A 57,671-nucleotide genomic window follows, 5' to 3' on the forward strand; every position below is an offset into this window, starting at 1 on the left:
CTCGATTCATTCCGCGCCGGGGCAACCGTATTTGATCGTCACCGATCCGCGGTTGACGAGCTACACGAATTTCATTTCGAGCGACTACATGCTCGGCCAGTTGAATCTGAACCCGGCGAGCATCGAGAAGCGCTTGGGCGACGGAATGTATGAACAGCAGATGGTGCGCAACCAGATTACCCAGCTCACCGGGCGCACGTTCCTGCCGGGTTACGCGAGCGCCGAAGACGAATATCGGGCGCTGATGACGAACGGCGCGAACTACGCGAAGTCATTCGGTTTGGTGCCCGGCATGGCACTGACCGCCGCGCAAATGGATGCACTGACGAGCGATATTGTTTGGCTCGTTGACCAGACCGTGACCCTGCCCGATGGCAGCACGACGCACGTGTTGGCCCCGGTCGTCTACATGTCGCAAACCCATGCGAACGACCTGCAACCGACCGGTGCCTTGATCGCGGCCGATGACGTTGAAATTCATACGACCGGCAGCACGACGAATACGGGCGTCATCAAGGGCGGCACGAAGACGGTACGGTCACGCAGGACAGCTACTATCACGAAACGCATTCGGGTATCGGCACAAGCGGCCTGAGCGTGAGTATCGGCACGCAGAAGAAAAATGATACGGACCATGCTTCGTCCGTCACGAACAACGCGAGCACGATTGGTTCGCTTAATGGCGATCTGACTATCAAGGCGGGCGATACGTTACACGTGACGGGCAGCGACCTGATTGCTGGAAAGAACCTGACCGGTACGGCCGCGAACGTCGTGATCGATTCGGCGACGGATACCAGCAACAAGACGCATAGCGAAACGACCAGTAGCAGCGGCGTTACGCTCGGCCTGTCGGGTAGCATCGGTGACGCGATCAACGGTGCGTATCAGCAGGCGCAGGCGGCAAAGAGCGGTGCCGGCGACAGCCGTGCAACAGCCCTACACGCGATTGCGGCGGCGGGCGATGCTGCTATCGGCGTTGCGAGTGTCACCGGTGGCGCGCTTGCAGGGAAAGGAACACCAAGCATCGGCGTCCAAGTCAGCGTCGGATCGAGCCACAGCCGACTCGACACCTCGGAAAACCAGACGACGCAGCGCGGATCGAGCGTGACGGCCGGCGGCACCACTTCCCTGATTGCGACGGGCAACGGTACGCCGGGCAGCGGCAATATCACCGTGGCGGGTTCGAACGTGTCGGGCAACGATGTGTTGCTGGCCGCAAAGAATCAGATTGACCTGCAGAACACCACGAACACCGATTCAACGCGCAGCTCGAATTCGTCGTCAAGCGCGAGCGTCGGCGTATCGATCGGTTCGAATGGGATCGGGGTTTCGGCATCGATGTCGCGAGCGCACGGCGACGGCAACAGTGACGCTGCGATGCAGAACAATTCGCACGTGACGGGTGCGAACAGCGTGACGCTTGTCAGCGGTGGCGATACGAACGTGATCGGGTCGAACGTGAACGGCGGCACGGTGACGGCAAGCGTGGGCGGCAACCTGAATCGCGACACGTCGAACTTGAACGGAACGGTATCGAAAACGCCGGACGTGCAAAATCTGCTGGATAAGCAGGCCGACGTGATGAACGCAGCGCAAGCTGCAGGTCAGGTCGTCGCGCAAGGCATCGGCTCTTACGCGGACATGAAGCATGCGGAAGCTCAACGCGCGGCTGATGCGGCCGGACTCGCTGGCGATAAGACGGCGCAGGCTGCCTATCAAGCCGAAGCCGATTCATGGGACGAAGGCGGAACTAACCGAGTTTATCTGCATATTGCAGGCGGAGCGCTCATTGGCGGCTTGGGCGGGGGTGGAGTCGGGAGCGCGGCGCAGGGGGCGGCTGGTGCAGGATTGGCAGCGTTGCTGGCCGATCAGACGGCGCAGGCCGCAAAAGAGGTGGCAGGCGCGACGGATTCGACACTTGCCGGGAAGGTGTCTGGCAACTTGCTCGTCGGTGCGCTAGGCTGGCTGGTCGGTGGAACAGCAGGCGCAGCCACTGCTTCGAATGTCAACCTGTATAACCAATGGAACCACACCGATACCGACACGCTTGAAGAGGCCAGTGGACAAGGCACGTCCCGCAAGAAAACGACGGCGCTCGATTTGGTCTTGCAGAGTATAGCCAATGGACTGAACGCGGTTATTGGTATTGGTGGTGGCAAGCCGCCTACCGCGAGTCCGGGGTTGGTGTTGGTCGGTGAGGCAGGGGCGGGTGGAAAGACGCTTCAGCCGGGGGGCGCGGGCCTTGGGCTGGATACGGCCACGCTTGCTAAAAATGGGCAGTCGTCGGGGGCTGGCGACTCCAACACGCCTATGTTGGGCGCTGACGGCGCGCAGTTCGCTAGCAAGACCATATGGAAGGGGGATGGCAAGGAGCGAATTGACGTGGAGAATCCGAACCCGGGGCAACGCCCGGGCCAGATACACTATCAAGACAATCAAGGAAACAAGTATCTTTACGATCCAAGTACGAATTCGTTCCCTGACGCACCGAACTCAGTTAACAAGCTGTTGAACGATCCGAGCTTCAATTCGGCAATTCAGAAAGGACTCAACAAATATCTCGGAGGTAAATGATGAAAATTAATCGACCGATGAAGGATGCCCTGGGTGAAGCGCGACTGAACTGTCCGCTCATCCCGTCGTTAAAGAGCATCGCAGATAGTGGATTCGAACTGCGTGACGAGTGTTATCTCTTGCGCGCCCTATTGGGATCAACAAATGTGACGCGCGGTAACTTTCCCGATCGCACTGGCTATGAATGCTTCGTCAATTCTTTGCACGTCGAAGACTACGACTCGGAGTTGCCACTTGCGCAGGCTGTCCTGCTTGTGAGGGACGTGTTTGCGATTTGGAACACGATGCAACGAATGCCACAACTCACCGCTGTCGTAAGTGCCGATGAATTTAGTGTTGTGACAAAATTTCATGTTCGCCGCCCCGGGGAGCAATGGTTAAGCGATAACATCGATGGTTACGATGATCCAGTTATGTCGATTGACTCAAACGAGGACGTTATTTCTCAAATTGCGGCGATTCGGTGAGTGGATACGTCGCGAAATGTAGTGCTGTAACCTATCTGTGGGCGTTGCCCGTCTGACAATGAAAACAATCAATCGGCTAGCGGTACTACCGCTCACATCGCTTATATCTCTTGCAGTGCACGCACAGCAAGCACCGACGCCTGCTGACCAAGCCGCCGCTGCACGCGCGAACGCGGAACAGGATCGACAGGCGCAGCAGCAACGCGACGCGCAGCAGCGTGACGCCTCGTTACGCGCCCCTTCCGTGCGGTCGGAAGGGCCACGCGCTGAAACGTATCCGCCGTTGCCGAGCGAACAGCCGTGTTTCCGTATCGAACGCTTTGCGCTCGACGTACCGGATTCGCTGCCCGACACTGCGAAGTCGGCCGGGGCCTCGGCACTGCCGATGGATCGCTTCGCCTTCGCTCGCGAATGGCTCGCCCACTACGCGGGCCAGTGCGTCGGCAAACAAGGTGTTGATACGATCGTCAAGGCGTTGTCTCGCGAAATCTTGGCGCGCGGCTACATCACAACGCGCGTGTTGCTGCCGGAGCAGGATTTGGCGACCGGCACGCTGAAGCTTGCGTTGATTCCGGGCGTGATTCGGCACGTCCGTTTCGCCGACGAGATATTGCGCGGCACGTGGAAGACCGCTTTCCCGACCGGTGACGGCGAAGTGCTGAACCTCCGCGACCTTGAGCAAGGTCTGGAGCAAATGAAGCGCGTCAGCAGTCAGGACGTGTCGATGCAAATAGTTCCCGCTGGCCAACCGGGCGAAAGCGATGTGGTGCTGGATGTGAAGCGCGGCAAGCCGTGGACCGTCGTCGCATCGATTGACAATTCAGGCACACGCGCAACCGGCAAACTGCAGGGCAATCTGTCGATCGGCATCGACAACCCGCTTGGCTTGAACGACGTGTTTAACGTTGGTGTCAGTCAAGACCTCGAATTTGGCGACAAGCGCCTTGGTTCGCACGGTTGGAACGGCTTCTATTCGATTCCGTGGGGCTACTGGACTGCCACGATTGCGGCGTACACGAACACCTACTACCAACAGATTGCCGGCGTGAACCAGACGTTCGTTGCGAGCGGCAATTCGAAGACGCTGGATTTCAAACTGGCCCGTGTGCTGCTGCGCAGCCAAAACGACGTGTTCGGTGGATACGTCCGGTTGTCGCGTCGCTTCGGTGAAAGCTTCATCGAAGATACGGAAATCACGCAGCAACGCCGCAACAACACGGTTATCGAACTCGGGCTGACCGATCGTCACTTTTTCGACGGCGCGCAGTTCGACGGTACGCTCGCCTATCGTCAGGGTGTCGGCGGACTCGGTGCGCGGGACGATATACTCGCGGCCGGCGGTGGCCCAACCTACCGCTACAGAATGGCGGTGCTGGATGCGAATTTGTCGGTACCGTTCGCGATCGCCAAGCAACCGTTCCGCTACGTGACCAGCATTCACGGTCAGTACACGGGAAATACGCTGTACTACATCGATGACCTGACCATCGGCAGCCGCTACACGGTGCGCGGCTTCGATGGTGAAACGATGTTGGCGGCAGCGCGTGGCCTCTATTGGCGCAACGAACTGCAAATGCCTATCGGGCAGACCGGACAAGCGATTTATGCCGGACTGGATTACGGCCGTGTATGGGGACCGCAGCCGGTTGTGTTGGTCGGAACGCAGTTGGCCGGTGCAGTGATTGGCGTGAAGGGTAGTGTCGCGACGCGGTTGGGGGCCTACGGGTACGATCTGTTCGCCGGCACGCCCGTGTACAAGCCATCGGGGTTCCCGACTGCGCGCGTCACGATTGGATTTCAGTTGACGGCTCAGTTTTGAGGGATGCGAGACAGAGCGTCGGTGAGGGAGCAAGTGCCGCTGCGGTAGCTGCGACAGCCGAGACTGCTGCGCGTCGTTGCTTCACCAGACCCGACGTCGTCGAGCATAGCGGACGACCGTTATCGCAAGGCACGTCGTCGCTCCATAGCGTGCGACCGAATTGCTTGTTTGCGATGGCTAACGAGCACTGGTGCAAGGAGATGATTGGGCAGGGGACTACAGGCGCCGCCCTCAAGCTCACGGAGCTCAGGGGCAGGTGGCAAGCATCGGATCTGTCTCACCGCAAGCAGCTATACAGGGACGAGGTCGTTCTCGTTCAATGAGGCAGGACCGTCGAGTTCTTCCAGGTCCATTTCCGCTCTTCGTGTCCCGGCAGCGGTCAGTTTGAAGTTCCTGGCTCGGGTGGAGTGTTCCGTGAGAAATCCTGCCTGACTGAGCAGGTACAGCGCATGTAGCAGAATGTCATGCATCTCGATGGCCCGGGTCAGCTTGCGGCCCCGAGACTGATTGCGTTCAAGGCCGTCATCACCCATTAGAATCCTGTAGCGGTCTTTGACGGGCCGCCCCGCGCTGTAGTCTTCTTCGCAACGTTCCCGCGCAACATCGAAATGCAGATTGATGACATGTTCGCTGATGAGTGAACCGCCCCGAGTTTTGTGGAGGCTCCAACTCTTGAGAGAATGGAGCCATGAACAAGAAGCCAAGCAAGTTTTCCCCGGAAGTCCGAGAGCGCGCAGTGCGCCTCGTACGCGAGCAGCGTAGCGAGCACCCGTCGAGTGGGCGGCAGTCGAATCGATTGCGCCGATGATCGGCTGCACGCCGCAGACGTTGTTGGATTGGGTTAAGCGCGACGAGGTCGACCGTGGAGAGCGCGATGGCGTGAGTACGGCCGAGCGTGAACGCATCAAGGCCTTGGAGCGCGAGGTCAAGGAAATGCGCCGGACCAATGAGATTCTCAAACTGGCGAGCGCGTTTTTCGCCCAGGCGGAGCTCGACCGCCGTTTCAAGTCCTGAAGGCCTTCATTGATCAGCATCGCGACACCTTCGGGGTCGAGCCGATCTGCAAGGTCTTGCGGATTGCCCCGTCGGGCTACCGACGCCATGCAGCACAACTTCGCGATCCGTCGAGGCGCTGCGCCCGCGCGAAACGCGATGAGCTTTTGCAACCGGAGATCAAGCGTGTCTGGCAGGCCAACATGCAGGTCTACGGCGTGCCGAAGGTCTGGAAGCAGATGAACCGGGAAGGCATTGCAGTGGCACGCTGCACGGTCGGACGGTTGATGAAACTGCAGGGCTTGCGTGGCGCAGTTCGCGGTAAGCGTGTTCGCACGACGATTCCCGAGGTGACCGCGCCGCGCCCGCTGGACCGAGTCAACCGGCAGTTCAAGGCTGACCGACCGAATCAGCTCTGGGTGTCGGATTTTACGTATGTCTCGACATGGCAAGGCTGGCTGTACGTGGCATTCGTGATCGACGTGTTTGCCCGCCGTATTGTTGGCTGGCGCGTCAGCTCGTCGATGACCACGGACTTCGTTCTGGATGCACTTGAACAAGCGCTGTACGCCCGCCAACTGGGTGAGGACGGGACTTTGATTCATCATTCCGACAGAGGGTCTCAATACGTCAGCATCCGCTACAGCGAACGGCTGGCTGAGGCCGGCATCGAGCCGTCGGTCGGCAGCCGGGGCGACAGCTACGACAATGCGCTGGCCGAGACGATCAACGGCCTGTACAAGACGGAACTGATTCATCGGCGCGCCCCTTGGAAAACGAGGGAATCCGTCGAACTGGCAACGCTGGAATGGGTCGCCTGGTACAACCGTCATCGGCTGATGGAACCGCTCGGCTATATCCCGCCTGCTGAAGCTGAGGCAAACTACTACAGGCAACTCAGAAATGCCGCTGACGTGTCCGCATTAACTTAAACCAACCAGCCTCCACGATTCCCGGTGCGATTCAAATGAGCGATGATTGGCTTAGCGGAGTAAACACTGGCTTTAACCGCATGCGGGACGCTGTGAGTAACGATCGAGTTCTGAGTGCAGATATTCAGAATGCACTCAATAGCAATCGTGTCGAGAAATGGCTGGTTCATACTGATCCTTACGGAAACGTCACCGTAGGAATTTTGGACAAGAATGGGAAATTCGTAATTCAGCCCGACTCAAAAATTATTGGACATTGACATGACTAGAGATTCCTTGGCCCCTCGCTCTTATTGGGATAAATGGATTGAATATTCTCATAACAGAATCGCGGATATGCTGGCCCGGTGCAAGGAACCCTCGGCGAATCCAGGATATCGGCCACAATATGTATTTGAATTGGCCCTGAATCACCTTGAATTGATTCTGAATCGATATTCCCGTGGTGACTCTGTTACTGTCTTATCGCAGTATCTTCCGGGTCTTCTTGATGCGTGGGAAGAATCCGTAAAGCTTGGTGAAAGTGTGTTTACGGATGAGCAAAAGGCGTTGCGTCGAAGCTGGGCAAGGAACCTCGATTTTTACATCATTAGCTTCTGGTTGGTCGGTTTTGCTTTGACATTGGAAATTCCTGATGATCAATGGCGGCGGTTGATAAACTTGATCGGAAATGAAGGCGAAGACGTGCTACTGGATCGCGTAATCGCCAGCCGTGACCACGATCGCAAAATCGGCGCCGAGTTGCGACATCCGAAGCCGTACAAACGCTTGCTCGATGCGGTGAACGCATCGGCGTCTGACCAGCCGAGGATGCTTCGATCTTTTGTTGAGAACTGGTATCGGGAGCTGGATCGACCGGATAAAAAGGGGGGCGTGCCTGCAATATATGCAAAACCATACTGGTACGGTTTCGATGAAAACATTGATGGTGGTGCGTATTTCGGATTTTGGTGCGTCGAAGCGGCTGGAACTGTCAAAGCGCTGAATCTTGACGACAGCCTGTGTGCTGGTCTAAAGCACTATCCATGGGACCTTGTTCATGGTGACCAACCGAACATGGATGTGGAGCATTCGCCCGACGACTCGTCGACTGAAGGATCGTCACCGTCGCAGAAGCGTGGCTTCTTTCAACGGCTATTTCGAAAATAGGCACAGACCAATACGAGCGGAATCGGGGATGAATCTCGCAATGAAAGTAACCAAACGCCTTGTCGCGTTGCCGATTACCGCTTTGGTATTGTAGTGGTCTAATGAATCCGGACACTGATTTAGGCGAGAATGGTCGCCATGAAGAGGTGTCTGATGAGCAAGCAACGACGTACGTTTTCCCCGGAGTTCAAACAGCAAGCCGCCTGTCTGGTGCTCGACCAGGGTTATAGCCATATGGAAGCAAGCCGCTCGGTCGGCGTCGGCGAGACGGTGCTGCGCCGCTGGGTGCAGCAACTTCAGATGGAACGCCAGGGCGTCACGCCGCAGGGCAAGGCAATCACGCCGGATCAACAGCGTATTCAGGAACTCGAGGCGCGTATCGAACGCCTCGAGCGTGAGAAGGCCATGTTAAAAAAGGCTACCGCGCTCTTGATGTCGGAAGGCATCGAACGTACGAAGTAATTGATCAGATTGGCGCAAGCGAATCGGTCGAGCTGATCTGCGCGGTATTCGACGTGTCGCGGTCCTGCCTGTATGCCCACCGAGGGCGAGCCCGACGTGTTGATGCCGAGCGAATGGCACTGCGTAGCCGGGTACACGAGCTGTTCATCGAGAGTCGAAGCTCAGCCGGCAGTCGCAGCATCATGGGCATGATGCGCGAGGAAGGTACGGCGATTGGCCGCTTCAAGGTCAGCCGCTTGATGGAAGAGCTGGGGTTGATCTGCAAGCAGCCGGGTCGCCATGCCTACAAGCAGGCCACGGTCGAGCGGATCGATATCCCGAACCATCTCAATCGCGAATTCGAGGTTGGTACGCCGAATCAGGTGTGGTGTGGTGTGGTGTGGTGACATCACGTATGTCTGGGCGCAGGGACGTTGGCATTATCTGGCCGTAGTACTCGACCTGTTCACGCGTCGGGTTGTTGGCTGGGCGTTCTCGACACGCCCTGATGCCGATCTGGTCGTGCAGGCGTTGGAGATGGCCTATGAGCAACGTGGTCGACCGCAAGGCTTGCTGTTTCACTCGGATCAAGGCGGCCAATATGCAAGCCGGAAATTCCGTCAGCGCCTCTGGCGCTATCGGATACAGCAGAGCATGAGCCGTCGAGGAAATTGTTGGGATAACTCCCCGATGGAGAGGCTGTTCCGCAGCTTCAAGACCGAATGGCTACCGTCAGTGGGCTACATGTCGGCGCAGGAGGCACACCGGGACATCAGCCACTACCTGATGCACCGGTACAACTGGATACGGCCGCATCAGTTCAATGACGGACTGGCGCCGGCGGTTGCGGAAGAAAAACTTAACGCAGTGTCCGGGATTAGTTGACCACTACAACATGGTTGGACATGGGTTTGGGAGCGATTCATCCCCTCACCTAAGATGGGGGCGGCTATCGGTATTCAGGTTGCCGAAACATACCGAGGCATCAATTGTCAGACACGGGAGACGACCGAATGGCTCCATCGCTATCGGCGCGCTGACGGGACATTTATCCGAGAAGGGGAAGCGAATACGGATTGGGACTTGCACAAGATGCCGGCAATAGGAGGTCCCTACGCACGGGAAGTCGAGATCGTGTGTCCGCGTATCCAGGGCGAGACCGTGCGTTATCAAGCATTCGACGTTGGTAGCGGTATCCGGCTAAGCGTCCCGAGCACCTGGACGGTCATATCAGAAGCTCAGAAGGATCAAATGCACACTGAGTTGAAGAGGTACATCGGGAACGAAGTAGATGCTGATAACGCGGCCCCGCTCCTGTTTCAGGCGGTCAGTGGTCCTGGATGGGAAGTGGAAGCCATAACGATCAACGTGAAAACCCCTGCTTCATTCAAACCGAGTGACATCCGCCGCGTTGCCGCGCAACTTCCGCGAGCGCTATCCGGTGAGATCGAGAAGAACATGCGGGAACTGCTGCAGCGCGTGGGCAGTCGACTGACGAGATTCGAAGGAACCAAGATACAAGAATTCAGTGGCCATCCCGCAGCGATCAGTTCATACGAGTACGCCAGGGGCTCTAGCCGCAAACGCGGCCGACTGACGATTGTTTTCACGGATACGTCCGAGATTACGATCACGCAAAGTACTCCCGTCGAGCGCGGCGACGAAGCCATCGTTCGCATGGACCGGATTCGCGATTCGATTCTGGTTCCGTAGTCGGATCTGCTCATTCGCCAAGTCGGGCGGCTTGGGGCAGTGGTCGAAGCTTTGCCCTACTGGCCGCTTGCGAAGAAATCGGAAGACTGCTCTGGGGTCGGGCTGCGACTGACCCTAGCCTCAGAGCTCACCTCATCGAGGACTCGCCAACGTGCCACCACCACGCCAGCGACGGAACGACTGGCAGTGCTGCTGCCCCCCCTTTCGCGACGTCGGTAAAACCGTCATGCTCATAGGCTTTACCGCTGTCCCTAAAGGTATCCCGGAAGATATGGCGTAGCGTAGTCTGGCACCAGTAGAGTCCGCCGCCAGCGTAGTCAATCAATGCATCCAGGTAGCTGGCCAATGCCGGATCGCTGGTCCCTGCAAGCACTTCCAGTCGCAATTCAATGAACCGCCTGACGATCTGCTCGTAATGCCGATTGGACAGCACAAGCGCTTCCTCCTTGTCGCATCGATACGTATTGCGGACCACGTCGATCATGTTGTGGTCATCATATGCCCGGTGCGCTTCCTTGAAGTACGAGTAGACTTCGCCGCCCCAGTTGACGATCATGTTAGCCATTTCGGATAACGCACGAACGCGGCGATCGGCTAGCATTCGTATGCTCACTGGAATCTGGCGGACGATTGGAATCAGCCCGATATAGGCAAAACCGCCGCCGCATTGCAGACGCAGATTGGCGCCATCGCTCAACGACGGTTTGACACCACGGGCAATGTTGCTGGCTTTAACCACTTCCAGCAAATACCAGCCCTTGACTGCGTCCACCCACTGATAGATCAACTCCGGCGGCCCGAAGTGCTCCAGACGAATCCGGATGTCACGAAACGCGAGCGCGTAGTTGTCGTTTGGATCCTCGATGTACTCGGGTGCCTCGATGGCCCGATGGATTCGCGACACGGCTTGCACTAGCGTTTCCGGATCGTTGCGCGTCGGCCCTTCGTCGCAATAGTAATCGTCGAAGGCAAATACGACCATCGACCAGTCGGCTGCAATCTGCGCGAGTTCCAGCGGCCCCGAAGGATACAGCAAGCCAGTCAGGCCGCCACCTACGCGACCGATCTCCAGACGGTCACGCTGTTCGCGGTCTTCATACAAGCTGAAACGGTCCATAAACGCGACGGACCCGACATGTACCTCTTCGATGCGCGGATGAGAATTGACGGAGAATGGCCAGTATATGGCGGGGACTTTGTCGATGTCAGAAGCAATATTCATGATGAAGACCATCCTCACTACTTGTTGGTGACTAGAGTGGAAATACCGCGCTCCTCAGGCTCCTCTGGCAGGTGTGTTGTTCTCCCGAGTACGATTGATGTTGCTCGATCGTTGACGGCAAGCTCGGCGACCGGGTAGAACTGCTTGCTCCATCGTCGAAGCGCAGCGACGGAGGTTTCACCCGCGACGAGTTTGGGGTGCTCGAGATATTGACGGTGATTCCAGATTTCGAAGTCGGCGCGGGCCACCCTTGCAAACCAACGATGGGCGGCGCCGGAAAGCGCTGCATAGATCACCGCGCGCAACGCAACCGGCAACGCATCGAGCCGCGGGATCCGCAACGCGTCACTCCACCTGAATTTCCAGCGCAATGGGGCGAGCGGCGTTGCGAAAGACTGCGTTCGGACTCGGACAGCCAGGTTGGGTATGTTGATTTCTCCTTCGGTATAGCCAAGGCCGTGGCTGGTGAAGCACATCGTCACCGCCACGCCGTGCCATCGCCCGCTGAGTTCGAATGTGATCCGGCAACCGTCGGCGTGATGCGTCACCGCTGTATCGGTAAAGCCGTGCAGCACTGGGAAATGTGCGACGTCCGCCGTGTTTTCGACCATGTCTTGCACGTAGCCAGTCGGTTCGGCACTACTACTGTGCGGGCGGGAAAAACCTTCGAAGCCGAATTCCGGCAACGCAAAATTCGGCGGCTGCCCACTACTGTCTCGCCACGTGAATACGGCGCCGTTGACCTCGCAGGTATGCTGGTGGCTCAACGCAGCAAATGGCGGCTTCTGGCCATTGCCGGTCCGTACGCAATGGCCGTCCGGCGCGAAGGCCAGGCCGTGAAACGGGCACACGATGTCTTCGCCGTCGATCCGGCCGCCATGACCAAGATGCGCTCCCAGGTGGGGGCAATAGGGTTCAGCGATGCACGCCCGACCCGATCGGGTCCGGTACACCAGCAATTCCTGTCCCGCAAAAGGAACCGTCAGCACAGCGCCTGGCTTCAGTTCGTCGCTCAGGCACACCGCAAACCATCCATTCGGGTAGGGAAGCGGTTGGCGCGTATCACCGGGATCAGGGGATCGATGTCGCGATTTCATGAGGTCTCCTGCGGCTAAAGGGGAATAGGGGACGCGTGGTACTTATGGCCGACGGACCACGATGCTATAAGTCGACACCTTGTTCTTGATCAGCGCGACCGACCAGTTCTCCGCGAGCACCCGCAATTCCTCGAGCGTGCCAGTTGTCCCATGCGGGAAGTGTTTCTCAATGTTTGCCTTCGAATCCATCAGCCAGCGCGCGACGTCGATGTTCGACGGCAGCACCCGCATGTCGTGCAGCGTGAAGCCCGCATCTGTAAGTACCTTTGCGAAGTACTCGGGCGTTTTGCGGTGCTTGCACGCGATTCGGTCGACTTCGTCCGGCGTATCGGACTGGTATTCGCTTAGGTCAATGTTGTACAGGTTGTCCGAAATCACTACCGAGCCGCCCGGACGTACGCGTGGATACAGCACCTTCATGGCTTTTTCGTACAACGCATTCGGAAAGTGCGAGATCACGCCGCGGATGATCACCAGGTCGTACGGCGTCGCGGCGTCGGGTAGCAGGTCGACGTCCTGCGCGTTGCATTGATATAGGTTGATCCTGCTTTCGAGGCCATGCTTCGCGTGCAATTGCGCGCAGTATTCGAGTTGCTCCTGGCTTACGTTGACGCCATCGAGCCGGGCGCAATCCGCGAAGCGGTCCGCGAGATACTTCAGGATGTAGCCCCAGCCGCAGCCGATGTCGAGGATGCGTCCGACAGGCGGATGGTCATGCTCGTCGAATCCTGCGAGACGCAATTGCCGCTCGAAGTATCGGATGCCCGACTCGTCCAGAGAAATCGGCGGCGTCGAGCGCGGGTCGTCGTAGACACCGAATTGGAACAGCAGGTACTCGCCGATTGCCTTGCGCCAGTCCGCCGGGTCGCCTTCGTAGGTTGTTTCGATCTTGCGCTGATACTCGCTAACCGTTTCGCCACAAAGCCGGTGAACGGGTAACTTCCGGAGGCTGCCGCGCACATGGGCATCCGCCATCGTCCGTTCGCTGATCTGGTCCATATCGCATCTCCGTGCAGGTCAACCATCGTCGAATGACAAGACACATCGCTGGCCGCCCGACAAATACGGCCCGTTTAAAGAGAAATTAAATCCCCCGCCGCAGAAAATATTTCCGCAGCGCACGAAATGACGCGAGGATTAAAGTTGCCGAACTGTCAGGTGAGTCGGGCCATGTTTCTACCCCGTTTAATAATTGAAGAAAGCGTACCAATTTTTCGTTGGTATTTCGATATTCGGAGCGATAGCTAATCGCCGCTGCGCTACATCACGACTGCCTCGTGCACTTCAATTCGCAATTTCGTGAACGAAGTGCCACGATGTTCAAAATTCAGTCGCATGAGAACTGGTTATAAGAGACCAGATTGGATTTTTCAAGATTGCGAAACGCAAGGCGCAATAAGCAAAAGACTCTCAATCGCCCATCGGTCTGGTTTATGAAAGGATTCGGTTGAGCCGGTACCCGGACGGGTTCTGGACGAGGTTCGTGCACTCCTCATCGACAGCGTGGCCCGCACGAGCGGTCATCTGTCGTCCAATCTCGGCAGCGTGGAATTAGTGATCGCGTTGCACTACGTGTTCGACGCACCGCACGACACGCTTTGTGTGGGATGTCGGTCATCCGTCGTATGACTGACCCTGAACCAGAATTAGTCCCGGTCGGAAGTGGAGATTTCCGGCTTGTGACCCTGAACCAGAATTAGTCCCGGTCGGAAGTGGAGATTTCCGGCTTGGTTGAGTTGTCAGGCGAAGTGGATTTCCTTGCCTGACGGGCGAATTCGGCGGGTGTCATCCACTGCAATGCGGAGTGGGGACGAACCTCGTTATAGTACGTGCGCCAGTCGTCGATTTTGCTCTGCGCGTCAGCCAATGACAAGAACCAATGCGCGTTCAGACATTCCTGACGGAAGCGCCCGTTGAAGCTTTCGACCTTGGCGTTGTCAGTGGGCGTGCCCGGCCGGCTGAAATCCAGTTCAACGCCATGTTCATACGCCCACCGGTCCATTGCCTTCGAGATGAACTCGCTGCCATTGTCGACCTTGATCGTGGCGGGGTGCCCGCGCATGGCAGTAATACGCGTCAGCGCTTCGACCACATGCTCCCCCTTCAGACTTTGTCCGACCTCGATGGCAAGACATTCCCGTGTGTAGTTGTCGACGACGGTCAGAGTACGAAGGCGTCGCCCATCGAACAGTGCATCTGCAACGAAATCCATGCTCCAGATTTCGTTGATCGCGGTCACGATGTGCTTGGGCTGTCGCAGCCGAGCCGATTTGTTACGCCGTGGCCGCTTATGCCGCAGTGACAGGCCCTCCGCTCGATACAGCCTGTAGACGCGCTTGCAGTTATCTCGCCAGCCTTCCCGTCGCAGGACCACGTGAACGCGTCGATACCCGTAGTGCACGCGCGTGGCGGTGATTTCCTTGATACGCATGAGCAGCGCCGACGAATCGCGCGCAACCGACTGATACCGATACAGCGAGCGCGACATGCCAAACAACGCGCAGGTCTTCGTCAGGCTGGTTCGATAGCGATCACGCAATTCATCGATCAACATGCGCCGACGGGAAGGCTTCAGAGCTTTTTTGCGAGTACGTCCTGCAGCATGGCCTTGTCCAGGCTCAGGTCCGCCACGAGCCGCTTCAACTTCGTGTTTTCCTCTTCGAGCTGGCGCAAGCGGCGCAACTCAGAAGGCCCCAGCCCTCCGAATTTCTTCTTCCAGTTGTAGAAAGTCGCTTCGCTGATCCCGAGCTTGCGACAGATCTCTTCGACCTTCGTCCCCAGCTCCGCCTGCTTCAGTGCAAATGCGATCTGCTCTTCCGTAAACTTGCTCGTCTTCATGGCATGGCCTTCGTGTCCGCGTGGACACATCATGCCGAATTTCTCTACTTTTGAACCGGACTATTTCTTGGGTCAGGGTCAAAGGGTCAAACACACCCCCTCACTCCACCGTCACCGATTTCGCCAGGTTCCTCGGCTTGTCGATATCCGCACCGCGCAAACACGCCGCGTGATACGCAAGCAACTGCAACGGCACCACATGCAGGATCGGCGACAACAGCCCGTAATAATCCGGCATCCTCAACACTGACACGCCTTCGCTATTATCGATCCGCGTATCGGCATCGGCGAACACATAAAGCTGCCCGCCGCGCGCTCTCACTTCCTGCATGTTCGACTTCAGCTTCTCGAGCAGCGCATCGTTCGGCGCGATCGTCGCGACGGGCATGGTATGGGTCACGAGTGCCAGCGGCCCGTGCTTCAGCTCGCCTGCTGGATATGCTTCCGCGTGGATATAAGAAATCTCCTTCAGCTTCAGCGCGCCTTCGAGCGCGATCGGGTAATGCAGCCCGCGCCCGAGAAACAGCGCATTCTCGTGCTGCGCAAATTCCGCCGCCCAGCGCTCGATCTGCGGCTCCAGCCCGAGTACGTCGTCGAGCGCGTCGGGCAGCCGCCGCAGCTGCATCGTGTAGCGCGCGAGCTGCGCGTCGTCGACATAACCTCGCAGCCGCCCGAGCGTCACGGCGAGGATGAACAGCGCGACGAGCTGCGTCGTGAACGCCTTGGTCGACGCGACGCCGATTTCCGGGCCGGCCCGCGTCAGGAACCGCAGGCCGGTCTGACGCATCATCGCGCTGGTCGGTACGTTGCAGATCGCCAGCGTGTCGATATGGCCGAGCGCTTGCGCGTACTTGAGCGCGGCGAGCGTGTCGGCGGTCTCGCCGGATTGCGACACGCTCACCACCAGCGTGTTCGGCGTGGCGAGCGCGTCGCTGTAACGGTATTCGCTCGCGATTTCGACCTGCGCGGGCACGCGCGCGATCGTTTCGAGCCAACGGCGCGCGGTCAGGCCGGAATAGTGACTCGTGCCGCACGCGAGAATCAGCACGTTGTCGATCTGTTCGAACGCCCGCGCGGCGTCAGGGCCGAATACGGCCGGATCGAACAGCCCCGCATCCGGGATGGTCGCGGCCACAGCCTGCGGTTGCTCGAAAATCTCCTTCTGCATGAAGTGCCGGTACGGCCCGAGTTCGACCACGCCTTGCACGGAGGAGACGGTCTGTATCGCACGCTCGACCGGCGCGCCGCTGCGATCGAGCACGCGCACGCCGCCTGCCGTCAACTCGACGACGTCGCCTTCCTCGAGAAAGATGAAGCGGTCGGTGATGCCGGCGAGCGCGAGCGCGTCGGATGCGAGAAAGCATTCGCCGTCCTTCACGCCGACGACGAGCGGGGAGCCGGCCCGCGCGCCGATCAGCCGCTGCGGCTCGTGTTTGCTGAACACGGCGATCGCATAGGCGCCGTGAAGCTGCGACGTCGCATCGCGCACGGCGGCGAGCAGGTCGCCGCGATATTTACTGTGGATCAGGTGAGCGACGACCTCGGTGTCGGTCTGGCCGTCGAACTCGTAGTGCTCGTCTGAAAGTTGCTTACGCAACGTTTCGTGGTTCTCGATGATGCCGTTGTGCACGAGCGCGATTTCGTCACGCGAGAAGATCGGATGCGCGTTGCAGGTTGCCGGTGCGCCATGCGTTGCCCAGCGGGTGTGCGCGATGCCGGTGCTGCCGGTCAGGCCGGTGCTGCGCACGTGCGCGTCGAGATCGGCGACGCGCGACACGCTGCGTTCGCGGCGCGCCTGGCCGTCGACGACCGTTGCGACGCCGCATGAATCGTAGCCGCGATATTCGAGGCGACGCAAACCTTCAATCAGAATCGGGACGATGTCCCGTTGCGCGACCGCGCCGACGATGCCACACATTACACGTCTCCTTCCAATTTGATCATCATGGACCGTGCGCACCCTTGCATCAGCGCGACGCGGTTGCCGTTGGCGTTGCCGTCGCCGTCGTGAATCCGCATTGAGCGGGTGTGACGGGCTCGGCCGTCCTGCTTTCGAATGCCAGATATAGCGACTCCTCCAGTACGTTCCAGTGTGCGCCGTGGCGGTACGGGCCGGATCGCGTATGCCAGCAGGCGACCGTGCTCCGGTCGTTCATCTTGTACGCGACCAGCGCGATCAAGCCCCATGGATAATCGGTGCCGGCGAGTTGCTGCCACGTCCTGCCGTACTTCTTCATCCATTGCGCGTAGATCATCTCGCTAGATTGTTCGGGAACCTGAATATCTGAAAGGAGCGGGAAGATCTGTGCGACTTTCGCCGGATAAAAGCTCGTACCGCCGATTCGCTGCGTGCTTGCGCGAAAACCGGATTGCGTGCCGAGCCAGAACACCTTCAGGATCGCCGACGCGAGCTGGTCGGCGCGCTGGCTCCACGGGCCCGAGTGCATGTAGTCGGCGCGCCGGACGTAGTACGCCGCGAGCGCCCGGAACGCGCTGTGTACCTCGACGTTGTCCATCAGCAGCGCGACGTGCAGCGACGACGAGATCTGATAGACGCCGGCAGGCTTGTCGAGCAGGGTGTCCAGATGCGCGCCTGCGCGGCTCAGGCTGAGTGCCCATGCGGCAGGCATGCCGTCGGGCGGTGCGAAACGGGCGAGCAGTTCGATCCAGGTCGCCATCATCGCGTCGTCGGCATCCGCTTCGGCGCATGGGCTGTACTGGCCGTTCTTCACACAGTAGCGATCGAAGCCGCCGTCCAGACGCTGGCGCGGCAACAGCCAGGCGATCCATGCGAGTGCGGCCTGATGCGCGTCGAGTCGCGCATCGGAGGCGGCGAGCAGCGCCTTCGCCGCGAAATAAGGATCGATGCCGGCACCGTTCAGACGCACGGTGATCGCTCCGTCGGGGCGCTGGTACAGCCCGTTGAGCAGGAGTTCGGCGGCGTTCGCGTGCAGCGCGAAGCCGCACGCGGCGACACAGCAGGCGACGCGCCACAGGCGGCGCAGCCGGGCGGCAGCTGCCACGCATGCGCGTACAGCCGGGAAAAGCGCGGGCCGGTTCATGATCGGGGGCTCCTGCGCGGTGGTCCTTCGCAATCGTCGCCGGGTGCGGCGTTGGCCGCGTCGCGCCTGGCGAGCGTGTCGACGTTGTGGCTCAGTACACCCTGGTGCTGGTGAACGTGAGGCTGGTGCCGCTATTCGCGGTCGGGAGCCGGTTCGTCGCATGAGCGCTTGAGGCGGCCCGCGGATCGCGCGGATGTCGACGGGAAACGACGGCACGTTCGTCGCGCAGGGGCGGCTGTCGTTCGCCCCGGGCGGACGCGTCGCGTCGCCTCCCGGCTTCGGTGCTTCGGCGCCTCCGTCTGTCCGCTGTCGTGCGAGTACTTCGGGACACACCTGTCCGGTATTAAGCAAGGCGTGAGCCATCGGCCGCGATGCACCGCGCAGCAAGGGGCGGGAGGGCAAGCTGCGAATGCGGACCGGGCGGCGGCGGCGGGTTTTGATTCACCGACGAATCAGCTTGTGCGCAAGCGGTGCGACCGCTCGCGGTCGACGTTGCGGCCTGCGCGCGTCATGCGGCGTGCGATTCGTCTGCCGAACCGGTGCCGCCTTGCCGGATGCGGCTTTGCGCGGTCGGCGCATCACGCGCCATTCGCTGCGTATGCATGGGCCGGGAAGCAGGGGCACTGCCCGCTGCCGCGAGCGCCGGATGGACCGGATTCAGATGTACCCGCCGGTTCCGGATTTGCGTTACACATTCGCAACATTTCCCTCCCGCCGACTCGGGCGGCGCGAACGACGCCGCATGTCGGGAAAACCTCAGTTCATGACCGTGGCCGAGCGGTGGATTGCTCGCCGCGCACTGCACAGACAAAGGTTGCGAATCGAGGCAACGCAAAGCGTCTCGAAGGATGCGTGAGGCCCGGGGCGCAATGGGCGCTCGACATGAATTCGTTATTTAGCGGACGACGTCGCCGGATGGATCGTGCGACCGACCGGGTGTTTACCCATGCCGCGCTCGCCGGGCGATGCGACGCTCGTAGCAATTGTGAAACATTCCGCACGCGCGGCATGTGCGCCGCGTGCGCCGAGCGAACCGGACCCGGCCGCAGGGCGGTTGGTTTGAATATTGCTGTAGTGGTAGTGACGTGACGCACGGCCCAGCGAGGAACGACTCATGACGTGACCGATCAAGTGCAACGGGACGCCGGTAGTACGACGATTCGCGTGGCGGAGACCGCGCGGACAGGACGGCGCGCTCGCCCCGCGACGTCGCTACGCGTTGACCGCGTGCGAGCCCGGGAGGCGCCGCCTGAATACATGCTTCGCGCCACGAGCAGGGTCATTCGGCGCGAAGCGGCTAAACGAGGATAACGATGAAAAAGATCTTGCTTGTGTTCGGGACTCGGCCGGAGGCCATCAAGATGGCGCCGCTGGTGCGCGCGCTGAAGGCGCAAACGGATGTCGACGTCAAGGTATGCGTGACCGCGCAGCATCGGGAAATGCTCGATCAGGTGCTGACGTTGTTCGACATCAAGCCCGACTACGATCTCGACCTGATGCGTCAAAGTCAGACGCTGACCGACGTGACGACCGGTATTCTTCAGGCGATCGGCGTGGTCTTCGACGAATTGCGCCCGGACGTCGTGCTGGTGCACGGCGATACGACGACCACACTCGCGGTCAGTCTCGCGGCGTTCTACCGCTACCTGCCGGTCGGGCACGTGGAGGCCGGTTTGCGCAGCGGGGACATCTGGTCGCCGTGGCCGGAGGAACTGAATCGCCGTGTGACCGACGCGGTATCGTCGTGGCATTTCGCGCCGACCGGGAAGGCGCGCGACAACCTGCTCAGCGAGGGCGTGCCGGGGGGCGCGGTCGTGCTGACCGGCAACACCGTGATCGATGCGCTGCACGAGGTCAAGCGCATGCTGGACCACAACGCGGAGCTGACGGAAAAGGTTGCCGCGAGTTTTCCGTTCCTCGAACCGTCGCGTCGTGTCGTGCTGATCACCGGCCATCGCCGCGAGAGCTTCGGCGAGCCGTTCCGGCATTTCTGCGAGGCGTTGTGCACGCTCGCGAACCGCTATCGCGATGCGCAGTTCGTCTATCCGCTGCATATGAACCCGAACGTGCGGGAGCCGGCGCGCGCGCTGCTCGGCGGCGTGCCGAACATTTACCTGATCGAGCCGCAGGAATATCTGTCGTTCGTATTCCTGATGTCACGCGCGCATTTCATCATCACCGATTCGGGCGGGATTCAGGAGGAAGGGCCGGCGCTGGGCAAGCCGGTGCTTGTCACGCGCGACACGACCGAGCGGCCCGAAGCGATCCAGGCCGGCACCGCGCGGCTCGTCGGCACCAATCAGGAGCGGATCGTCTGGGAGGCGTCGCGGTTGTTCGACAACGAGAGAGCATACGAGGAAATGTCGCGTGCGAGCAATCCGTATGGCGACGGGCATGCGAGCGAGCGGATCGTTCACGCGCTGATGCGTACGCCGGGGGCGACCGCGAAGACGACGAGTTTTTCGATGGGTGCCGCGGAAATGCCGTATAACGCGCTTACGCTGGGGTTGCAGGCGTTGAGGTCGCGATGAACGTGATCGGGCGGTAGAGTCCGATCCGTTCGATGCGGTCGTGCGAAGGTCCGGTCCGGCCGGGAGGCCGGCCGGACCTTTGCATTTGCGCGATTTCGCGATCGACAATTTCCTGTTTCTCGGCCTGTTGATCGCGCTGGGCGGCGTGCGAGAACGAGAAAGAAACGCCTTCCGCCGCGCATCGCGACGCTGATACACAAGTAATCTGCGACGTCACCGACAGGCATGACCCGTCGCAACATTCCTTTCCCGGCTGAACTTCCTTCCCCGATTGCCTAAAACTCTCGAATCGCCTCGATCCGACGGCAAATTCGAAATGGTTCGATAATGCGATCGGCGATCCATGCGGATGAGCGGTTGACCGGGATGTCATCGAAAGGTTGCGAAGGCAACCGGACGACAGGCTCGTTTGCGGCATCGGCCCGATCGTGTCTGCAGGCGACACGATCCACGAAACGGCGCCACGCCTGCCTGGTTGTTCGGAATGTGCGCCGCGCCGTTCGAATCCCCACTCGATGCCTGTCCGACGCGGGCGTCGCAACCAGGAGGTGAACGATGATCACGCTGACCGTCAACGGTAGCGAACAGCATTTCGACGGCAATCCCGACATGCCGTTGCTCTGGTACCTGCGCGATGTCCTCGGCGAAACCGGCACCAAGTTCGGCTGCGGCATGGCGCTGTGCGGCGCGTGCACCGTGCATCTCGACGGCGTCGCGATCCGTTCGTGCATTACGCCCGTCGCGGCCGCTTCCGGCAAGCGCGTGACGACGATCGAGGGACTGTCGACGGACCTGACGCATCCGCTGCAGCAGGCATGGCAGGAACTGAACGTCGCGCAATGCGGCTACTGCCAGTCCGGGCAGATCATGCAGGCCGCGTCGCTGCTGAAGACGAATCCGCACCCGAGCGACGCCGACATCGACGATGCGATGTCCGGCAACATCTGCCGCTGCGGCACCTATACGCGCATCCGCGCGGCAATCCGGCTGGCCGTGCGCCGCGGAGGTGCCGCATGAGCGCACCCGAACTCTCCGTCCACAACGAAAGCCGCCGCGCGCTGCTGCTCGGCTTCGCATCCGGCGGGCTGCTGCTCGCGTTCGGCGTGCCGTCGCTCGCGCGCGCGGCCGTGCCGGTGCAGCCGCCCGTCAGCGCGAATCCGCAATACGGCGGCGCCGGGATGCCGCACGGGCTGCGCGACGATCCGCACCTGTTCGTTGCGATCGCAACGGACGGCACCGTCACCGTGACCTGCATCCGCTCCGAGATGGGGCAGGGCGTGCGCACGAGCGTCGCGCTCGTGGTGGCCGATGAACTCGGTGCGGACTGGGCGCGCGTGAAGGTCGCGCAGGCAGTCGGCGACGAGCCGCGCTACGGCAACCAGAACACCGATGGCTCGCGCAGCCTGCGGCAGAGCTTCGCCGCGCTGCGCCGCGCGGGTGCGGCCGCGCGCACGATGCTCGAGCAGGCTGCCGCGACGGCGTGGGGCGTCGATGCACGCCAGGTCAAGGTGACGGTGCACGAAGTCGTCGACACGAAGAGCGGGCGCAAGCTCGGCTTCGGCGAGCTCGCGGCGAAAGCGGCTGCGCTGCCGGTACCGGATCCCGCCACCGTGACGCTGAAGGCGCCGGCCGAATTCCGCTATATCGGCAAGGGCAAAACCGCATTGATCGACGGCCGCGACATCGTCGGCGGCCGTGCGCACTACGGGATCGACATGCGGCTCGACGGCATGCTGTATGCGGTCGTCGCGCGACCGCCGGCCTATGGCGATACGGTGGCGTCGTTCGACGCATCGGCCGCCGAGAAGCTGCCGGGCGTCGTCAAGGTCGTGCAGCTCGCGTCGACGGCGCTGCCGTCCGGCTTCCAGCCCCTCGGCGGCGTAGCCGTCGTCGCGCGCGACACGTGGACGGCCATCCAGGCGCGTGCGCAGTTGAAGATCGACTGGAAGCACGGGCCCAACGCGAACTACGATTCGGCCGCGTATCGCAAGACGCTCGAAGCGGCCGCCGCGCAGCCGGGCGACGTGATCCGCAGCGACGGCGACGCGGCCACGGCGCTCGCCGGCGCCGCGAAACGTGTGCGCGCGACGTACTACATCCCGCATCTCGCGCACGCGACGATGGAGCCGCCCGCAGCCGTCGCGCGCGTGGCGGACGGCCGCTGCGAAGCATGGACCTGCACGCAGGCGCCGCAGACCACGCGCGACGAGATCGCGAAGGCGCTCGGGCTGCCGACGGAGCACGTGACGGTCAACGTGACGCTGCTCGGCGGCGGTTTCGGCCGCAAGTCGAAACCGGACTACGTGGTGGAGGCGGCGCTGCTGTCGAAGGCGGTCGGCGCGCCGGTCAAGCTGACGTTCACGCGCGAGGACGACATCGCGCACGACTATTTCCACGCGGTGTCGCTCGAAGCATTCGACGGCGGGATCGATGCGTCGGGGAAAGTGGTCGCGTGGCAGCATCGCACGGTCGCGCCGTCGATCCAGTCGACCTTCAGGGCCGGCGTCGTGCACGAGCAGCCTGGCGAACTCGCGCAAGGGATCGCGGATCTGCCGTTCGCGATTCCGAACGTGCGGATCGAGAATCCGGCCGCGCAAGCGCACACGCGGATCGGCTGGTTCCGCTCGGTCTACAACATCCCGCATGCGTTCGGAGTCCAGAGCTTCGTGTCGGAACTTGCGCACGCGGCGGGCCGCGACCCGAAGGATTTCCTGCTCGATCTGATCGGGCCCGCACGGCGTTTCGAGCCGCACATCACGGTGAAGAACGTGAACTACGGCGAGGATCCCGCGCTGTATCCGATCGACACCGGGCGGCTGCGGCGCGTGGTCGAGACGGTCGCGCGCGAAGCCGGCTGGGGACGCAAGCTGCCGAAGGGGCACGGGCTCGGGATCGCCGCGCATCGCAGCTTCGTGTCGTACACGGCTGCGGTGTGCGAGGTGCAGGTCGGTGCGGACGGCAAGATCTCGGTGCCGCGCGTCGACATCGCGATCGACTGCGGGCCGCAGGTCAATCCGGAACGCGTGCGCTCGCAGCTCGAGGGGGCGGTGGTGATGGGGCTCGGCATTGCGCTGCACGGCGAGATCACGTTCAAGGACGGCCATCCTGAACAGAGCAACTTCAACGGCTTCCAGGTGCTGAGAATGAACGAGGCGCCGCGCGAAATCCGCGTGCATCTCGTCGCGCCGGACGACTTTGCGACGCCGCTCGGCGGCGTCGGCGAGCCGGGCCTGCCGCCCGTCGCGCCGGCGCTGACCAACGCGATCTTCGCGGCGACGGGCACGCGCATCCGCAGCCTGCCCGTCGCCGATCAGCTCGCGAAGCCGCAGGCGGGTTGACGCAATACCCTCGAGCCGGGCCGCATCGTGCGGCCCGGCTCGCATCAATCCCTGAAATCCCTGAACGAGGCGTGTCGACGTAGCCTCATCCGACGTCAGCCTGAAGCAGGCGGTGTCTCCCGCCGAATGGGATGCACGGGCCAACCCGGCGGCGGCCTGTCGCGTTACCGCGATGTTCGGCTGGGACGATCTGATGTTCACCCACATTTCCGCACACGTGCCCGTCGTTGTTGTTTGCGAACGACCGTGCTAAATTCCTGCCAGCACTTGCAATTACGGATCCATTCATTCGGCTGACAAGGCCGGCACCCTGGGAGACGGCACGATGAGCCTGTTGATGTCGCGACGCGATCTCGCGTTCCTGTTGTACGACTGGCTCGATGCCGAATCGCTCGTCGCGCTGCCGCGTTATGCGGAGCACAGCCGCGAGACCTTCGATGCGGTGCTCGATACCAGCGAGCGGATCGCCGCGGATCTGTTCGCGCCGCACGCAGCGCGCGGCGACCGCGAGGAGCCGCAGTTCGACGGCGAACGCGTGACGCTGATCCCGGAAGTCGAACCGGCCGTGCGAGCGTTCGCGGACGCCGGGCTGATCGCCGCGGGTCACGATGAAGCGCTCGGCGGCATGCGGTTGCCGAAGCTGGTCGAAGCCGCATCGTTCCTGTTCTTCCAGGCCGCGAACATCGCGACAGCCGCCTATCCGTTCCTGACCGTCGCCAACGCGAATCTGCTCGTCGCGCACGGCAGTGCCGCGCAGATCGACGCGTTCGCGCGCCCGGAACTGGAAGGGCGTTTCCTCGGCACGATGTGCCTGTCCGAACCGCAAGCCGGTTCGTCGCTGTCCGACATCGCGACGCGCGCGGATTTCGAACGCGATTCGCCGCTGGGCCCGCGCTACCGGCTGACCGGCAACAAGATGTGGATCTCCGGCGGCGAACACGAGCTGGCGGAGAACATCGTCCACCTCGTGCTCGCGAAGATTCCCGACGAACACGGCCGCTTGCAGCCCGGCACGCGCGGCATCTCGCTGTTCATCGTGCCGAAGTATCTGTCGGGAACCGACGGCGGCGCACCGGGCGAACGCAACGACGTCGTGCTCGCCGGCCTGAACCACAAGATGGGCTATCGCGGCACGACCAACTGCCTGCTGAACTTCGGCGAAGGTACGCGCTATCGTCCGCAAGGGCGTGCGGGCGCGATCGGCTATCTGGTCGGCAAGCCGAACCATGGCCTCGCATACATGTTCCACATGATGAACGAGGCGCGCATCGGTGTCGGCGCGGGTGCGGTGGCGCTCGGCTACACGGGTTATCTGCACGCGCTCGACTACGCGCGCAACCGGCCGCAGGGGCGTCCGCTCGGGCCGGCCGGCAAGGATGCGGCCGCGCCGCAGGCGCCGATCGTCGCGCATCCGGACGTGCGGCGCATGCTGCTCGCGCAGAAGGCCTATGTCGAAGGCGGCCTCGCGCTGATCCTTTACTGCGCGAAGCTGGTCGACGAAGGGCGCGCGCGTGAAGATGCGGCGGTGCGCGCGAATGCCACGCGCCTGCTCGACATCCTGACGCCGATCGCGAAAAGCTGGCCGTCGCAGTGGTGTCTTGCCGCGAACGATCTCGCGATCCAGGTGCACGGCGGCTACGGTTATACGCGCGACTATGCGGTCGAGCGGCTTTATCGCGACAATCGCCTCAATCCGATTCACGAAGGCACGCACGGGATCCAGGCGCTCGACCTGCTGGGCCGCAAGGTCGCGCAGGACGACGGTGCATTGCTGCGCGCGCTCGACGCGCGCATCCGCGCAACCGTCGAACGCGCGCGGGCGCTGGATGCCGGTAGACGCGAGCAGGCAGATGCGCTGGCGCAGCGCTGGGCGCGGCTGTGCGAGCTCACGCAGCAGTTGGGCGCGATCGGCGATCCGCAGAAGCGGCTCGCGAATGCGAGCGTCTATCTCGAAGCGTTCGGCCATCTCGTCGTCGCATGGCTGTGGCTCGACGTGACGCTCGCCGCGCACGGGCGTGACGGCGATTTCCACGACGGAAAGCGTGCGGCGGCCCGTTATTTTTTCCGCTGGGAACTGCCGAAGGTGGATGCGCAGCTCGATCTACTGTCGAGCGTTGACACGACGACGCTCGACATGCACGACGCATGGTTCTGAATAGTGCCGCGCCGACATTCCGGAATGCTGACGATGTGGCGGATGCCGGTTCAGCCGGCCGCCGCGTATTCGTCGTGAGCCGGCCGTGCGGGCGTATCCCGCAAACCGTACCGATGCCCGGCCACGCCGCGCAAGGAGAGAGAAGAGCATGAAAGCCCTGTTGTGTACCGCATTCGGCCCGATCGACCGCTTGCGCATCGAGGACGTCGCGATTCCCGAACCGGCCGCGGGCCAGGTCCGGATTCAGGTGAAGGCAGCGTCGCTCAATTTCCCCGACGCGCTGATCGTCCAGGGCTTGTATCAGGTGAAGCCGGCGCTGCCGTTCTCGCCGGGCGCCGAGTTCGCCGGCGTGATCGATGCGGTCGGCGAAGGCGTGACCGCGTGGCGGCCCGGCGATTCCGTGGTCGCGTTCACCGGGCACGGCGGGTTCGCGGAGCAGTGCGTGGCCGACGTGCACCAGATCGCCGCGTTGCCGCCGGGCATGTCGTTCGAGCAGGGCGCGGCGCTCGTGCTCGCGTACGGCACGTCGCTGCACGCATTGCAGCAGCGCGCGCGCCTGCAACAGGGCGAGACACTGCTGGTGCTGGGCGCGGCGGGTGGCGTCGGGCTCGCCGCGATCGAGATCGCGAAGGCGCTCGGTGCGCGCGTAATCGCGGCGGCGTCGAGTGCGGACAAGCTGGCGCTATGCCGCGCAGCGGGCGCCGACGAGACGATCGACTATTCGACCGAAGACCTGCGCCGCCGCGTCGACGAGCTGACCGGCGGGCGCGGCGCCGATGTCGTCTGCGATCCGGTGGGCGGCGCGTACAGCGAGGCGGCGCTGCGCGCGACCGCGTGGCGCGGCCGGTTCCTCGTGATCGGTTTCGCGGCCGGCGAGATTCCGAAGATCGCACTGAATCTGGCGCTGCTCAAGGAGCGCGACATTCTCGGCGTGTTCTGGGGCGATGCGGTGCGCCGCGACCCGGCGCAGCATGTCGCGAACATGCGCCTGCTTGCCGAATGGTTCGCGGCCGGCAAGGTGCGGCCGGCGATCACCGAGCGTGTGTCGCTGGCCGGCGCGGCCGACGCGATCGCGCGGATGGCGAACCGGCAGGTGAAGGGCAAGGTGGTGATCCTGCCGGACGCAGGCCCAGGCTGACAAAACCCTGACGAAGCAAATTGATATATTGTATCATCTGACGTTTTCGTCGTCGGCCGGCCGTGCCGGGCAACCCGGCCGGCGACGACACCACACGAAGATCGATACGACGTGACGAAATCCAGAAACAACCCGGCGCGCGGGGAGCGGCACCATGCCGCGTCGCGCCGGAACACCGGCGCCTGGCGCGCACGCGCGGCGCGCGGCTGCACGACCCTGCTGGGTTGCGCGATGGCGTCGTCCGGCGCATTGGCTGCCGAAGCGGCAGCGCCCGTACCTGACGACCGGCACGCGTTGCCGGCGATCAGTGTCACCGCGCGCCCGGCGCCGGCCGACCCGTTGACGCAGCCGCTCGAAACGGGCTCGCGGCTCGGGCTGGCGAGCCTCGATACGCCCGCGAGCGTCGAGACGGTCACGGCCGACACGATCGAAGCGCGTGGCGATCGCACGGTGCTCGATGCGGTCACGCGCACGGCAGGGTTCGCGAGCGCGATGGCGCCCGGCAATGGCGGCACCGCGTTGAGCGTGCGCGGCTTCAGCGGCCAGGAATCGGTGATGACGCTGCTCGACGGCGTGCGGCTGATGCCGGCCGCCGGCACGATCACGTTTCCGTTCGATACGTGGTCGGTCGAGCGCATCGAAGTGTTGCGCGGCCCGGCGTCGGTGCTGTACGGCGAAGGGGCGATCGGCGGCGTCGTGAACGTCGTGCCGAAGCGGCCGCAGCGCACGCGCGAGACGACGCTGCAGGTCGGCGCCGGCCCCGACGGCGCGAAGCGCATCGCGTTCGATACGACGGGTGCGCTCGGCTCGCGGCTGTCGTACCGCTTCTACGCGAGCGATGCACGCGTCAACGGTCTCGCCGAGCGGGCCGATACGCATACGACGGCGGTCGGTGGCGCGCTGAAGTTCGACGTGAGTCCGCAACTCACGCTGACGCTCGCCTACGACTACGGCCGTCAGATGCCGGCGACGTACTATGGCGTGCCCGCGCCGAACGGCGTGCTCGATCCGTCGCTGCGCAAGCTCAACTACAACGTCGGCGATGCGACGATCGCGTACTACGACCAGTGGACACGCCTGTCGGCCCGCTACCGGCCCACGGCCGGCGTGACGATCGACAACCAGCTTTACTACCTGACGTCGAACCGCCACTGGCGCAACGCCGAATCGTACGTGCTCGACCCTGCGACCGGGCTCGTGACGCGCGGCGACTATCTCGACATCGGCCACCATCAGCGGCAGATCGGCGATCGGCTGAGCGCGCGTTTCGACGGCACGCTGTTCGGCCGCGCGAACCGCTTCGTCATCGGCACGGAGTTCAGCCAGATCACGTTCGACGGCACCAACAATTCGCCGTACGGCGGCGAATCGACGGTGGCCGCACACGGCTTCGATCCCGGCGTGTTCGCGAGCCCCGACCCGACGGTGCCGCAGTTCGGCACGCGTGCGCGGCAGGCCGCGGTGTTCGCCGAGAACCGGCTCGACGTGCTGCCGCGGCTCGCGTGGGTGAGCGGCCTGCGTTATGACCACATCGCGTTCCGCCGCGAGCAGGCGGCGACCGGCGCGGGCTTCGACAAGCGCTTCGCGAACGTCGGCTGGCGCACGGGTTTCGTGTTCGAAGTCGCGCCGACACTCAGCGCGTATGCGCAGTACACGACCGGCGCGGAGGGCCTCGGCTCGCTCGTGACGCTGTCCGCGTCGCAGGCGAACTACCGGCTTGCGACCGGCGAACAGTGGGAAGCCGGCGTCAAGCAGACGCTGCTCGACGGCCGCGCGTACTGGACGTTTGCCGCGTACGACATCACGAAGCGCAACCTGCTCAGCACCGATCCGGTCGATCCCGCGCTGCGCCGGCAGGTCGGCCGGCAATCGTCGCGCGGCATCGAGCTGACGGGCGGCGCGCGGCTGCCGCACGGCTGGACGATCGATGCGAACGTCGCGCTGCTGCGCGCGCGCTACGACGCGTTCAACCAGGTGGCTGGCGGTACTACGGTGTCGCGCGCCGGCAACGTGCCGTCCAATGTGCCGCAGCAGACGGCGAACCTGTGGCTCGGCTGGGCGTTCGCCGAGCGCTGGCAGGCGAATGCGGGGATGCGCTACGTCGGTGCGACATACGGCGACGATGCGAACCGCCTGCAGGTGCCGTCGTACACGGTGTTCGATGCGTCGCTGCGCTGGCAGCCGACGTCGCGCACCGAGCTGGCGCTGTATCTGCGCAATCTCGCGAACCGCACGTACGCGGTGACGACGTCGAACGGCGGCGAGCAATGGCTGCTCGGTCCGTCGCGCTCGGCGGAGCTCGTCGCGACGATGCGCTTCTAGTGCGGCGCGGCGAGCCTCCGGTGGCACACATGCTCGAAATCGACCGCGTGAGCTGGTCTCCCGGCGGCGCGATTGCCGTGCTCGATTCGGTGACGCTGAGCGTCGCCGCAGGCGAGTTCGTCGGACTGGTCGGCCCGAACGGCAGCGGCAAGACGAGCCTGCTGCGCTGCGTGTTCCGTTACGCGCGGCCGGATGCGGGCGCTGTCGCACTGGATGCGCAGGACGTGTGGCGCATGCGGCCGCGCGCGGTCGCGCAGCGGATCGCCGTGCTGCAGCAGGAGAGCCCGGACGATTTCGGGCTGACGGTCGACGAACTGGTCGGCATGGGCCGCACGCCGCACAAGCGGCCGTTCGATGCGGAGTCGGCCGACGATCGCCGGATCGTCGAATCCGCGCTGCACGACGTCGGCCTCGCCGAGCGCCGTGCGCAACGCTTCGCGTCTCTATCGGGCGGCGAGAAGCAGCGCGCGCTGCTGGCCCGTGCGCTCGCGCAGCAACCGGAACTGCTGCTGCTCGACGAACCGACCAACCATCTCGACCTGCGTCACCAGCTCGAACTGCTCGCGCGCGTGCGGCGCCTCGGCATCGCGACGCTCGCGACGATTCACGATCTCAATCTCGCGGCCGCGTATTGCGACCGGCTCCATGTGCTCGCACACGGCCGGATCGTCGCGTCCGGCGCGCCGGACGACGTGCTGACCGAAGCGCTGCTGCGCGACGTGTTCGGCGTCGCCGCGCTCGTCGATCGGCATCCCGTCACGGGCCGGCCGCGCATCACGCCGTTTCATCCGGAATGACCGTCATGCCATTACCTTCGTTATCCTTCGTAACCCGCAGATTGGTCGCCGCTGCCGTGCTCGGCGCCGCTGCCGTTCACGCGGGCGCTTATCCCGTCACCGTGCGCAGCTGCGATCGCGACGTGACGTTCGAGCGCGCGCCGACGCGCGCGGTGAGCAACGACGTGAACCTGACGGAAATGATGCTCGTACTCGGCCTGAAAGACCGACTCGTCGGTTATACGGGCATCGGCGGCTGGAAGACGGGCACCGCGCGCGTGCGCGACGCATTGCGCGGCGTGCCCGAACTGGCGAGCCAGTATCCGTCGCTCGAGGTGCTGGCCGCCGCGCGCGCCGACTTCTATCTCGCGGGCTGGAACTACGGAATGCATGTCGGCGGCCAGGTGACGCCCGCGACGCTCGCACCGTTCGGCATTCGCACGTATGAACTCACCGAATCGTGCTCGCACGTGATGAAGCAATCAGCCGCGTCGTTCGACGACGTGTTCCGCGACCTGAACAATCTCGGCCGGATCTTCGGCGTCGACGCGCGCGCCGCGCAGGTCGTCGCCGCGATGCGCGCACGTCTCGCGGCGGTGTCGCGCGCGATCGGGCGCCCGGCGCCGCTGCGCGCGTTCGTCTACGACAGCGGCACCGACAAGCCGATGACGGCGGGCGGACTCGCGATGCCGACCGCGCTGCTGGCGGCGGCGGGCGCGCGCAACGTGATGGACGACGTGCCGCGCAGCTGGACGCAGGTGAACTGGGAGAGCCTGGTCGCGCGCGATCCGCAGGTCATCGTGATCGTCGACTATTCGGCGGTGACGGCCGCGCAGAAGCAGCAGTTCCTGCTGAGCCAGCCGGCGCTCGCGCGCGTGGCCGCGATCCGTGAGCGGCGCTTCGTCGTGATTCCGTACGATGCGGCGACGCCGGGCCCCGAGAACGTCGCGGCCGTCGAGACACTCGCGCGCGCGATGTATCCGGCCGCGTTCGCCGGCCCGGCACGATGAGCGCGGGCGAGCGTGCGTCGCGGCCCCGCATGCGGGTGGTGCTGCCGGCGCTGGCCGTGCTGCTGATCGTGTCGATCGTCGTATCGGCCGCGTTCGGTCCCGCGCCGATCGCGATGCCGGTCGCGGTGCGGATCGTCGCCGCGCATCTCGCGTCGGCGTTCGGCGCTGTCGGCGCACTCGCGGCGGGCGCGGGCGACGACAGCATCGTGTGGCTGATCCGGATGCCGCGTGCGCTGCTGGCCGCGATCGTCGGCGCGACGCTGGCGGCGGTCGGTGTCGCGTTGCAGGCGGCGACCGCGAACCGCCTCGCCGATCCGCACCTGCTCGGCGTCAGCGCGGGCGCGATGTTCGGCGCCGTCGCGGTCACGGTGGTGGCCGGCGCGGCGTTCGGCCCGTTCACGCTGTCGGCCGCCGCCTTCGCGGGCGCGCTTGCGGCGACCGCGTGCGTCGTCGCGCTTGCTTACCGGCACGGCCGGCTCGAATCGGATCGCTTGCTGCTCGCGGGCGTATCGGTGTCGTTCATGATGGCCGCGTTCGGCAATCTGCTGCTGTACCTCGGCGATCAACGCGCCGCGTCGTCGGTGCTGTTCTGGATGCTCGGCGGCGTCGGGCTCGCGCGCTGGGATCTGCTGCCGGTGCCGGGCGTGTGCGCGGCACTCGCCGGCGGCGCGCTGTATGCGCGACGGCGCGAACTGAATGCGCTGATGTCGGGCGACGTCGCGGCGGCCGCGCTCGGCGTGCCGAGCGCGCGGATGCGGCGCGAGGTGTTTGTCGTCGCATCGTTCGCGACGGGCGCGATGGTCGCGGTGAGCGGCGCGATCGGCTTCGTCGGGCTCGTGACGCCGCATCTGTGCCGTCGCGTCGTCGGTGCCGAGCATGGCAGGCTGCTGCCGGTCGCCGCGCTGACGGGCGCGATCCTGCTCGTGTGGGCCGATGTCGCGGCTCGCACGCTCGCGGCGCCGGAGGATTTGCCGATCGGCATCGTGACCGCATTGTTCGGCAGCCTGTTCTTCGTCGCGCTGCTGCGCCGACGCTGAGCGGCAGCGCACGCACCGGCGGCACCCGGTCCGGCGAGGGCGGGGTGGTGCGCCGCCCGTGTGCGTTATCGCGGCGGCGCGGCCGTGTTCGTGCCGTCGCCGGGCGCGCCGGCGTGCGCGAGGTCTGCCGTCACGTCGAAGAGACTGTCCGGCAGCGTTCGCGCGGGCAGCGTGATCACGAAGCGTGCGCCGCCGAGCGGCGAATCCTCGAGCCGCACGTCGCCGCCGTGCACCAGCGCGACGCGCCGCACGATCGCGAGTCCGAGCCCGAAGCCGCCGGTCTGCCGGTCGCGGCTGGAGTCGAGCCGCTGGAACGGTTCGAACACGCGGGCGCGCTCGGCGGCCGGAATGCCGGCGCCGTCGTCGTCGACGCTCAGCACGAGCGCGCCGGACCGGTCGCCGGCAGCGGCCAGCAGCACCTTGCGCGACGCGTAGCGCGCGCCGTTGCGGATCAGGTTCAGCAATGCACGCGCGACGAGCTTCGGATCGCACACGTGGGTCGCGGGCGTGCCGAGCGTCGACACGTCGAGCACGATCCCGCGATCGGCGATGTCGTTCGCGACGTTGCCGGCGACGCTGTCGATCAATGCATCGACGACCACCTCCATCGGCACGAGCTGGCTCGCACCCTGTTCGAGGCGGCCGATTGTCAGCAACTCGGTGACGAGCTCGTCGAGTTCGCGCACGTCGCGCCGCAGCGCGTCGCGGCGTTCGCGCATCCGGTCGGTTTCGTCGGGTTCGGCGAGCAGCGCGAGCCCGAATTCGAGCCGCGCGAGCGGCGTCTTCAGTTCATGCGAGATGCCGTGCATCATTTCGCGCTGCTGCTTGATCGATGCCTCGATGCGCTCGGCCATGTCGTTGAACTGCTTCGACAGCTCGTCGATGTTCGACTTGCCCGACAGCTTCACGCGCGTCGACAGCGCGCCGGCGCCGAATGCGCGCGCGGCTTCCTGCAATTTGCGCAGGTCGCGCCAGTGATAGTGAATCCACAGCACCACCGCGAACAGCGTGGCGAGCGCGAGCAGCAGGTACGCATAGATCTTGATGTCGAGATCGGATGCCTCGACAGGGCGCGCGTGCAGCACCGAGCCGTCCGCGAGCGGCATGTAGTAATCCTTGCCGTTGTAGCTGATCGCGATCCTGCCGGCATCGAGATCGCGCAGCGGCGCACCGCTCAGTTGCGCGCGGGCGGCGGCCATCGACAGGAAACCGAACCCTTCGTTGCCGTGTTTCGCGAGCTCGCGCAGCGCGAGCAGGCGCTGCCCGCCCGGATGGCGTTCGAGGTAGTCGTTGAGCACGAACGAGTAGGTCGTCAACGAGTCGCGCTGCGCCTGCGTGACGCGCTCGTAGAAGATCCGGTCGAACGACAGCTGGATGAACACGATCGACGCGGCGACGAACAGGATCACGACGAGGTACAGCCTGATCAACGGACGCAGCATTTATTCGTCCCACGCGGAAGGGCTGAACAGGTAGCCGCGGCCCCAGATCGTCTTGATCTTGTGCGGCTCAGATGAAGCATCCTCGAAGCGGCGGCGCAGCTTCGAGATGCCGGAATCGACCGAGCGGTCGAGTCCGTCGAACTCGATTCCGCGCAATTGCTTCAGGATGTCGTCGCGGCTCAGCACGGTGCCGGCCGCGCGCGCGAGGATCAGCAGCAGGTTGAATTCGGCAGTCTTCAGGTCGACCGGCTCGCCGCGCCACGTGACGGTGCGGTTCGGCGGCGAGATCGACAGTTCGCCGAACACGAGCGCTTCGGGTGCGGCAACCGGCGTTTCCGCTGCGACCGGCTGCGCGCGGCGCAGCAGCGCGCGAGCGCGCGCGACGAGCACGCGCGGCTCGATCGGCTTCGTCACGTAGTCGTCGGCGCCCGTCTCGAGGCCCGCGACCTGGTCGTAGACGTCCGCGCGCGCGGTCAGGATCAGCACGGGAATGTTGGTGAATGCGCGGATGCGCCGGCAGACTTCCATGCCGTCGAGGTTCGGCAGCATCAGGTCGAGTATCACGAGGGCCGGCTGGTGCTCGCGTACCGCCGCGACGGCGAGGTCGCCGCGCCGCACGACCGTCACCGCGAATTCATAGCCGTCGAGATATTCGCGGACGAGCTGTGCGAGGCGGTCGTCGTCCTCGATCAGCAGTACACGGTATTTGAGCGGATTGTCGTTCATTTTCTCCTCAGGATGCACGCACGATCTCGTACCCCGGCAGGCCGGTATGCGGCGCGGCACGCGAATTCTATCCGGCGTACCGGCGGCCCGGGCAGCGGTACGACAATCTCGAACAATCGAACACAGTTGAGCACAGATTCGCCGCAGATTCAGGACAGTCTGCGCGCAAGGCGGCACCTAGACTGCGGGCTCCGTCACTCTTATCTCAATATTGTGCGCCCAACTCTCCGCCGCTATCGCTATTGCATGCCGCTCGCCGGCCTGACCCTCGCTGCCGCCGCCCATGCGGAAAACCAGTATTCGATCTCGCTCGGCGGCGGTTTCGCGCCGCGCTACCAGGGCAGCAACCAGTATCGCGGCGTCGTCGCGCCGTCGTTTTCCGCGACGTTCGGCAACGGCTTCTTCATCGACGCTACGCAGGGCGCCGGCTACCGGCTGGACCTGCCGCACGGCGTGTTCGTGTCGGCGGCCGTGAGCTACGATGCGGGCCGCGCGGACGAGAACCGCTTCGACCTGCTGGGCTCCGACTACCTGAAGGGCATGGGCCGGATTCCCGGCTCGGTGCTGGTCGGCGTGCGAGCGGGCGTGACGCTCTTCAATGCGGCCGAACTGAGCGTCACGATCGACACGCCCGTGACGCACACGTCGCGCGGCGTATCGGGACACATGGATCTCGCGGTGCCCGTGCTCAAGGCCGCGCAGCACGAGATCGTCGTGACGGGCACCGTGCACGCGGGCTCGGGACGCTATACGCAGACGTTCTACGGCGTGACCGATGCACAGTCGATGACGAGCCGGTTCAGGCCGTATTCGACGAGCGGCGGGATCGACAGCGCATCGATGGCGGTCGCGTGGAACTGGAACCTGTCGCGGCACTGGTCGGTGCTCGCGACCGGCGGCGTGACGCGACTGCTCGGCCGCTACGGCGACAGTCCGATCGTCCAGTCGCGCAGCAACTACTACGGCATTGCGGGCGTGACCTACAAGTTCTGAACCGGTCGCCGATGGCGATCGCGAATGCCAAGTCGCGCTGGCGGGCAGAGGCCCGTGCGATCGAACCGTGCGCACCGCTCGATACGCCGGCGCCGCGTCGTAGCGGCCGATCGCGTGCGGTAACATTCAGGCGGCTTCGGCGTCAGGCCGAGCCCGTGACGCCGGTACGCCGAATCGGCGCGGCCGGGGTGCGCGAGGCCGCGGTTCGCCGGCCGGCATCCGTCGGGAAACGGCTGGCGACGCGCGGAACCGATCATGCATGTGACGCCCGGCCGGCGAGGAACGCCGCATCTGCCACGCCGGGTGCGACAGGGAGAAATCGATGAAGAAGACGATCGCGATGATGATGGCGCTGGTTGCGGGCGCAACTTTTGCGGGATGCGCGGACATGAACACGAAGCTCACGAGCTCGGGCGGCTCGCCGGCGAGCGGCGGGCAGGCAGGCGCGTCGCAGGCATGCAAGGCGGATGCGGGGCAGGACGATGCGCTGGTCGGCAAGACCGAGGCCGATGCGGCCGCGCAACTCGACGGCTGCCTGTGGCGCGTGCTCGAGCGCGACGGCAAGGCGTTGCCGGGCACGATGGATTACCGGCAGGAGCGCCGCAATCTCGGCATTCGCGACGGGAAGGTGATCTGGGTGCGGCGCGGGTGATGGGTTGCGCCGGCGGCGGGTTCGCTGCGGTTGCAAGGTCACGTCGGCGCAGACGGTGAAACTGTCATGGGTGTTCGCGCAACCGCTGGCCGACATCCAGCGTGGCATCCGGCGGAGCACAAGACGATCGACGTGACGATTCCGCGGCCGGAATCGTCGGCGTCGCGTTATCTGCGCGTGTATTTCAGGAAGAACGGCATTGGGTGGACGACATGAACGCGCCCGAACTGCCGCCGACCCGCGAGAAATGATCGCCGCGACACGCGTGCGATCGAGCGCGCGTTACTTCGAGATGTACCACAGCGCATCGGTACTGACGCGCGACGGCTGAGCCGGCGCCTGAGCCGGCACGGCTGGCGGTGTGTTCGACGTCACGGCCGTCGGCAGCGTGGCCGGAATATTCGACGTCGATGGCGATGCGGCCGACGATCCCGACGTCGACGGCGTGTTCAGATACCAGAGCGCATCGGTCGATGCCGTGCGTTTTGCCGCCGGATTGGCCGCCGTGGTCACTGCCGCATCGGCGGACTTCTTCGAATGCGAAGCGGCAGCCGTCGCCGCACCGGGCCGCTGCGCCGTCGTACCCGTCTGCGCGGTCATGCCTGCGCCCCCGGCCGCGCCACGCTGCGCGCGCGCCTCGAACGGCCCGAGCTGGAAGATCAACGTTTGCGCAGGGCGCGTCAAAACGGCATACGGAAACTGCAGCTCCCACGACATCAGCACGCGGCCCGACGACGTTTCGGTGAAGATCGCCGGCACGTGCTTCATGTCGCTGAACTGCACGTAGATCCGCGCACCGTCGTCGAAGACCTGGGTCGGCTTCGCCTGGTCCGCGCCCGTGACCGACCATCCGAAGTTGTACGTACCGGCCGGGCCGGCGGGGCCGCCTTGCGGTGGCGGCGGCGGGGCCGACGATATCGTGCGCGGACGTGTGACCTGCTGCGGGGCGGACACGCTCAGGCTCGCGAACGGGTTGTACGCCTGGTTCTGCTGCGGCGGCGTAAAGGACGGTGGAAGGATGGGCATGGGAGTATCCGGCGAATCCGGCATGGTCCGGATTGCATCATAGACCTTGCGCGCATACGCGAGGCGCTTGTCGGGCGACGCGGAGTTGTACGCGCCGATCGCGTTCCAGTTGGGGCCGAGCTGGCGGATGTTCTGCGACAGGATCCACGCGCCGACATACGCGTTCGTGCATGCATCGAACAGGCTCTCCCGCGTGATGCCTTCGCGCGCGAGCGTCGGCAGCCATGTGCTGTTGATCTGCATCAGGCCGATGTCGACCGTGCCGTTCGTATTGGTGTTGACGGCGTTCGGATTCATCCCCGATTCGACCTGCGCGATGCCGCGCATCAGGGCGACGCTCACGTGCTGGAACGCGGCCGCGTCGTCGAGGCAATCGGCGCGCGCGACGCCGTGCAGCGCGCACGACATCGCAATCGTCGAGGCGATCTTCAGCGTTTCGCGGCTGATCGAACGGGTTGTCTGACACGGCATGGCAGGATGGGGCGGAATCCGGCCGCCCGGTGCAAGGAATTTACGCGAGACGCGAAGTTTGCCATAGCGAGCAGACAAATGGCTCGCGTCAAACTTTCCTTTGCAATTGCCCGGGTGCTCGTCCCACCTTTTTATCGCGTCGGATCAGCGGTCGCGACGAAGTCGGATCGGTAAAAATGGCCGCCTTTTCGGCGAATGCCGGTGCAGTGGCGACGCGCTGAATACTGACGCATCGCGTCAGTCATGCCGGGAAAACGGCGCTGAATCAAGCGGAATGGAAATCGCCCGGCAATCGGTGTCCGGGCCGGAAAGGGCGATGAAAAGACGACCGAAAGACAACGGCGGCCGAAGCCGCCGTGCGAGTGCATGCGGTTCCGGCCGGCCGCGCGGTGCGCAACCGGCCGCTTCGTATCAGAAGCGGTGACGCAGGCCGAGGTTGACCATCGTCTGCGAGCTCGTGCCCGCATAGCCGTACGAACCGATCGATGCCTGCGCGGCCATCGAGCCGCCGTTGCCGTCGCCGGTCTGGCCGCTCGCGTGCTGGTAGGCGGCGGTCAGGTAGACGTCGGTGCGCTTCGACAGGTTGTAGTCCGCGCCGGCCGATACCTGGTGATAGGTGGCCGACGTGTCGCCGCCCGAGCGCGTGTAGCTGTAGCCGACGCCGACGAGCAGCGCGTTCGTCGCCTGGTAGTTCACGAAGCCTTGCCCCGTGTTGTAGTGCTCGTTCGAGCCGAACACCGAGCTCGCGTCGCGGCGATACTGCGCGTTGCTGTAGCCGAGGCCGAACGTGAACGGGCCGGCGACGTACTGGCCCGCGATGCGCGCGATGCCGATCGAGTGCGCGCTTGCATAACCGTTGTTGATCGGGCCGTCGAACGTGCCGTCCGACGAGCTGGTCCAGCCGCTGCGCGGGCCGTTCGACGCGGGGCTGTTGGTCGCGTGGAAGTAGCCGCCCGCGACGCTGAACGGGCCGTTGTTGTACGACACGGCGGCCGAATACGACTGCGCGGAGCCCGTGCTGCCGGCAATGCCGCCGAACGAGTACATCGCCGCGAACTGCAGGCCCGAATAGACGGCCGACGTGTACTTCACCGCGTTGTCGACGCGGAAGCTGTTGTCGTAGTTGTCGACGTCGCCCGGCGTCGCGAACGCGCTGCCGAGATAGTTGTCGGCGGTGATGCCCTGCACGAGGTCGACGAGCGGATCGTACTGGCGGCCGAACGTGAGCGTGCCGTAGCGGTCGCTCGCCAGGCCGACGAACGCCTGACGGCCGAACAGGCGGCCGCCCTGACCCTGCCGGCCGTTGCTCGGGTCGAAGCCATTCTCGAGCTGGAACAGCGCCTTCAGCCCGCCGCCGAGATCCTCGGTGCCTTTCACGCCCCAGCGGCTGCCGGCCAGGTTGCCCGCACTGCTGTTGCCGAGCATCCACGCGTTGTCCTTGCCCTGCGCATGGTTCACGTAGGTGATCGACGTGTCGATCACGCCATACAGCGTGACGCTCGACTGCGCATGCGCGACGGGCATTGCCGCGAATGACGCGACGGAAATCAGCGAGAGGGTCGTGCGTTTCATTTCATCTCCTTGCGCATTGGCTTGTGTTCGCGATCCGGAATGGCAGGAGACTACAGGTCAGGAATAAAACGGCAAAAATGAAATTCTCTTTTGTTGGTTGAGGAAGACAGATACGTACTGCGGAATTCATTATTGAGGGATCTGAATTATTGAAAATCGCGTATCAATTGGTTGTAATTTCGAGATTTCGCTACTTCGTTGTGCGGATTTCGTTAATAATTTGCGGCGATTCTCAGGGGGATTGCGGCGATCGGGATATTGTTATCGATCCGTCAATTAATTATTTAATGAACCGAATTGGTTGGCTGTATTGAATGTGTTAGCGCAGCGCCGTTCGTGTCCGCAACGACCACGCCGTCGCCAGGCAAGACTCAGGCCGCCTGCGACGGCGGGCGCCGCCGCGACGCCTCTTCGATCAACCGGGCCAGCAGTTGCGCGGGCTCCGACATCGTCCGCCGCGCGCGATGCACGAGCCCGATATCGCGGTGAAACGTGTGGTGTCCGAGGTCGATCGCACGCACGCCGGCCGGCCAGCGGCGGTACACGGCGGTCTGCGGCACGATCGCGATGCCGACGCCGTTCTCGACCAGCTTGACGATCGCGTCGAGCTCGTCGAGTTCGCAGGTGTCGCGCACCGCGATGTGCATCTTCCGCAGAAACCGATCGACCTGGCGGCCGCCGAACGACGCGCGGTCGTAGCGCACGAACGGCTCGTTCGCGAGCAGCGCGGCCCAATCCTTGCCCTTCACGCCGCGCGGCACGATCAGCCGGAACGGCTCCTGCGCGAGCGTCGTCCAGTGCAGGTCGCTCTGCAGCGAAAACGGCGGCCGGATGATCGCGGCCATGTCGATCTCGCCCGCATCGACGCGGTTGACCAGCTCGATCGACAGCCCCGGTATCACGCGCGTGCGGCACGCGGGATGCCGGCGATGAAAGTCGGCCAGCGCGGCCGGCAGCAGCGCGCTCTGTACCGACGCGATCGCGCCGATCGTCACGCGCACGGCGGCCGGCGAGCCGGGCGCGGTCGAGCTCAGGTTCTCGTACTGGCGGATCAGCGCCTGCGCCTGGCCGAGCACGTGATGGCCCATCTCGTTGAGACGGGCCGACCGGCCTTGCCGGTCGAACAGCGCGAAGCCGAGTTCGGCTTCGAGGCGCTGCATCTGCGCGCTGACGGCTGCCTGCGTCAGTCCGATACGGTTGCCCGCGGCCGCGAACGTGCCTTCGCGGGCGACGGCGACGAGGGTTTTCAGCTCGCGGATCATTGATCAATTCCGTTTGTGAATCGCAAAACTATATATTGATTTAATTTTCTCTTGGCGTTGTCTACCATGGTGCGATCCTCGCGCCACGCGAGCGTTCCTTCACGAGGCAACCATGAGTCTTTCCCCGTTTCACCTGGCGATTCCGGTCTACGACCTGCCGGCCGCGCGCGATTTCTACGGCCGTGTGTTCGGGCTGGAAGAAGGGCGTTCGAGCACGCAGTGGGTCGACTTCGACTTCTACGGGCACCAGCTCGTGATTCACGAGCATCCGAAGACGGCGTCGCAGGAAGGCGCGCATACGAATGCCGTCGACGGTCACGACGTGCCGGTGCCGCATTTCGGGATCGTGCTCGACTGGGCGAGCTGGGAAGCGCTGGCCGAGCGATTGAAATCGTTCGGCGTGACGTTCGCGATCGAACCGTATGTGCGGTTCAAGGGGCAGGTCGGCGAACAGGCGACGATGTTCCTGTTCGATCCGTGCGGCAATGCGCTCGAGTTCAAGGCGTTCCGAGACATCGGGCAGTTGTTCGCGAAGTGATGCACGGGGCCGTCGGCGCCGATTGAAATTGGGTGCGAGAATGCGGCCTTCGCCGGGCCGCGCGCAAGCGCTCCGGCAGGCGCCGCGCCGCACGGCATCCGTCCGTGCGTGCCGTTCTCCAAGGAACCCGTATGGACAGTCACATCGCTCCGGTGGAGCTGAAGAAAGCCTACCGCCTCCTCAATCACGGCCCGACCGTGCTCGTGTCGGCCCGCCACGACGGCGTCGACAACGTGATGGCCGCTGCGTGGGCGTGCGCGCTGGACTTCCTGCCGCCGAAGCTGACGGTCGTGCTCGACAAGTCCGCGAAGACGCGCGAGCTCGTCGAGTGCAGCGGCACGTTCGTGATCCAGGTGCCGACGGCCGCGCAGTTGCAGCTTACGCACGCGGTCGGCAGCCACAGTCTCGCCGAGCGGCCCGACAAGCTGCGCGAAGCGGGCGTGACGCTGTTCGACGTCGACGGCCATGACCTGCCGTTCGTCGCCGGCTGCTCGGGCTGGCTCGCGTGCAGGCTGATTCCCGAGCCGCACAACCAGCAGACCTACGACCTGTTCATCGGCGAGGTGGTCGCTGCGTGGTCGGACACGCGCGTGTTCCGCGACGGCCACTGGTATTTCGAATCGGCCGATCCGGCGCTGCGCAGCCTGCACTACATCGCGGGCGGCAATTTCTATGCGATCGGCGAATCGCTGCACGTCGATCCGGACGCGCAATAAGCGTTACGCAGGCTTCCTTTCCCGGTCCGGGCGCGCGGTTCACGCGCGCTTTTTCAATTCCGACAGCATCGCTTCGGCGAACGCCTGCGCGACGCGCGGCAGCGTGCGGCCGCGCTTCGTGACGAGCGCGATCGGCCGCACGAACGCGGGATCGTCGATCGGCTTCGCGACCAGCTCGGGTTCGGCGCGCACCTCGCGCGCGGTCGCGGGCAGGATCGTCACGCCGAGGCCGCCGCGCACCATCGCGACGGCCGTCATCATGTAGGTCGGCTCGCACGCGATGTCGGGCGTGCAGCCGGCCGACTCCAGCGCGGTGTCGACGACACTGCGCACGCTCGTGCCCTGCGCGGTCAGCACGAGCGGCACGCCCGCGACGTCGGCGGTGCTCACGCGGCGCTTGCGCGCGAGCGGATGATCTTTCGGGCACACGACGACGAGCCGGTCGGCGCCCGTGTACAGCACTTCCAGCGACGCATCGAACGCATCGCCGCCCGTCAGCCCGAGATCGGCTTCCTCGTTGCGCACGAGCGAAGTGACGAGGCTCGCGACGCCGTCGCGAATCTCGAAGCCCGCGCGCGGCACGTCGCGCCGGAACGACTGGATCAGCTCCGGCAGCACGCTGGACGCGAAGGTCGGCAGGCATGCGAGCCGCACTGTGCCGCTCGCGCCTTCGCCGAGCGCGCGCGCATCGCGCAGCACGCGCTCCATGTCGTCGAGCGAGCGCTGCAGCAGCGGCAGCAGCTCGCGCCCGGTCTGCGTGAGCGCGACGCTGCGGCTGTTACGGTCGAACAGCCGCGCGCCGACGATTTCCTCGAGCCGGCGAATCTGCACGGTCAGCGCCGGCTGCGACAGGTGCAGCCGCGCAGCCGCGCGCGTGAAGTTGCCGGCGTGCGCGACCGTGACGAACGCGCGGATGTCGCGAAGGTTCAGATCCATAACGATTCGTGATTGCTGCGATCAAATCATTTCAATTGTGCTATTGCTGCGCCGACCTTACGCTCGTCTCCAACAAAAGACAAGGTAGGAGACACGGATGCTGCCGTTACTCGGGCTTGGCACGATCGTCGTGCTGCTGGCCGCGATTCTGTCGAAGCGGATGTCGCCGCTCGTCGCGCTGATCATCGTGCCGATCGCGGCGTCGCTGCTCGGCGGCTTCGGGCTGCACACCAGCAAGTTCGTGATCGACGGGCTGAAGGGCCTCGCGCCCGTGGTCGGGATGTTCGTGTTTGCGATCCTGTATTTCGGGACGATCACCGACGCCGGCACGCTCGACCCGATCATCGATCGCATCCTGCGCGCGGTCGGCACGCGGCCGACGCGCATCGTGATGGGCACGACGCTGCTCGCGCTGCTGATCCATCTCGACGGCTCGGGCGCCGTCTGCTTTCTCGTGACGATTCCGGCCGTGCTGCCGCTGTACGACCGGCTGAAGATGGACCGGCGCGTGCTGGCCGCGGCCGTGTCGATGGCCGCGGGCATCAACTTCCTGCCGTGGACGGGGCCGATGATCCGCGCGTCGGCGTCGCTGCACCTGCCGGTGTCGGCGCTGTTCAATCCGCTGATCCCGGTTCAGGCGATCGGGCTCGTGTTCGTGTTCGGCGTCGCGTACTGGCTCGGGCGGCGCGAGGAGAAGCGGCTCGGCCTCACGCGCGACGATGCATCGATCCCGCTGCCGAAGCGCGAACTGATGCCCGACGAGCAGGCGCTGCGCCGGCCGCACCTGTTCTGGTTCAACCTCGTGCTGACGCTCGTCGTGCTCGGCACGATGGTCGTGATGGGCGAGAAGATCCCGCCGGCGATCATGTTCATGGTCGGGCTGTGCATCGCGCTGATGGTGAATTACCCGGACGTCGACATGCAGAGGAAGCGGGTCGATGCGCATGCGCGCGCGGCGCTGATGATGGCCGGCATCCTGCTCGCGGCCGGCGTGTTCACGGGGATCATGCAGGGCAGCGGGATGCTGAAGGCGATGGCGCAGGCGGCGGTCGGTTTCGTGCCGCCGTCGATGGCCGGCCATATTCCGGTGGTGCTCGGCCTCGCGTCGATGCCGCTCAGCATGCTGTTCGATCCCGATTCGTTCTACTTCGGCGTGCTGCCGGTGATCGCGGAGGTGGCCGGCCAGCTCGGCGTGCCGGCCGTACAGGTCGGACAGGCCGCGTTGCTCGGCCAGATGACGACCGGGTTTCCGGTCAGCCCGCTGACGCCCGCGACGTTCCTGGTCGTCGGCTTGTGCGGCATCGAACTGGCAGAGCATCAGAAATTCACGTTCCCGCTGCTGTTCGGCGCCTCGATCGTGATGACGATCGCGTGCGTCGTGCTGGGCATCTTTTGATTTTTCCCGGCGGCGCGCCCGCCGGACGATGGTACGGACATGACAGCAAAGCAACCTGAACGGCGCGTGCGCATCGGCGCGGGCGCCGGCTACTCGGGCGACCGGATCGAGCCCGCGGTCGAACTGGCCGAGCACGGGCAGCTCGACTATCTCGTCTTCGAATGCCTGGCCGAGCGCACGATCGCGATCGCGCAGCAGGCGCGCCGCAAGGACCCGGCGCTCGGCTACGATCCGCTGCTCGACGCGCGCATGCGTGCGGTGCTGCCGATCGCCGTGCCGAAGGGCGTGCGCATCGTGTCGAACATGGGTGCGGCGAACCCGCTCGCGGCGGCAAGACGTACCGCGCAGATCGCGCAATCGCTCGGTATCGCTCAATTGAAAGTCGCGGCGGTCGAAGGCGACGACGTGCTCGACGTCGTGCTGCGCGGTGCGTTCCGTTTCGAGGAATCGGGCGACGAAGTCGCCGCGTATCGCGACCGCATCGTGTCCGCGAACGCGTATCTCGGCGCCGCGCCGATCGTCGACGCGCTCGCGGCCGGCGCGGACGTCGTGCTGACCGGGCGCGTCGCCGATCCGTCGCTGTTCGCCGCGCCGCTGATCCACGCGTTCGGCTGGCGGATGGACGACTGGGACACGCTCGGGCAGGCGACGGTCGTCGGCCATCTGCTCGAATGCGCGGGGCAGGTGACGGGCGGCTATTTCGCCGATCCCGGCTACAAGGACGTGCCGGATCTCGCGCGGCTCGGGTTCCCGATCGGCGAAGTCGCGGCCGACGGCTCGGTCGTGATCACGAAGGTGGCGCACGCGGGCGGCCGCGTGAGCGCGGCGACCTGCAAGGAACAACTGCTCTACGAGATTCACGATCCGGCGCGGTATCTGCAGCCCGACGTCGTCGCGGATTTCACGCGCGTCGCGGTTGCCGAGGAGGCGACCGATCGTGTACGCGTGACGGGCGGGCGCGGCACCGCGCGGCCCGATACGCTGAAGGTGTCGGTGGCTTACGTCGACGGCTACATCGGCGAAGGCCAGATCTCGTACGGCGGCCCCGGCGCGCTCGAACGCGCGCGGCTCGCGCTCGACATCGTCCGCGAGCGGCTGGCGCTGACCGGCGTGGCGGCGACCGAGTTGCGCTTCGACCTGATCGGCGTCGATTCGCTGTATGCCGACGCGACGCCGGCCGTGCACGGCGAGCCGGCCGAAGTGCGCGTGCGGGTGGCCGGCCGCGCGGCGAGCGCCGATGAAGCGGCGCGGATCGGCAACGAAGTCGAGACGCTCTATACGAACGGGCCGGCCGGCGGCGGCGGCGCGTTCAAGTCGACGCGCGAGGTGATCGCGGTGCAGTCGGTGCTGCTGCCGCGCGCGGCCGTGACGCCGTCGTTTTCATTCGTGGAGGCATGATGCAACTGCGTGAACTCGCGCATGCGCGCACCGGCGACAAGGGCAATACGCTGAACGTGTCGGTCATCTGCCGCGATCCGCGTCATTACGATCATCTACGCACCCATCTGGATGCCGGCAAGGTGAAGGCGTGGCTCGCGGGCATCGTGCACGGCGATGTCGTGCGCTACGAATTGCCGGCGCTGGGTGCGTTCAACTTCGTGCTGCGCGATGCGCTCGGCGGCGGCGTGACGCGCTCGCTCGCGCTCGATGCGCACGGCAAGTCGGTCAGTTCGGCGTTGCTGGCGATCGAGGTGCCCGACCCGGCGTGACGGACGACATTGGCACCGGGGTGCGGGCACAAGGTCACGAAATCAGCATCTCGCGGCGCCCGTCCGCGTATTCGATGCGCTCGCCGGCGATGTGCAGCCGCTGACCCTTTCGATAGTCGTAGACCGCGCGCGATTCGGTGTTGCCGGCTTCGGAAATCCCGTTGCCGAACGGATCGGCCGCGAGGCTGCCGCCCGCGAACACGACGTCGTGCATGCTTTTGCCGCCCGGTTTCGCTACTTTTTTCTCCGGTCTGACCAGTCGAACCTCAAGTTGCGTCTCGCGTGGTCGTTAAGGACGATTGTGTGCCCATTTGACCAGTCGACAACAACGCGGCAACCGGAGATCACCGTCATCATGCTGTCATCGATTCGCGCCCGAATTCTGGCGACCTGCGTCGCCATCGTGGTCACGGCCCTGGCCGTGACAGGCGGCCTTGTTTACTACGTCGTCAAGCAACACAACGACGCAACCATCGACCAGAACCTGCAGTCCGTCCTGACCGGCCACGCGCTCGCGCTCGACGAGTGGGTCGCGAGCCGCGCGCAGCAGACCCAGGCGCTCGCGGACACGCTGGCGCCGGGCGAAGGCGACCCGCTGCCGGCGCTGACGCTGCTTGGCAAATCGGGCGGCTTCCAGGTGCTCACGCTCGGCCTGCCGGACCGCACGGCGTTCTCGAACGTCCCGCTCGCGGCCGGCTACGATCCGACCGCGCGCCCGTGGTTCAAGCAGGCGGTCGAGGCCGGCCGGCTCGTCGTCACGGCGTTGTACCGCGACGCGTCGACCGGCAAGCCCGCCTTCGCGTTCGCCGCACCGATCGTTCGCGGCGGCGCGCTGAAGGGTGTGCTCGCGGCGAGCCTCTATATGGAGCGCGCGAGCGCGATCGTGGCATCGATGCACCCGACGCCGGCGAGCTTCGCGTTCCTGGTCGACAAGAGCGGGCGCCTGATCGCGGGCGCGAAGACCGACCTGATCATGAAGCCGGCCGTCGAGCTGTCGCCCGAACTGACGCCGGAGCGCCTCGCCGGCCTGCAGGCGGCGACCGAACCGGTGGCGATCGACGTGGACGGCGTGACCAAGCTGCTCCGCGCGCGCCCGATCGCCGGGACGGACTGGTCGCTCGTGATGGCGCTCGACCGGTCGGACGTGACGGCCGGCATGCGGGCCGTCGCGACGACGACGCTCGTTGCGATCCTCGTCGTCGCCTGCGTCGCGGCAGCGCTCGTCGGCGCACTGACGAACGCGGCGTTCAAGCGCGTGCTGCTCGTGCGCGACGCGCTGACCGACGTCGCGAGCGGGAGCGGCGACCTGACGAAGCGGCTGCCGGCCGACGGCCGCGACGAGGCCGCGCAGATCGCGCACGCCTTCAATATGTTTGCCGAAAAGATCAGTGCGATCCTGCTGCAGATTCGCGGCTTCAGCGAATCCGTGAACGTGGCGAGCGCGGAGATCGCGCAGGGCAACCAGGATCTGTCGAGCCGCACCGAACTTGCGGCATCGAGCCTGCAGGAGACGGCGGCGGCGCTCGAGGAGATCGCCGGCACGGCGCGCAACTCGGCCGATGCGGCCACGCAGGTGAGCCGGCTGGCGGAATCGGCGTCGGGTGTCGCCGTGCGCGGCGGCGAGGTGGTGAGCGAGGTGGTCGCGACGATGGGCGAGATCACGAAGGCGTCGGCCGAGATCTCGAACATCATCGGCGTGATCGACGGCATCGCGTTCCAGACCAACATCCTCGCGCTGAATGCGGCCGTCGAGGCGGCGCGCGCGCACGAGCACGGGCGGGGCTTCGCGGTGGTCGCGGGCGAGGTGCGCACGCTTGCGCAACGCAGCGCGGTGGCGGCCAGGGAAATCAAGCAGTTGATCCAGTCGTCCGTCGAGAAGATCGAGGGCGGTTCGGGACTCGTGCAGACGGCCGGTGCGACGATGGACGAGATCGTCGAGGGCGTGCGCGGCATCACGAGCGTGATCGCGGAAATGACGGTCGCGGCGAACGAGCAGAGCACCGGGCTCGCGCAGGTGAACCAGGCCGTGTCGCAGCTCGATCACTCGACGCAGCAGAATGCGGCGCTCGTCGAGGAATCGGCTGCCGCCGCGGCGCTGTTGCGCGAGCAGGCGGCGCAGCTCGCGCAGACGGTCGGCGAATTCAAGCTCGCGGGTTCGCACCGGGCCGAGACGGCATCGGTGTGATCCGGCTGCGAGCGCCGAAGGCTGCAGGAAGGGGGAAAGGGCAAGAAAGGGCCGCGTCGCACCCTCCGCGCATCACACGTACAGGTAACGCACCAGGTGGAAGAACACCGGCGCGGCAAAACAGATCGAGTCGACGCGATCGAGCATCCCGCCGTGGCCCGCGATCATCGAGCCCCAGTCCTTCGTGCCGAGCGAGCGCTTGACGGCCGACAGCACGAGCCCGCCGACGAAACCCGCGATCACGATCGCGAGCGAGATCCCGAACGCCGCGCCGAAGCTGAACGGCGTCACGCGATACAGCGACGCGCCGCACAGCGTCGCGAGCAGGCCGCCGCCGACGAAGCCTTCGACCGTCTTCGACGGCGACAGCTGCGGCGCGATCTTGCGGCGCCCGAACAGCTTGCCGACGACATACTGCAGCACGTCGCTGATCTGCACCACGACCAGGAAGAAGAACAGCAGCAGCGCGTTCTGCCCCGCGTAGCGCGGAATGTCGAGGATCAGCACGGCCGGCGCGTGGCTCAGCCCGTACACGCACACCATCAACGCCCAGTTGATCTTCGCGTTGCGGCTCAGGAATTCGCGCGTGTCCTGCGTGAGCGCCGACACGAGCGACATCGCGAAGAACAGGTGCACGGGCACGAAGATCGAATACATCCCGTACCAGTTGATCCCGAGCAGCAGGTACTGCACGGGGATCGCGACGAAGAACGCGATGAACAGCGTCGTGTGGTCGCTCGCGGTGGTCGGCGTGAGCGTGATGAATTCGCGCAGCGTCAGGTACGACAGCAGCGCGAACACGAGATACGTGACGTTGTTGCCGAGGCCGATCGCAATGGCCATGATCGCGATCATCGCCCACCACGCGCGGATGCGCTGGTTCAGGTTGACGATGGTCGAGCTCGTGCCGCCGCTGCGCGCGCCGAGGATCGCACCGATCACGGTGGCGACGACGAGCACGCCCGTGACGCCCGCGACCAGTTCCCAGAAAAGAGTTCGCATGGGGATATCCGGAAAAAGGGAGAGGAGGGCGCCGCGTTCAGCCCGCGGGCCGCTGCGGCGCGAGCGCGACGATCGCGTCGCGCATGCGGGCGAGGAACGTCGGCTTGTCTTCCTGGTCGCCGAGCGCATCGTTCGCGCCGAAGTGCACCTTGCAGATCAGCGGCACGGGCCAGATCGCCCCCTTCGGCATGATGCGCTGCAGGTTCTCGAGGTAGACGGGCGCGAGCGCGACGTTCGGGAACTCGGTCGCGAGATGGAACAGCCCGCTCTTGAACGGCTGCGGCAGCACGTCGGCGCCGCGCGTGCCTTCCGGGAAGATGATGATCGAGTGCCCTTGCCGCAGCGCGTCGCGCACCGGTTCGAGCGGGTCGCCGCCGGATTCGCGGTGACGGTCGATCAGCACCACGTTCAGCAGCTTCTGCGCGATGTGGCGCTTCATGTCGCTGCTGTCCCAGTAGTCGCGCGCGGCGACCGGCCGCACGACCGCGCGCACGTCGCGCGGCAGCGCGGCGAGGATCGCGAGCGTGTCGATGTGGCTCGTGTGGTTCGAGAAATAGATCTTCTGCGTCGGGGACGGCGGCGCCTGATGCCAGACCGGATACGCGCCGGCGACGAGCCGCACGATGGACAGCAGGAAGTCGCGCTGCCAGACGTTGACGATGTTCATCGGCGCGGTGCCTCCTGCCTGCATGCCCGGCCGCAGGTGCGGCGGACGGGATCCCGGAATGCCGGCGCGGCAGGATGCGCGCCGGACGGCCTTTGTTTAAATTTTTTCAAGTTCGTGGCTGCCTGTCGCAGGTCCGCGATAATCGGACGGTTCGCCGTCACACCACGTTGCGTAGCGGCGAATGTGCCGGTCGGCGGCGTGATGATCGGCCATTGCACGAGCGCCCGTTTGCAGTTCGAATGGATCTTCGCTGCGATCGGGCCAGCGGATTATCGCGAGTTTCCGTCAAAAACGCCAGATTGGCGCCGCGCGGGCGGGCCGGGCGCATGCTTGACGCAGCGGTGCTGCTCGGCGACGATGGGGGCCGTCCATTGAAGGCCGACGAAGGCCGTTTCGCCGCCCGGGGCATGGCGGCGGGAAACGTGTCCGACCGTGCCGCGCGAAAAATACGAATACGAAACGATGAGCCTCTACGCACTCAAACCCAAATTCCAGGACCGTCTGTGCCCGTTCGCGAATTCGCTCGCCGAACGCGGCGTCACCGCCAACCAGGTCACGCTGTTCGCGGCCGGCGGCTCGATCGTCGTCGGTGCGCTCGCCGGGCTCGGCGTATTCGCCCGCGTGCTGTTCCTGCTGATTCCGCTGTGGCTGTTCGCGCGGATGGCGCTCAACGCGATCGACGGCATGCTCGCGCGCGAACACGGGCAGAAGAGCACGCTCGGCGCGTACCTGAACGAGCTGGGCGACGTCGTGTCCGACGTCGCGCTCGTGCTGCCGTTCCTCGCCATTTCCGCGTTCGCTCCGGCGGACGTCTGGCTGTTCGCGCTGACGGCGGTGATCGTCGAATGCGCGGGGCTGATCGGGCCGCTCGTCGGCGCCACGCGCCGCTACGATGGCCCGTTCGGCAAGAGCGACCGCGCGCTGGCCCTCGGCGCATTCGCGCTATGGATCGGCTTCGGCCTGCCGGTCGGCAGCATCGCCGCGTGGCTGTGGCGCCTGCTGATCGTGCTGTCGATCGTGACGGTGGTGCGGCGCGTGCAGGCCGGCATCGCCGAAAAGGGCGGTTGACCTACGAGGCGCCGGAGGGCGGCGCCACATGATTCGAATAACGAAACGAGAGAGATCACATGAGCGCACGCACGGCCCGCGAGGCCGACTTCATCACGCACGACGGCGAAACGCTGTTCTATCGTCACTGGCCCGCGACGGGCCCGCGCTGCCGCGGCGCAATCGTGCTGCTGCATCGCGGCCACGAGCATTCGGCGCGCGTCGCGCATCTCGTCGACGAGCTCGACCTGCCGGATTTCGCGTTTTTCGCATGGGACGCGCGCGGCCACGGCCGTTCGCCCGGCGCGCGCGGCTACAGCCCGAGCGCGGCCGCATCGGTGCGCGACCTGCAGACCTTCGTCGAGCATATCCGCGACACGCACGGCATCGCGATCGAGGACATGGCCGTGGTCGGGCAGAGCGTCGGCGCGGTGCTCGCCGCGACCTGGGCGCACGACTACGCGCCGCCGATCCGCTGCCTCGTCGTCGCGTCGCCGGCGTTCCACATCAAGCTCTACGTGCCGTTCGCGCGGCCGGGCCTGCGGCTGATGCACAAGCTGCGCGGGTTGTTCTACGTGAACAGCTACGTGAAGCCGAAATTCCTCACGCACGATCCCGAGCGGATCGCGAGCTACGCGTCCGATCCGCTGATCACGCGGCCGATCGCGGTCAACATGCTGCTCGACCTGCACGACACCGCGCGGCGGATCGTCGCCGACGCGGCCGCGATCACCGTGCCGACGCAACTGCTGATCTCGGGCGCCGACTGGGTCGTGCATCGCGGCCCGCAGGATCGCTTCTTCGAACGGCTCGGCTCGGCGCGCAAGGAGCGCATCGTGCTGCCGGGCTTCTATCACGACACGCTCGGCGAGCGCGACCGCGCCCAGGCGCTCGCGCCGCTGCGCGCGTTCGTGCTGCGCGAGTTCGATGCACCGAGCCCGCGCGTGTCGCTCGCCGATGCCGACCGGCGCGGCGCGTTCCACGACGAATACGCGGCGCTCGGCCGGCCGCCCGCGAACGTGTTCGCGCGTGCGTACTGGGCGCTCACGCGCGCCAGCCTGAAAGCGGGCGGCGCGCTGTCGGACGGCATCGCGCTCGGGCTGCGGCTCGGTTTCGATTCGGGCTCGACGCTCGATTATGTGTACCGCAACCGCGCGCAAGGGCGGCTCGGCGTCGGCGCGCTGGTCGATCGCACGTATCTCGATTCGCCGGGCTGGGTCGGCATCCGCCAGCGCAAGGTGCATCTGCAGGAGCTGATCGGCGCGGCGATCGGCCGCTTGCGCGGCCACGGCACGCCGGTGCGGATCGTCGACATCGCGGCCGGGCACGGGCGCTACGTGCTCGACGCGATCGCGACGGCCGCCGAGCGCGACGGCGCGGCGCCCGACGACATCACGCTGCGCGACTACAGCCCGCCGAACGTCGAGGCCGGGCGCGTGCTGATCGCGCAGCGCGGGCTCGAGCCGATCGCGCGCTTCGAGCGCGGCGACGCGTTCGACGAGACGTCGCTCGCGACGCTCGAGCCGCGTCCGACGCTCGCGATCGTGTCGGGTCTCTATGAACTGTTCGGCGAGAACGCGCTGATCGAACGTTCGCTGCGCGGGCTCGCGCAGGCCGTGCCGCCGGGCGGCTATCTCGTCTATACGGGGCAGCCGTGGCATCCGCAGCTCGAATTCATCGCACGTGCGCTGAACAATCACCGCGGCGAGGCGACCTGGGTGATGCGCCGCCGCTCGCAGGCCGAGATGGACGAACTCGTCGCGCGCGCGGGCTTCCGCAAGCTCGACCAGCGGATCGACGAGATGGGCATCTTCACGGTCAGCCTCGCGCAGCGGGTCGACGCGTCATGAGCGCGTTCGGCGGCGGTGCGAGCGGCGTCGCCGAGCCGGCGGCCGGCGCGCGCGACGCGTCGTTCGCGCTGCGCTTCGGCTGGCTCGCGGCGATGGGCGCCGTGTTCTTCTCGACGTACGGCTTCGCGAACTGGCTCGCCGCGCACCGCGCGGCGGTGCCGACGTTTGCGTTCGGCTGGGAGCACGCGATCCCGTTCGTGCCGTGGACGATCGTGCCGTACTGGTCGATCGATCTTCTGTATGCGCTGTCGTTTTTCTTCTGGACGCGCCGCGACGATCTGCTCGATCACGTGAAGCGCTTGCTCACCGTGCAACTGGTGTCGGTCGCGTGCTTCATCGCGTGGCCGCTGCGCTTCGGTTTCGAGCGGCCCGAGCCGGGCGGCGCGGCCGGCGCGCTGTTCACGCTGCTGATGGGGTTCGACAAGCCGTTCAACCAGGCGCCGTCGCTGCACATCGGGTTGCTCGTCGTGCTGTGGGCCGTCTATGCGAAGCATCTGCACGGCACGGTCGCGCGCGTCGTGCTGCATCTGTGGTTCGCGGCGATCGGCGTGTCGGTGCTGACGACCTACCAGCATCACGCGATCGACGTGCCGACCGGCGCGGCCGTCGGCTGTCTCGCGCTGTTCCTGTTTCCGCTGCGCGATGCCGCGGGCCGGCTGCCGGGTGCCGATGCGTCGCCGGGCGCGGTGGGCCGCGCGCTCGCGCGTCGTTATGCGCTCGGCGCGGCGCTGGTCGCGCTCGTGGCGCTGTGGTGCGTGCCGCGTGCGCCGGGCTGGGCGCTGGCGGCGGGGTGGATCGCGCTGGCGCTCGCGTGCGTCGCGTGGCTCTACCGGCGCGGAGCGCCCGGCGCCTTTCAGAAGGATGCGCACGGGCGTTTCCCGGTCTTCATCCGCTGGCTGCTCGCGCCGACGATCGCCGGCGCGTTCGTCAATTCGCGGCTGTGGACGTTCCGGCAGCCGGCGCCCGTGCGGATCGACGAGCGCGTGTCGATCGGCCGCACGCCGACGACACGCGACATGCGGCGCCACGGCTTCACGGCGCTGGTCGACCTGACCGCCGAGATGCCGCGCTGGGCGGCGACCGATGCGTCGCTCGCATATGCGGCCGTGCCGCAGCTCGATCTTGTCGCGCCGACGGCCACGCAGCTCGCGCAGGCAGTCGCGGCGCTCGAGCGCCTGCACGGCGAAGGGCGTGACGTGCTGGTCTGCTGCGCGCTCGGCTATGGGCGCAGCGTGCTGTGTGCGGCCGCGTGGCTCGCCGCGCGGCGCGGGCTCGGCGATGCGCGCGACGCGCTTGCCGCGGTGCGCGCGGTGCGGCCGCACGCGGTGTGGTCGGACGACGGCGTGGCCGTACTGCAGCACTGGATCGATCGCCGTCGCAGCGCGGGAGGCGTGTGATGCGCGATCCGTCCGCTCCATTTCGGATTGCCGCCGCGCGCGGCGCGCTCGATGCGGGCGCGTGGGCGATCGCGGCTGCGCTGGCCGCGGCCGGCGCGGGCTGGTGGATTGCATCGGGCTGGGCGCCGGCGACGATCGCGCGCGTGCTGCTGGCCGTCGTCAGTACGGGGTCGGGGATCGCGGCGCTGTGGTACGCGGTGCGCATCGAGATCGACCGCCGGCTGTTCGCCGCGTTGGCGCGCGCGGCGGCGGGCGATGCGCCGATCGACGACGGGCTCGCGGCGCTCGACCGCGCGCTCGCCGATCTCGGCTGGATCGACGCAGCGAAGGCCGGGCGCGCGCTCGACGCGCGCGTGCGCGGCGCGGTCGGGCTGTGCCGGGCCGGCGTGCTCGTCGCGGTTGTGCAGTGGGTTGTGGTCGGGCTCGCGATCGCGATGCCGCAGGTAGGCTAGCGGTTTGCTGGTACGGTTTTTTCGAGAAAATATAGCCGTGCGGGAACATTTTTCTTAATACACGGCTGTAAATAGGCAATATTTGCCACTGGTGCATCAGAGACTCCTTCGTCCGCCGAAGGGGGCACGTAGTAATTTCCGATTCAACGAACCATACTTTTGCCTTTCTATGGAATTCATATGAAAGGCATTTATAATCTTCGCTCGGCAGAAATCCCGCCTTAATAACAACCGAGGGCATGCTGCATGAGCAACACCGCACTTTATGAGGCGTTGCGTCTCGGCGACGCGCAATACAATCGACTGATCAAACTCGATACGCCGCTCGGCGTCGATTGGTTGCTGCCTCTCTACGTCAAGGGCACCGCCAGACTGGGGCGCGATTATGAGTTCGTGATCGATGTCGTTTCTGCGCGCGGCGGGCAGATCGAACTCAAAGCACTGCTCGCCAAACCAGTCACACTGTGGATTCAGCAGGTCGACGGTTCATACATGCCGATCCATGGCTATGTGCACCGATTCAGCCGTTTGGGGGCGGACGGCCCGCTTACCTATTACAAGCTCGCATTTTCATCGTGGCTTTATTTTCTGTGCCTGCGTCGCGACATGCGGGACTGGCAGGAGCAGAACGGTGAACAGATCCTGACCGACGTCTTCAACGAACACCCGCAGGCGCGTGGCGCATTCCGCTTCGACGTTCATAAGCCGCTGCCGTCGTATTCGAATCGCGTGCAATGGGAATACGACCTCAATTTTGTTCATCGCAGCATGGAAGAAGCAGGCGTGTTTCCCTACTTCGAGCAGGCGGACAATGGCCGTTCTCACATGATGGTTGTCACGGACGACGCCTACTTCGTCCCGACGCTGAGGCAATCCGTTGTCCAGTTCGGTCGTATGGAAATTGGCGGCGAATTGGACGGATTCGCGCAATGGAAGGAGCAACTTCAGATCGAGAGCGCACAGCTGACGTCACGCTCGTTCGACTACAAGCGGCCCGATCTTCCCCGGCAGGTCCAGGGGGTGACCGATGTGCATGGCAATCTGCCGACGGATGGCGAAATCTACGACTACCCCGGTGCGTACATGTGGTCGGATCGGGCTCAGGGCGAGCGTCTCGTACGGATTCGCCTCGAGGAGAGGATGTCGCGGATGAAGCGCTTTCATGGCGTTGGCGCTTTACGCTGCGCGATGCCGGGAAGGCGCTTCGAGCTTCGCGGCCATCCGGTACATGACGCGATGAGCCAACCGGATCGCGAATTCGTGTTGCTCGGTGTCGACTGGTTGATCAGCAACAATCTGCCCGGTCTGGACCGGATCGAGGCATTTCCCGACGGGCTGGCCGCGGAAATCGCAAAGGCGAAGACTGGTGCAACGGTGCATCACGCCGACGGCAGCGAGGGCTTCTTTCAGGTGCAGGTCGAAGCGCAACCGCGCAATGTGCCGTTTCGCAGTTCGTTCGATCACAAGAAGCCGGTCATGCAGCTACAGAACGCGATCGTTGCCGGGCCGGACGGCGAAGAGGTCTACACCGACTCGCTGAACCGGGTGAAGGTGTGGTTTCACTGGAATCGCCGCAACGGTCAGGACGAGCGTGCGTCATGCTGGGTACGTCCGACATTTCTCGACGCGGGTGCCAACCGCGGCGGCATTCAGCCGTTGCGCAAGGGGGATGAAGTCGTCGTCGGTTTCATGGAGGGCGACTGCGACAGGCCGGTCATTATCGCGAGGATGTACGGCGGCGCAACGCAACCGGTGTGGCACACGAACGGTCTGCTGTCGGGCTATCGGTCGCGCGAGTATGGCGGTCGCGGCTATAACCAGCTCGTGATGGACGATTCGACGCAGCAGAATCGCGTTCACCTTTATTCGAGCAGCTATCAGTCGCATCTGCATCTCGGCTACCTGATCCAGCATGCGGACAATACGCGCGGTACATTTCTCGGCAGCGGCTTCGACCTCAAGTCGGACGCTTATGGTGCCATTCGCGCGGGGCAAGGGCTGTTCGTCTCGACACATTCTGCAACGGTAAACCAGCCGCTGAACGTGACCGCGGCGTCCGAGCAACTGGCAAGCGCGGAAAGCGTGGTGGAGCTGACGTCTCAGGCGAGCGCCGCGAATCAGGCCGAAAGTCTGGAGGAAGGGCACGACGCACTGAAGCGATTTACCGATGCCACGCAATACAACGTGGCGGGAGGCGCGGGCAGCGGCGGGCGGACGGGAGGTGGCGGCACGGGCAGCGCAAACGGGTTCTCGACGCCGATCATGCTGATCGCAAGTCCCGCTGGCGTGGGCGTGTCGACGCAGGATTCGGCGCAGCTCACGGCAAACCAGCAAGTCAATATCGTGAGCGGCAGGAGTACGCACGTTGCCGCCGGCAAATCGCTGATCGCGAGTGTGATGGAAAAGATCAGCCTGTTCGCGCAGAACTCGGGGATCAAGCTGTTCGCGTCCAAGGGCAAGGTCGAGATTCAGGCGCAGAGCGACGAGATGAAACTCGCCGCGCTCAACGACGTGACGGTCACCAGTTCGAGTGGACGTGTCGTCATCTCTGCCGAAAAGGAGATCTGGATCGGCGCCGGGGGCTCGTATATCAAGATCACGCCTGACTTGATCGAGAACGGAACGAGTGGCCAGATTCTCGAAAAATGCGCATCGTGGGACAAGCCGGGTGCGTCATCGATGCGTCTGCCTTCACCGATTGCGAGCGTGCCGAAGGGGTGTGCGTGGAAGACGGCGTCGGCGTCGGCCGACAGCGCGTCGAGCGTGGTGTTGGAGTAGTCGTCATGAGTCGTCCGAACAACCGCGACGCAGAGCGTCAGGAAGGCATGGATGTGTCGAGCGAGGCAGCGGCAATCGATACGACGATGAGTGTGCTGCATGCTCATTTTGACAAGCAACCGGAGATGCGCTGTCTGCTGGTCGTCGACCCGGCCCAGCGCGATTTGCCGAACGAAGAAGGCTCTGTGTTCAGCGAGTTGACGCGCGCGGTCGTGACGATCGCGCACGACGCATATC

The 57,671-nt window shown here is 64.8% G+C and carries 43 protein-coding genes, 5 pseudogenes and 1 other annotated feature (1 of these 49 running past the window's edge); of the genes and pseudogenes, 32 read left to right on the forward strand and 16 right to left on the reverse strand.

The features are described from left to right. The 3 genes and pseudogenes from ACM6JT_RS17065 to ACM6JT_RS17075 all read left to right on the forward strand — a co-directional run. Window positions 1-2,577: pseudogene (locus tag ACM6JT_RS17065) on the forward strand (hemagglutinin repeat-containing protein); the annotation flags it as partial. Beyond that, a complete protein-coding gene (locus ACM6JT_RS17070; RefSeq protein WP_254640353.1) occupies window positions 2,574-3,044 on the forward strand; it encodes a hypothetical protein in 471 nt (156 codons plus the stop codon). The pseudogene ACM6JT_RS17065 and the gene ACM6JT_RS17070, both read left to right, overlap by 4 nt. A gap of 58 nt (window positions 3,045-3,102) precedes the next feature. Next, complete coding sequence (locus ACM6JT_RS17075; protein ID WP_217587964.1) at window positions 3,103-4,863, forward strand: ShlB/FhaC/HecB family hemolysin secretion/activation protein; 1,761 nt, start codon at window positions 3,103-3,105, stop codon at window positions 4,861-4,863. Between the two features lie 290 nt (window positions 4,864-5,153). Here the strand turns inward: ACM6JT_RS17075 and ACM6JT_RS17080 are convergent, their stop codons facing one another. Continuing rightward, complete coding sequence (locus tag ACM6JT_RS17080; RefSeq protein ID WP_407971332.1) at window positions 5,154-5,396, reverse strand: hypothetical protein; 243 nt, start codon at window positions 5,394-5,396, stop codon at window positions 5,154-5,156. 155 nt (window positions 5,397-5,551) lie between these two features. Here ACM6JT_RS17080 and ACM6JT_RS17085 point away from each other — a divergent pair. From ACM6JT_RS17085 to ACM6JT_RS17100, 4 genes and pseudogenes are all read left to right on the forward strand, one after another. After that, window positions 5,552-6,788, forward strand: a pseudogene (locus tag ACM6JT_RS17085) (IS3 family transposase). Then, window positions 5,832-5,948, forward strand: a sequence feature (AL1L pseudoknot). It overlaps the preceding pseudogene by 117 nt. 261 nt (window positions 6,789-7,049) lie before the next feature. Further along, on the forward strand, window positions 7,050-7,937 hold the full coding sequence (locus ACM6JT_RS17090) for a PoNe immunity protein domain-containing protein (protein ID WP_212232267.1): 888 nt from the start codon (window positions 7,050-7,052) through the stop codon (window positions 7,935-7,937). 153 nt (window positions 7,938-8,090) lie between these two features. Further along, window positions 8,091-9,263: pseudogene (locus tag ACM6JT_RS17095) on the forward strand (IS3 family transposase). 198 nt (window positions 9,264-9,461) lie between these two features. Further along, window positions 9,462-10,091 (forward strand): hypothetical protein, encoded by a 630-nt coding sequence (locus ACM6JT_RS17100; RefSeq protein ID WP_217590375.1) that lies wholly within the window; start codon window positions 9,462-9,464, stop codon window positions 10,089-10,091. A 127-nt stretch (window positions 10,092-10,218) separates the two neighbouring features. Here ACM6JT_RS17100 and ACM6JT_RS17105 read toward each other — a convergent pair whose 3' ends face one another. Genes ACM6JT_RS17105 through ACM6JT_RS17115 form a run of 3 tightly spaced genes read right to left on the reverse strand, consistent with a single transcriptional unit; the run spans window position 10,219 to window position 13,409 of the window. Further along, window positions 10,219-11,313 carry a terpene synthase family protein gene (locus ACM6JT_RS17105; protein WP_131945665.1) on the reverse strand — a complete coding sequence of 365 codons (1,095 nt, stop codon included), beginning with the start codon at window positions 11,311-11,313 and terminating at the stop codon, window positions 10,219-10,221. Between the two features lie 17 nt (window positions 11,314-11,330). After that, on the reverse strand, window positions 11,331-12,410 hold the full coding sequence (locus ACM6JT_RS17110) for a Rieske 2Fe-2S domain-containing protein (RefSeq protein WP_081938553.1): 1,080 nt from the start codon (window positions 12,408-12,410) through the stop codon (window positions 11,331-11,333). 42 nt (window positions 12,411-12,452) lie between these two features. Next, window positions 12,453-13,409 (reverse strand): SAM-dependent methyltransferase, encoded by a 957-nt coding sequence (locus ACM6JT_RS17115; protein ID WP_034183300.1) that lies wholly within the window; start codon window positions 13,407-13,409, stop codon window positions 12,453-12,455. 465 nt (window positions 13,410-13,874) lie between these two features. On the opposite strand from ACM6JT_RS17115, the pseudogene ACM6JT_RS17120 reads away from it, so the two are divergent. Then, a pseudogene (locus ACM6JT_RS17120) lies at window positions 13,875-14,037 on the forward strand (1-deoxy-D-xylulose-5-phosphate synthase N-terminal domain-containing protein); the annotation flags it as partial. Between the two features lie 69 nt (window positions 14,038-14,106). On the opposite strand, the gene ACM6JT_RS17125 reads toward ACM6JT_RS17120, so the two are convergent. From ACM6JT_RS17125 to ACM6JT_RS17135, 3 genes are all read right to left on the reverse strand, one after another. Beyond that, window positions 14,107-15,248 (reverse strand): IS3 family transposase gene (locus tag ACM6JT_RS17125; RefSeq protein WP_414856897.1). Its coding sequence is split into 2 segments (ribosomal slippage): window positions 14,107-14,996 and window positions 14,996-15,248, totalling 1,143 coding nucleotides; the frame shifts between segments, so codons are not numbered across the junction. A gap of 100 nt (window positions 15,249-15,348) precedes the next feature. Next, window positions 15,349-17,166, reverse strand: a complete 1,818-nt coding sequence (gene glmS, locus ACM6JT_RS17130; RefSeq protein ID WP_152858769.1) for a glutamine--fructose-6-phosphate transaminase (isomerizing) — start codon at window positions 17,164-17,166, stop codon at window positions 15,349-15,351. Window positions 17,167-17,215: 49 nt separating this feature from the next. After that, complete coding sequence (locus tag ACM6JT_RS17135; protein WP_407971334.1) at window positions 17,216-18,310, reverse strand: hypothetical protein; 1,095 nt, start codon at window positions 18,308-18,310, stop codon at window positions 17,216-17,218. 1,313 nt (window positions 18,311-19,623) lie between these two features. Here ACM6JT_RS17135 and wecB point away from each other — a divergent pair. The 10 genes and pseudogenes from wecB to ACM6JT_RS17185 all read left to right on the forward strand — a co-directional run bounded on the left by wecB (window position 19,624) and on the right by ACM6JT_RS17185 (window position 32,617). Beyond that, a complete protein-coding gene (wecB, locus tag ACM6JT_RS17140; protein WP_105390643.1) occupies window positions 19,624-20,841 on the forward strand; it encodes a non-hydrolyzing UDP-N-acetylglucosamine 2-epimerase in 1,218 nt (405 codons plus the stop codon). A gap of 555 nt (window positions 20,842-21,396) precedes the next feature. Further along, complete coding sequence (locus tag ACM6JT_RS17145) at window positions 21,397-21,858, forward strand: (2Fe-2S)-binding protein (RefSeq protein WP_034183306.1); 462 nt, start codon at window positions 21,397-21,399, stop codon at window positions 21,856-21,858. Then, a complete protein-coding gene (locus ACM6JT_RS17150; protein WP_414856898.1) occupies window positions 21,855-24,179 on the forward strand; it encodes a molybdopterin cofactor-binding domain-containing protein in 2,325 nt (774 codons plus the stop codon). The genes ACM6JT_RS17145 and ACM6JT_RS17150 overlap by 4 nt, the downstream gene beginning before the upstream one ends. 100 nt (window positions 24,180-24,279) lie before the next feature. Further along, window positions 24,280-24,402, forward strand: a pseudogene (locus ACM6JT_RS17155) (class II aldolase); the annotation flags it as partial. Window positions 24,403-24,504: 102 nt separating this feature from the next. Then, window positions 24,505-26,334, forward strand: a complete 1,830-nt coding sequence (locus tag ACM6JT_RS17160) for an acyl-CoA dehydrogenase (protein WP_414856899.1) — start codon at window positions 24,505-24,507, stop codon at window positions 26,332-26,334. A gap of 148 nt (window positions 26,335-26,482) precedes the next feature. Next, a complete protein-coding gene (locus ACM6JT_RS17165) occupies window positions 26,483-27,472 on the forward strand; it encodes an NADPH:quinone oxidoreductase family protein (protein WP_414856900.1) in 990 nt (329 codons plus the stop codon). Between the two features lie 231 nt (window positions 27,473-27,703). Next, a complete protein-coding gene (locus ACM6JT_RS17170) occupies window positions 27,704-29,794 on the forward strand; it encodes a TonB-dependent receptor (protein ID WP_414856924.1) in 2,091 nt (696 codons plus the stop codon). A gap of 29 nt (window positions 29,795-29,823) precedes the next feature. Further along, window positions 29,824-30,591 (forward strand): ABC transporter ATP-binding protein, encoded by a 768-nt coding sequence (locus ACM6JT_RS17175; RefSeq protein WP_105390708.1) that lies wholly within the window; start codon window positions 29,824-29,826, stop codon window positions 30,589-30,591. Beyond that, a complete protein-coding gene (locus ACM6JT_RS17180) occupies window positions 30,588-31,580 on the forward strand; it encodes an ABC transporter substrate-binding protein (protein WP_414856901.1) in 993 nt (330 codons plus the stop codon). Before ACM6JT_RS17175 ends, ACM6JT_RS17180 begins: the two co-directional genes overlap by 4 nt. Continuing rightward, complete coding sequence (locus tag ACM6JT_RS17185) at window positions 31,577-32,617, forward strand: FecCD family ABC transporter permease (protein ID WP_414856902.1); 1,041 nt, start codon at window positions 31,577-31,579, stop codon at window positions 32,615-32,617. The genes ACM6JT_RS17180 and ACM6JT_RS17185 overlap by 4 nt, the downstream gene beginning before the upstream one ends. A gap of 65 nt (window positions 32,618-32,682) precedes the next feature. Here ACM6JT_RS17185 and ACM6JT_RS17190 read toward each other — a convergent pair whose 3' ends face one another. Then, window positions 32,683-34,059 carry an ATP-binding protein gene (locus ACM6JT_RS17190; RefSeq protein WP_414856903.1) on the reverse strand — a complete coding sequence of 459 codons (1,377 nt, stop codon included), beginning with the start codon at window positions 34,057-34,059 and terminating at the stop codon, window positions 32,683-32,685. Beyond that, window positions 34,060-34,785 (reverse strand): response regulator, encoded by a 726-nt coding sequence (locus ACM6JT_RS17195; RefSeq protein WP_034183314.1) that lies wholly within the window; start codon window positions 34,783-34,785, stop codon window positions 34,060-34,062. Window positions 34,786-35,031: 246 nt separating this feature from the next. Here ACM6JT_RS17195 and ACM6JT_RS17200 point away from each other — a divergent pair, with 246 nt between their 5' ends. Next, complete coding sequence (locus ACM6JT_RS17200; RefSeq protein ID WP_414856904.1) at window positions 35,032-35,778, forward strand: MipA/OmpV family protein; 747 nt, start codon at window positions 35,032-35,034, stop codon at window positions 35,776-35,778. Window positions 35,779-36,100: 322 nt separating this feature from the next. After that, window positions 36,101-36,430: a hypothetical protein gene (locus ACM6JT_RS17205; RefSeq protein WP_414856905.1), complete on the forward strand. Its 330-nt coding sequence runs from the start codon at window positions 36,101-36,103 to the stop codon at window positions 36,428-36,430. A 282-nt stretch (window positions 36,431-36,712) separates the two neighbouring features. On the opposite strand, the gene ACM6JT_RS17210 is transcribed toward ACM6JT_RS17205, so the two are convergent. The 3 genes from ACM6JT_RS17210 to ACM6JT_RS17220 all read right to left on the reverse strand — a co-directional run bounded on the left by ACM6JT_RS17210 (window position 36,713) and on the right by ACM6JT_RS17220 (window position 40,761). Then, window positions 36,713-37,927 carry a transglycosylase SLT domain-containing protein gene (locus ACM6JT_RS17210; RefSeq protein WP_414856906.1) on the reverse strand — a complete coding sequence of 405 codons (1,215 nt, stop codon included), beginning with the start codon at window positions 37,925-37,927 and terminating at the stop codon, window positions 36,713-36,715. A 411-nt stretch (window positions 37,928-38,338) separates the two neighbouring features. Then, a complete protein-coding gene (locus ACM6JT_RS17215) occupies window positions 38,339-39,499 on the reverse strand; it encodes a porin (protein WP_034183318.1) in 1,161 nt (386 codons plus the stop codon). A 371-nt stretch (window positions 39,500-39,870) separates the two neighbouring features. Next, complete coding sequence (locus tag ACM6JT_RS17220; RefSeq protein ID WP_131947642.1) at window positions 39,871-40,761, reverse strand: LysR family transcriptional regulator; 891 nt, start codon at window positions 40,759-40,761, stop codon at window positions 39,871-39,873. Window positions 40,762-40,873: 112 nt separating this feature from the next. On the opposite strand from ACM6JT_RS17220, the gene ACM6JT_RS17225 reads away from it, so the two are divergent. Both ACM6JT_RS17225 and ACM6JT_RS17230 read left to right on the forward strand, forming a co-directional pair. Next, window positions 40,874-41,299, forward strand: coding sequence for a VOC family protein (locus ACM6JT_RS17225; protein WP_034183320.1), 426 nt, complete (start codon window positions 40,874-40,876; stop codon window positions 41,297-41,299). Between the two features lie 131 nt (window positions 41,300-41,430). Continuing rightward, window positions 41,431-42,015: a flavin reductase family protein gene (locus ACM6JT_RS17230; protein WP_034183321.1), complete on the forward strand. Its 585-nt coding sequence runs from the start codon at window positions 41,431-41,433 to the stop codon at window positions 42,013-42,015. A 39-nt stretch (window positions 42,016-42,054) separates the two neighbouring features. On the opposite strand, the gene ACM6JT_RS17235 is transcribed toward ACM6JT_RS17230, so the two are convergent. After that, window positions 42,055-42,951: a LysR family transcriptional regulator gene (locus tag ACM6JT_RS17235; protein ID WP_414856907.1), complete on the reverse strand. Its 897-nt coding sequence runs from the start codon at window positions 42,949-42,951 to the stop codon at window positions 42,055-42,057. Between the two features lie 97 nt (window positions 42,952-43,048). Between ACM6JT_RS17235 and ACM6JT_RS17240 the strand changes: the two genes are divergently transcribed. Genes ACM6JT_RS17240 through ACM6JT_RS17250 form a run of 3 tightly spaced genes read left to right on the forward strand, consistent with a single transcriptional unit; the run spans window position 43,049 to window position 46,056 of the window. Next, window positions 43,049-44,347 (forward strand): CitMHS family transporter, encoded by a 1,299-nt coding sequence (locus tag ACM6JT_RS17240; protein WP_414856908.1) that lies wholly within the window; start codon window positions 43,049-43,051, stop codon window positions 44,345-44,347. A gap of 39 nt (window positions 44,348-44,386) precedes the next feature. Next, window positions 44,387-45,745, forward strand: coding sequence for an acyclic terpene utilization AtuA family protein (locus ACM6JT_RS17245; RefSeq protein ID WP_217590389.1), 1,359 nt, complete (start codon window positions 44,387-44,389; stop codon window positions 45,743-45,745). After that, complete coding sequence (locus tag ACM6JT_RS17250) at window positions 45,745-46,056, forward strand: hypothetical protein (RefSeq protein WP_034183467.1); 312 nt, start codon at window positions 45,745-45,747, stop codon at window positions 46,054-46,056. Before ACM6JT_RS17245 ends, ACM6JT_RS17250 begins: the two co-directional genes overlap by 1 nt. A 34-nt stretch (window positions 46,057-46,090) precedes the next feature. On the opposite strand, the gene ACM6JT_RS17255 is transcribed toward ACM6JT_RS17250, so the two are convergent. Beyond that, window positions 46,091-46,270 (reverse strand): hypothetical protein, encoded by a 180-nt coding sequence (locus tag ACM6JT_RS17255; RefSeq protein ID WP_414856909.1) that lies wholly within the window; start codon window positions 46,268-46,270, stop codon window positions 46,091-46,093. Between the two features lie 141 nt (window positions 46,271-46,411). Between ACM6JT_RS17255 and ACM6JT_RS17260 the strand changes: the two genes are divergently transcribed. Next, on the forward strand, window positions 46,412-48,241 hold the full coding sequence (locus ACM6JT_RS17260; RefSeq protein ID WP_414856910.1) for a methyl-accepting chemotaxis protein: 1,830 nt from the start codon (window positions 46,412-46,414) through the stop codon (window positions 48,239-48,241). 72 nt (window positions 48,242-48,313) lie between these two features. Here ACM6JT_RS17260 and ACM6JT_RS17265 read toward each other — a convergent pair whose 3' ends face one another. Further along, on the reverse strand, window positions 48,314-49,243 hold the full coding sequence (locus ACM6JT_RS17265; protein WP_034183328.1) for a phosphatidate cytidylyltransferase: 930 nt from the start codon (window positions 49,241-49,243) through the stop codon (window positions 48,314-48,316). A 37-nt stretch (window positions 49,244-49,280) separates the two neighbouring features. After that, window positions 49,281-49,910 (reverse strand): lysophospholipid acyltransferase family protein, encoded by a 630-nt coding sequence (locus tag ACM6JT_RS17270; RefSeq protein ID WP_034183469.1) that lies wholly within the window; start codon window positions 49,908-49,910, stop codon window positions 49,281-49,283. 462 nt (window positions 49,911-50,372) lie between these two features. Between ACM6JT_RS17270 and ACM6JT_RS17275 the strand changes: the two genes are divergently transcribed. From ACM6JT_RS17275 to ACM6JT_RS17300, 6 genes are all read left to right on the forward strand, one after another. Beyond that, window positions 50,373-50,978: a CDP-alcohol phosphatidyltransferase family protein gene (locus ACM6JT_RS17275; protein WP_414856911.1), complete on the forward strand. Its 606-nt coding sequence runs from the start codon at window positions 50,373-50,375 to the stop codon at window positions 50,976-50,978. A gap of 59 nt (window positions 50,979-51,037) precedes the next feature. Further along, entirely contained in the window at window positions 51,038-52,807 is a 1,770-nt protein-coding gene (locus ACM6JT_RS17280) for a bifunctional alpha/beta hydrolase/class I SAM-dependent methyltransferase (RefSeq protein WP_414856912.1), read from the forward strand. Further along, the gene (locus ACM6JT_RS17285; protein WP_414856913.1) at window positions 52,804-54,204 is read left to right on the forward strand and encodes a dual specificity protein phosphatase family protein; all 1,401 of its coding nucleotides are present in this window, start codon (window positions 52,804-52,806) and stop codon (window positions 54,202-54,204) included. The genes ACM6JT_RS17280 and ACM6JT_RS17285 overlap by 4 nt, the downstream gene beginning before the upstream one ends. After that, window positions 54,204-54,656 (forward strand): hypothetical protein, encoded by a 453-nt coding sequence (locus tag ACM6JT_RS17290; RefSeq protein WP_407971349.1) that lies wholly within the window; start codon window positions 54,204-54,206, stop codon window positions 54,654-54,656. The genes ACM6JT_RS17285 and ACM6JT_RS17290 overlap by 1 nt, the downstream gene beginning before the upstream one ends. 246 nt (window positions 54,657-54,902) lie before the next feature. Further along, window positions 54,903-57,434 carry a type VI secretion system Vgr family protein gene (locus ACM6JT_RS17295; protein ID WP_217590393.1) on the forward strand — a complete coding sequence of 844 codons (2,532 nt, stop codon included), beginning with the start codon at window positions 54,903-54,905 and terminating at the stop codon, window positions 57,432-57,434. 5 nt (window positions 57,435-57,439) lie between these two features. Continuing rightward, on the forward strand, window positions 57,440-57,671 hold the beginning of the coding sequence (locus ACM6JT_RS17300) for a DUF4123 domain-containing protein (RefSeq protein WP_131947653.1). 788 nt of this gene lie beyond the right edge of the window; the window shows 232 of its 1,020 coding nt (coding positions 1-232); it begins with the start codon at window positions 57,440-57,442; its stop codon lies off the right edge, out of view.

It is taken from the genome of Burkholderia sp. IT-111MI5, from assembly GCF_949752865.1.
GTDB classification, from domain to species: domain Bacteria; phylum Pseudomonadota; class Gammaproteobacteria; order Burkholderiales; family Burkholderiaceae; genus Burkholderia; species Burkholderia pyrrocinia_C.

Coding starts and splice junctions, on each gene's coding strand:
- ACM6JT_RS17070 (WP_254640353.1), top strand. CDS start 2,574: ATGATGAAAATTAATCGACCGATGAAGGATGCCCTGGGTGAAGCGCGA.
- ACM6JT_RS17075 (WP_217587964.1), top strand. CDS start 3,103: ATGAAAACAATCAATCGGCTAGCGGTACTACCGCTCACATCGCTTATA.
- ACM6JT_RS17080 (WP_407971332.1), bottom strand. CDS start 5,396: ATGGGTGATGACGGCCTTGAACGCAATCAGTCTCGGGGCCGCAAGCTG.
- ACM6JT_RS17090 (WP_212232267.1), top strand. CDS start 7,050: ATGACTAGAGATTCCTTGGCCCCTCGCTCTTATTGGGATAAATGGATT.
- ACM6JT_RS17105 (WP_131945665.1), bottom strand. CDS start 11,313: ATGAATATTGCTTCTGACATCGACAAAGTCCCCGCCATATACTGGCCA.
- ACM6JT_RS17110 (WP_081938553.1), bottom strand. CDS start 12,410: ATGAAATCGCGACATCGATCCCCTGATCCCGGTGATACGCGCCAACCG.
- ACM6JT_RS17115 (WP_034183300.1), bottom strand. CDS start 13,409: ATGGACCAGATCAGCGAACGGACGATGGCGGATGCCCATGTGCGCGGC.
- glmS (WP_152858769.1), bottom strand. CDS start 17,166: ATGTGTGGCATCGTCGGCGCGGTCGCGCAACGGGACATCGTCCCGATT.
- ACM6JT_RS17135 (WP_407971334.1), bottom strand. CDS start 18,310: ATGAACCGGCCCGCGCTTTTCCCGGCTGTACGCGCATGCGTGGCAGCT.
- wecB (WP_105390643.1), top strand. CDS start 19,624: ATGAAAAAGATCTTGCTTGTGTTCGGGACTCGGCCGGAGGCCATCAAG.
- ACM6JT_RS17145 (WP_034183306.1), top strand. CDS start 21,397: ATGATCACGCTGACCGTCAACGGTAGCGAACAGCATTTCGACGGCAAT.
- ACM6JT_RS17150 (WP_414856898.1), top strand. CDS start 21,855: ATGAGCGCACCCGAACTCTCCGTCCACAACGAAAGCCGCCGCGCGCTG.
- ACM6JT_RS17160 (WP_414856899.1), top strand. CDS start 24,505: ATGAGCCTGTTGATGTCGCGACGCGATCTCGCGTTCCTGTTGTACGAC.
- ACM6JT_RS17165 (WP_414856900.1), top strand. CDS start 26,483: ATGAAAGCCCTGTTGTGTACCGCATTCGGCCCGATCGACCGCTTGCGC.
- ACM6JT_RS17170 (WP_414856924.1), top strand. CDS start 27,704: ATGGCGTCGTCCGGCGCATTGGCTGCCGAAGCGGCAGCGCCCGTACCT.
- ACM6JT_RS17175 (WP_105390708.1), top strand. CDS start 29,824: ATGCTCGAAATCGACCGCGTGAGCTGGTCTCCCGGCGGCGCGATTGCC.
- ACM6JT_RS17180 (WP_414856901.1), top strand. CDS start 30,588: ATGACCGTCATGCCATTACCTTCGTTATCCTTCGTAACCCGCAGATTG.
- ACM6JT_RS17185 (WP_414856902.1), top strand. CDS start 31,577: ATGAGCGCGGGCGAGCGTGCGTCGCGGCCCCGCATGCGGGTGGTGCTG.
- ACM6JT_RS17190 (WP_414856903.1), bottom strand. CDS start 34,059: ATGCTGCGTCCGTTGATCAGGCTGTACCTCGTCGTGATCCTGTTCGTC.
- ACM6JT_RS17195 (WP_034183314.1), bottom strand. CDS start 34,785: ATGAACGACAATCCGCTCAAATACCGTGTACTGCTGATCGAGGACGAC.
- ACM6JT_RS17200 (WP_414856904.1), top strand. CDS start 35,032: ATGCCGCTCGCCGGCCTGACCCTCGCTGCCGCCGCCCATGCGGAAAAC.
- ACM6JT_RS17205 (WP_414856905.1), top strand. CDS start 36,101: ATGAAGAAGACGATCGCGATGATGATGGCGCTGGTTGCGGGCGCAACT.
- ACM6JT_RS17210 (WP_414856906.1), bottom strand. CDS start 37,927: ATGCCGTGTCAGACAACCCGTTCGATCAGCCGCGAAACGCTGAAGATC.
- ACM6JT_RS17215 (WP_034183318.1), bottom strand. CDS start 39,499: ATGAAACGCACGACCCTCTCGCTGATTTCCGTCGCGTCATTCGCGGCA.
- ACM6JT_RS17220 (WP_131947642.1), bottom strand. CDS start 40,761: ATGATCCGCGAGCTGAAAACCCTCGTCGCCGTCGCCCGCGAAGGCACG.
- ACM6JT_RS17225 (WP_034183320.1), top strand. CDS start 40,874: ATGAGTCTTTCCCCGTTTCACCTGGCGATTCCGGTCTACGACCTGCCG.
- ACM6JT_RS17230 (WP_034183321.1), top strand. CDS start 41,431: ATGGACAGTCACATCGCTCCGGTGGAGCTGAAGAAAGCCTACCGCCTC.
- ACM6JT_RS17235 (WP_414856907.1), bottom strand. CDS start 42,951: ATGGATCTGAACCTTCGCGACATCCGCGCGTTCGTCACGGTCGCGCAC.
- ACM6JT_RS17240 (WP_414856908.1), top strand. CDS start 43,049: ATGCTGCCGTTACTCGGGCTTGGCACGATCGTCGTGCTGCTGGCCGCG.
- ACM6JT_RS17245 (WP_217590389.1), top strand. CDS start 44,387: ATGACAGCAAAGCAACCTGAACGGCGCGTGCGCATCGGCGCGGGCGCC.
- ACM6JT_RS17250 (WP_034183467.1), top strand. CDS start 45,745: ATGCAACTGCGTGAACTCGCGCATGCGCGCACCGGCGACAAGGGCAAT.
- ACM6JT_RS17255 (WP_414856909.1), bottom strand. CDS start 46,270: ATGCACGACGTCGTGTTCGCGGGCGGCAGCCTCGCGGCCGATCCGTTC.
- ACM6JT_RS17260 (WP_414856910.1), top strand. CDS start 46,412: ATGCTGTCATCGATTCGCGCCCGAATTCTGGCGACCTGCGTCGCCATC.
- ACM6JT_RS17265 (WP_034183328.1), bottom strand. CDS start 49,243: ATGCGAACTCTTTTCTGGGAACTGGTCGCGGGCGTCACGGGCGTGCTC.
- ACM6JT_RS17270 (WP_034183469.1), bottom strand. CDS start 49,910: ATGAACATCGTCAACGTCTGGCAGCGCGACTTCCTGCTGTCCATCGTG.
- ACM6JT_RS17275 (WP_414856911.1), top strand. CDS start 50,373: ATGAGCCTCTACGCACTCAAACCCAAATTCCAGGACCGTCTGTGCCCG.
- ACM6JT_RS17280 (WP_414856912.1), top strand. CDS start 51,038: ATGAGCGCACGCACGGCCCGCGAGGCCGACTTCATCACGCACGACGGC.
- ACM6JT_RS17285 (WP_414856913.1), top strand. CDS start 52,804: ATGAGCGCGTTCGGCGGCGGTGCGAGCGGCGTCGCCGAGCCGGCGGCC.
- ACM6JT_RS17290 (WP_407971349.1), top strand. CDS start 54,204: ATGCGCGATCCGTCCGCTCCATTTCGGATTGCCGCCGCGCGCGGCGCG.
- ACM6JT_RS17295 (WP_217590393.1), top strand. CDS start 54,903: ATGAGCAACACCGCACTTTATGAGGCGTTGCGTCTCGGCGACGCGCAA.